The organism is Thermodesulfomicrobium thermophilum DSM 16697, from assembly GCF_059568695.1.
The window spans coordinates 1-54,653 of sequence record NZ_JCANTW010000011.1; the positions used below are offsets into that span (position 1 = coordinate 1).

General features: G+C 62.1%; 57 protein-coding genes (1 of these 57 running past the window's edge). 19 read left to right on the plus strand and 38 right to left on the minus strand.

The features are described from left to right. On the minus strand, positions 1-263 hold a 263-nt coding region (locus BR00_RS01295; protein WP_496475809.1), incomplete at its 3' end, for an AAA family ATPase. A 249-nt stretch (positions 264-512) separates the two neighbouring features. Beyond that, positions 513-902, minus strand: coding sequence for a pancreas/duodenum homeobox protein 1 (locus BR00_RS01300; protein WP_496475810.1), 390 nt, complete (start codon positions 900-902; stop codon positions 513-515). Between the two features lie 72 nt (positions 903-974). Here BR00_RS01300 and BR00_RS01305 point away from each other — a divergent pair, with 72 nt between their 5' ends. Beyond that, positions 975-1,175, plus strand: a complete 201-nt coding sequence (locus BR00_RS01305) for a SlyX family protein (RefSeq protein ID WP_496475811.1) — start codon at positions 975-977, stop codon at positions 1,173-1,175. An 8-nt stretch (positions 1,176-1,183) separates the two neighbouring features. Here the strand turns inward: BR00_RS01305 and BR00_RS01310 are convergent, their stop codons facing one another. From BR00_RS01310 to BR00_RS01335, 6 genes are all read right to left on the minus strand, one after another. Beyond that, the gene (locus BR00_RS01310) at positions 1,184-1,849 is read right to left on the minus strand and encodes a response regulator transcription factor (protein WP_496475812.1); all 666 of its coding nucleotides are present in this window, start codon (positions 1,847-1,849) and stop codon (positions 1,184-1,186) included. Beyond that, entirely contained in the window at positions 1,846-2,949 is a 1,104-nt protein-coding gene (locus BR00_RS01315) for a sensor histidine kinase (RefSeq protein ID WP_496475813.1), read from the minus strand. Before BR00_RS01315 ends, BR00_RS01310 begins: the two co-directional genes overlap by 4 nt. Before the next feature lie 66 nt (positions 2,950-3,015). Continuing rightward, a complete protein-coding gene (locus tag BR00_RS01320) occupies positions 3,016-4,656 on the minus strand; it encodes a glutamate synthase-related protein (RefSeq protein ID WP_496475814.1) in 1,641 nt (546 codons plus the stop codon). A 278-nt stretch (positions 4,657-4,934) separates the two neighbouring features. Further along, the gene (locus BR00_RS01325; RefSeq protein ID WP_496475815.1) at positions 4,935-5,315 is read right to left on the minus strand and encodes a hypothetical protein; all 381 of its coding nucleotides are present in this window, start codon (positions 5,313-5,315) and stop codon (positions 4,935-4,937) included. 90 nt (positions 5,316-5,405) lie between these two features. Continuing rightward, entirely contained in the window at positions 5,406-6,215 is an 810-nt protein-coding gene (locus tag BR00_RS01330) for a ZIP family metal transporter (RefSeq protein WP_496475816.1), read from the minus strand. Further along, complete coding sequence (locus BR00_RS01335; RefSeq protein WP_496475817.1) at positions 6,212-7,108, minus strand: DMT family transporter; 897 nt, start codon at positions 7,106-7,108, stop codon at positions 6,212-6,214. The genes BR00_RS01330 and BR00_RS01335 overlap by 4 nt, the downstream gene beginning before the upstream one ends. A 138-nt stretch (positions 7,109-7,246) precedes the next feature. Between BR00_RS01335 and BR00_RS01340 the strand changes: the two genes are divergently transcribed. The 10 genes from BR00_RS01340 to BR00_RS01385 all read left to right on the plus strand — a co-directional run bounded on the left by BR00_RS01340 (position 7,247) and on the right by BR00_RS01385 (position 16,243). Further along, positions 7,247-7,984: an ABC transporter substrate-binding protein gene (locus BR00_RS01340; protein WP_496475818.1), complete on the plus strand. Its 738-nt coding sequence runs from the start codon at positions 7,247-7,249 to the stop codon at positions 7,982-7,984. A gap of 67 nt (positions 7,985-8,051) precedes the next feature. Next, positions 8,052-8,726, plus strand: coding sequence for an amino acid ABC transporter permease (locus tag BR00_RS01345; RefSeq protein WP_496475819.1), 675 nt, complete (start codon positions 8,052-8,054; stop codon positions 8,724-8,726). Positions 8,727-8,740: 14 nt separating this feature from the next. Beyond that, entirely contained in the window at positions 8,741-9,472 is a 732-nt protein-coding gene (locus BR00_RS01350) for an amino acid ABC transporter ATP-binding protein (RefSeq protein WP_496476231.1), read from the plus strand. Between the two features lie 24 nt (positions 9,473-9,496). Next, a complete protein-coding gene (locus BR00_RS01355; protein ID WP_496476232.1) occupies positions 9,497-10,165 on the plus strand; it encodes an amino acid ABC transporter permease in 669 nt (222 codons plus the stop codon). 13 nt (positions 10,166-10,178) lie between these two features. After that, the gene (ettA, locus tag BR00_RS01360) at positions 10,179-11,855 is read left to right on the plus strand and encodes an energy-dependent translational throttle protein EttA (protein WP_496475820.1); all 1,677 of its coding nucleotides are present in this window, start codon (positions 10,179-10,181) and stop codon (positions 11,853-11,855) included. Positions 11,856-11,887: 32 nt separating this feature from the next. After that, positions 11,888-12,319 carry a methyltransferase family protein gene (locus BR00_RS01365; protein WP_496475821.1) on the plus strand — a complete coding sequence of 144 codons (432 nt, stop codon included), beginning with the start codon at positions 11,888-11,890 and terminating at the stop codon, positions 12,317-12,319. A gap of 166 nt (positions 12,320-12,485) precedes the next feature. Beyond that, on the plus strand, positions 12,486-13,610 hold the full coding sequence (potA, locus tag BR00_RS01370; RefSeq protein WP_496475822.1) for a spermidine/putrescine ABC transporter ATP-binding protein PotA: 1,125 nt from the start codon (positions 12,486-12,488) through the stop codon (positions 13,608-13,610). Next, positions 13,600-14,457, plus strand: coding sequence for an ABC transporter permease subunit (locus BR00_RS01375; protein WP_496475823.1), 858 nt, complete (start codon positions 13,600-13,602; stop codon positions 14,455-14,457). The genes potA and BR00_RS01375 overlap by 11 nt, the downstream gene beginning before the upstream one ends. Beyond that, entirely contained in the window at positions 14,454-15,218 is a 765-nt protein-coding gene (gene potC / locus BR00_RS01380) for a spermidine/putrescine ABC transporter permease PotC (protein WP_496475824.1), read from the plus strand. The genes BR00_RS01375 and potC overlap by 4 nt, the downstream gene beginning before the upstream one ends. After that, positions 15,215-16,243, plus strand: coding sequence for an extracellular solute-binding protein (locus BR00_RS01385; RefSeq protein ID WP_496475825.1), 1,029 nt, complete (start codon positions 15,215-15,217; stop codon positions 16,241-16,243). Before potC ends, BR00_RS01385 begins: the two co-directional genes overlap by 4 nt. Positions 16,244-16,351: 108 nt before the next feature. Here the strand turns inward: BR00_RS01385 and BR00_RS01390 are convergent, their stop codons facing one another. From BR00_RS01390 to gluQRS, 14 genes are all read right to left on the minus strand, one after another. Continuing rightward, positions 16,352-17,395 (minus strand): methyltransferase domain-containing protein, encoded by a 1,044-nt coding sequence (locus tag BR00_RS01390; protein WP_496475826.1) that lies wholly within the window; start codon positions 17,393-17,395, stop codon positions 16,352-16,354. Further along, positions 17,388-18,071, minus strand: coding sequence for a TIGR04282 family arsenosugar biosynthesis glycosyltransferase (locus BR00_RS01395; protein ID WP_496475827.1), 684 nt, complete (start codon positions 18,069-18,071; stop codon positions 17,388-17,390). Before BR00_RS01395 ends, BR00_RS01390 begins: the two co-directional genes overlap by 8 nt. Continuing rightward, entirely contained in the window at positions 18,068-18,742 is a 675-nt protein-coding gene (locus BR00_RS01400) for a TIGR04283 family arsenosugar biosynthesis glycosyltransferase (RefSeq protein ID WP_496475828.1), read from the minus strand. The genes BR00_RS01395 and BR00_RS01400 overlap by 4 nt, the downstream gene beginning before the upstream one ends. Before the next feature lie 3 nt (positions 18,743-18,745). Next, complete coding sequence (locus BR00_RS01405) at positions 18,746-20,905, minus strand: dihydrolipoyl dehydrogenase family protein (protein ID WP_496475829.1); 2,160 nt, start codon at positions 20,903-20,905, stop codon at positions 18,746-18,748. Beyond that, positions 20,902-21,870 (minus strand): arsenosugar biosynthesis radical SAM (seleno)protein ArsS, encoded by a 969-nt coding sequence (gene arsS / locus BR00_RS01410; protein WP_496475830.1) that lies wholly within the window; start codon positions 21,868-21,870, stop codon positions 20,902-20,904. Before arsS ends, BR00_RS01405 begins: the two co-directional genes overlap by 4 nt. 30 nt (positions 21,871-21,900) lie before the next feature. After that, a complete protein-coding gene (locus BR00_RS01415; RefSeq protein WP_496475831.1) occupies positions 21,901-23,019 on the minus strand; it encodes an FAD-dependent oxidoreductase in 1,119 nt (372 codons plus the stop codon). A gap of 20 nt (positions 23,020-23,039) precedes the next feature. Beyond that, positions 23,040-23,897, minus strand: a complete 858-nt coding sequence (locus BR00_RS01420; RefSeq protein ID WP_496475832.1) for an SPFH domain-containing protein — start codon at positions 23,895-23,897, stop codon at positions 23,040-23,042. Continuing rightward, positions 23,894-24,352 carry an NfeD family protein gene (locus BR00_RS01425; protein WP_496475833.1) on the minus strand — a complete coding sequence of 153 codons (459 nt, stop codon included), beginning with the start codon at positions 24,350-24,352 and terminating at the stop codon, positions 23,894-23,896. Before BR00_RS01425 ends, BR00_RS01420 begins: the two co-directional genes overlap by 4 nt. 47 nt (positions 24,353-24,399) lie before the next feature. Beyond that, the gene (gene tilS / locus BR00_RS01430; protein WP_496475834.1) at positions 24,400-25,419 is read right to left on the minus strand and encodes a tRNA lysidine(34) synthetase TilS; all 1,020 of its coding nucleotides are present in this window, start codon (positions 25,417-25,419) and stop codon (positions 24,400-24,402) included. A 2-nt stretch (positions 25,420-25,421) separates the two neighbouring features. Further along, on the minus strand, positions 25,422-25,757 hold the full coding sequence (locus BR00_RS01435) for a hypothetical protein (RefSeq protein WP_496475835.1): 336 nt from the start codon (positions 25,755-25,757) through the stop codon (positions 25,422-25,424). Positions 25,758-25,760: 3 nt separating this feature from the next. Then, a complete protein-coding gene (hemA, locus tag BR00_RS01440; RefSeq protein ID WP_496475836.1) occupies positions 25,761-27,080 on the minus strand; it encodes a glutamyl-tRNA reductase in 1,320 nt (439 codons plus the stop codon). Positions 27,081-27,087: 7 nt separating this feature from the next. Next, positions 27,088-27,915, minus strand: a complete 828-nt coding sequence (locus BR00_RS01445) for a cytochrome C assembly family protein (RefSeq protein WP_496475837.1) — start codon at positions 27,913-27,915, stop codon at positions 27,088-27,090. Then, on the minus strand, positions 27,893-28,582 hold the full coding sequence (locus tag BR00_RS01450) for a precorrin-2 dehydrogenase/sirohydrochlorin ferrochelatase family protein (protein WP_496475838.1): 690 nt from the start codon (positions 28,580-28,582) through the stop codon (positions 27,893-27,895). Before BR00_RS01450 ends, BR00_RS01445 begins: the two co-directional genes overlap by 23 nt. A 75-nt stretch (positions 28,583-28,657) precedes the next feature. Then, positions 28,658-29,602 (minus strand): tRNA glutamyl-Q(34) synthetase GluQRS, encoded by a 945-nt coding sequence (gene gluQRS / locus BR00_RS01455; protein WP_496475839.1) that lies wholly within the window; start codon positions 29,600-29,602, stop codon positions 28,658-28,660. 113 nt (positions 29,603-29,715) lie between these two features. Between gluQRS and BR00_RS01460 the strand changes: the two genes are divergently transcribed. Further along, positions 29,716-31,173 (plus strand): protein adenylyltransferase SelO, encoded by a 1,458-nt coding sequence (locus tag BR00_RS01460; protein WP_496475840.1) that lies wholly within the window; start codon positions 29,716-29,718, stop codon positions 31,171-31,173. A 42-nt stretch (positions 31,174-31,215) separates the two neighbouring features. Here BR00_RS01460 and nadB read toward each other — a convergent pair whose 3' ends face one another. The 11 genes from nadB to BR00_RS01515 all read right to left on the minus strand — a co-directional run bounded on the left by nadB (position 31,216) and on the right by BR00_RS01515 (position 40,497). Next, entirely contained in the window at positions 31,216-32,793 is a 1,578-nt protein-coding gene (gene nadB / locus BR00_RS01465; RefSeq protein ID WP_496475841.1) for an L-aspartate oxidase, read from the minus strand. A gap of 159 nt (positions 32,794-32,952) precedes the next feature. Further along, the gene (locus BR00_RS01470; protein ID WP_496475842.1) at positions 32,953-33,372 is read right to left on the minus strand and encodes a response regulator; all 420 of its coding nucleotides are present in this window, start codon (positions 33,370-33,372) and stop codon (positions 32,953-32,955) included. Continuing rightward, the gene (locus BR00_RS01475; protein ID WP_496475843.1) at positions 33,338-34,519 is read right to left on the minus strand and encodes a sensor histidine kinase; all 1,182 of its coding nucleotides are present in this window, start codon (positions 34,517-34,519) and stop codon (positions 33,338-33,340) included. Before BR00_RS01475 ends, BR00_RS01470 begins: the two co-directional genes overlap by 35 nt. Beyond that, complete coding sequence (locus BR00_RS01480; RefSeq protein WP_496475844.1) at positions 34,520-34,897, minus strand: response regulator; 378 nt, start codon at positions 34,895-34,897, stop codon at positions 34,520-34,522. It abuts the gene before it with no gap. After that, positions 34,894-35,505: a sensor histidine kinase gene (locus BR00_RS01485; RefSeq protein ID WP_496475845.1), complete on the minus strand. Its 612-nt coding sequence runs from the start codon at positions 35,503-35,505 to the stop codon at positions 34,894-34,896. The genes BR00_RS01480 and BR00_RS01485 overlap by 4 nt, the downstream gene beginning before the upstream one ends. Further along, positions 35,502-35,882, minus strand: a complete 381-nt coding sequence (locus tag BR00_RS01490; protein ID WP_496475846.1) for a response regulator — start codon at positions 35,880-35,882, stop codon at positions 35,502-35,504. The genes BR00_RS01485 and BR00_RS01490 overlap by 4 nt, the downstream gene beginning before the upstream one ends. After that, positions 35,879-37,585 carry a sensor histidine kinase gene (locus BR00_RS01495; protein ID WP_496475847.1) on the minus strand — a complete coding sequence of 569 codons (1,707 nt, stop codon included), beginning with the start codon at positions 37,583-37,585 and terminating at the stop codon, positions 35,879-35,881. Before BR00_RS01495 ends, BR00_RS01490 begins: the two co-directional genes overlap by 4 nt. Further along, positions 37,582-37,932, minus strand: a complete 351-nt coding sequence (locus BR00_RS01500) for a NifB/NifX family molybdenum-iron cluster-binding protein (RefSeq protein ID WP_496475848.1) — start codon at positions 37,930-37,932, stop codon at positions 37,582-37,584. Before BR00_RS01500 ends, BR00_RS01495 begins: the two co-directional genes overlap by 4 nt. A 3-nt stretch (positions 37,933-37,935) precedes the next feature. Then, the gene (locus BR00_RS01505) at positions 37,936-39,069 is read right to left on the minus strand and encodes a sigma 54-interacting transcriptional regulator (RefSeq protein ID WP_496475849.1); all 1,134 of its coding nucleotides are present in this window, start codon (positions 39,067-39,069) and stop codon (positions 37,936-37,938) included. 3 nt (positions 39,070-39,072) lie between these two features. Next, positions 39,073-39,489 (minus strand): DUF1634 domain-containing protein, encoded by a 417-nt coding sequence (locus tag BR00_RS01510; protein ID WP_496475850.1) that lies wholly within the window; start codon positions 39,487-39,489, stop codon positions 39,073-39,075. Between the two features lie 27 nt (positions 39,490-39,516). Continuing rightward, on the minus strand, positions 39,517-40,497 hold the full coding sequence (locus BR00_RS01515) for a sulfite exporter TauE/SafE family protein (RefSeq protein ID WP_496475851.1): 981 nt from the start codon (positions 40,495-40,497) through the stop codon (positions 39,517-39,519). 287 nt (positions 40,498-40,784) lie between these two features. On the opposite strand from BR00_RS01515, the gene BR00_RS01520 reads away from it, so the two are divergent. Then, positions 40,785-41,837, plus strand: coding sequence for a sigma-54 interaction domain-containing protein (locus BR00_RS01520; RefSeq protein WP_496475852.1), 1,053 nt, complete (start codon positions 40,785-40,787; stop codon positions 41,835-41,837). Positions 41,838-41,863: 26 nt separating this feature from the next. On the opposite strand, the gene nadA is transcribed toward BR00_RS01520, so the two are convergent. Together nadA and nadC are read right to left on the minus strand one after the other, a co-directional pair. After that, positions 41,864-42,886 carry a quinolinate synthase NadA gene (nadA, locus tag BR00_RS01525; RefSeq protein ID WP_496475853.1) on the minus strand — a complete coding sequence of 341 codons (1,023 nt, stop codon included), beginning with the start codon at positions 42,884-42,886 and terminating at the stop codon, positions 41,864-41,866. After that, positions 42,883-43,746: a carboxylating nicotinate-nucleotide diphosphorylase gene (gene nadC, locus BR00_RS01530; protein WP_496475854.1), complete on the minus strand. Its 864-nt coding sequence runs from the start codon at positions 43,744-43,746 to the stop codon at positions 42,883-42,885. Before nadC ends, nadA begins: the two co-directional genes overlap by 4 nt. 133 nt (positions 43,747-43,879) lie before the next feature. Between nadC and BR00_RS01535 the strand changes: the two genes are divergently transcribed. From BR00_RS01535 to BR00_RS01560, 6 genes are all read left to right on the plus strand, one after another. After that, the gene (locus tag BR00_RS01535) at positions 43,880-46,474 is read left to right on the plus strand and encodes a tetratricopeptide repeat protein (RefSeq protein WP_496475855.1); all 2,595 of its coding nucleotides are present in this window, start codon (positions 43,880-43,882) and stop codon (positions 46,472-46,474) included. Next, complete coding sequence (locus BR00_RS01540) at positions 46,471-48,009, plus strand: glycosyltransferase family 9 protein (RefSeq protein WP_496475856.1); 1,539 nt, start codon at positions 46,471-46,473, stop codon at positions 48,007-48,009. Before BR00_RS01535 ends, BR00_RS01540 begins: the two co-directional genes overlap by 4 nt. Positions 48,010-48,050: 41 nt before the next feature. Further along, positions 48,051-48,656 (plus strand): DUF8043 domain-containing protein, encoded by a 606-nt coding sequence (locus BR00_RS01545; RefSeq protein ID WP_496475857.1) that lies wholly within the window; start codon positions 48,051-48,053, stop codon positions 48,654-48,656. After that, positions 48,649-48,969 (plus strand): hypothetical protein, encoded by a 321-nt coding sequence (locus tag BR00_RS01550; RefSeq protein ID WP_496475858.1) that lies wholly within the window; start codon positions 48,649-48,651, stop codon positions 48,967-48,969. The genes BR00_RS01545 and BR00_RS01550 overlap by 8 nt, the downstream gene beginning before the upstream one ends. 78 nt (positions 48,970-49,047) lie before the next feature. Beyond that, complete coding sequence (gene uvrC, locus BR00_RS01555; protein WP_496475859.1) at positions 49,048-50,823, plus strand: excinuclease ABC subunit UvrC; 1,776 nt, start codon at positions 49,048-49,050, stop codon at positions 50,821-50,823. Next, a complete protein-coding gene (locus BR00_RS01560; protein WP_496475860.1) occupies positions 50,820-52,562 on the plus strand; it encodes a chorismate-binding protein in 1,743 nt (580 codons plus the stop codon). The genes uvrC and BR00_RS01560 overlap by 4 nt, the downstream gene beginning before the upstream one ends. Before the next feature lie 102 nt (positions 52,563-52,664). On the opposite strand, the gene BR00_RS01565 is transcribed toward BR00_RS01560, so the two are convergent. The 3 genes in view from BR00_RS01565 to BR00_RS01575 are tightly spaced (at most 27 nt apart) and all read right to left on the minus strand, a layout consistent with a single transcriptional unit that may run on beyond the window. Continuing rightward, positions 52,665-53,192 carry a MauE/DoxX family redox-associated membrane protein gene (locus BR00_RS01565; protein ID WP_496475861.1) on the minus strand — a complete coding sequence of 176 codons (528 nt, stop codon included), beginning with the start codon at positions 53,190-53,192 and terminating at the stop codon, positions 52,665-52,667. A 9-nt stretch (positions 53,193-53,201) separates the two neighbouring features. Then, entirely contained in the window at positions 53,202-53,987 is a 786-nt protein-coding gene (locus BR00_RS01570; RefSeq protein WP_496475862.1) for a rhodanese-like domain-containing protein, read from the minus strand. A gap of 27 nt (positions 53,988-54,014) precedes the next feature. Further along, positions 54,015-54,653, minus strand: the 3' portion of a protein-coding gene (locus BR00_RS01575; protein WP_496475863.1) for a UTP--glucose-1-phosphate uridylyltransferase. Its footprint extends 807 nt past the window's final position; the window shows 639 of its 1,446 coding nt (coding positions 808-1,446); the start codon falls outside the window, past its right edge; the stop codon is at positions 54,015-54,017.

The following is a 54,653-nucleotide window of genomic DNA, read 5'->3' on the forward strand; positions in this document are numbered from 1 at the left end:
ACGCGGATCACTGGGTGGCGCTTCTCCCAATCCCAATGGTCTTCCAGGTAGAGGCCGGTGAAGAGTGCGCGGTTGCCGGCAAAGGCCTCGGCCAAGGTGTCGAGAAAGAGGCTTTTACCGAAGCGCCGCGGCCGGGAGAGGAAATAATATTTGCCGCTTGCCGCGAGCGCAGCCACAAAGGGCGTCTTGTCCACGTAATAGTAGCCTTCGCGCCGGATCTCGGAGAAGGTCTGGATGCCGATGGGCAGTTTCTTGCGGAGCATAGCGACCTCAATGGGAAGGCGACCTGATCAAAGTTTTCTTTATTTGGGTCTATAGGCGGTAAGGGGGTGCAAGTCAAAAGCAGGCGAGGCGCATGCGTGCTGTGGACACGAAAGGATGTTTTAGGGAAATGCCTCAATATCGGCGTGCCCCCTGCGGAAGCAGGAGCGATGCCTCAGCAGGGGATGTTTTGGGGGGCTCCGCGTGGTACGGGACGTGGTGTCTGGGGCCTTGTATGGGGGGATTTTGCCTTATGAGGTCGTCTGCACGTGGATGGTGAGTGGAATACGATGCAGGGAGCGGGAAATTTCCTGGGTAGAGCCAAGGTTCCAGGAGGTCGGACGCACTCCGGCATGGGCGCAGAGGTCCTCTACCAGGCGAGGTAAGGCGATGACGGGATGCCGGATAAAAACTTGCGGCAATCCGTAGGTGAGGTTGCAGGCCAAACACTTGCCCGGCCGCTGGAGGAGGTGGAAGAAAAACTGCCAGGTATTGCCTTCAGCCTTGTGAAACCGAAGGCGGATGTCGTAGGCTCCGTCTTCCGCATCGCCGTAGAGGGCGTCGAAAAAGGCATGGGTCCGTTCAGGCGGAAAGATGGCGTCCAGGGCGGCATCGGTAAACAGGGGTGCGGGGTCGGTCATTATGGCCTCCGGGGGTAAAAAATATCGCGCTTCCCCCTAGAAGCGAGGATTCACCAGGTCAAGGAGGATGTCATGGAGGGGCGTTTGGAAAATCTTGAGATGCATGTGGGGTACTTGCAGAAAACTTTGGATGACCTCAACGTCGTGGTCCTGGAGCAAGCGCGGCAACTGCGGGATTTGACCGGCCAAGTGGCGCTGCTCCAGCGTTCCTTGGCGGCAGTCCTCGCCGCGGTGCAGGAGAGTGGAGAACAGGAAGACACCCCGCTGCGATAAATTGCGAACTAGTCTTCGTCCTCGAGATCAATAATTCCCAAGCGGGCGGCGTAACGCATGAACGCCAGGGGCGTAGGTGTTCCGAGCTTTTGCATGATGGAATAGCGGTGGTTGAGCACCGTTTTCTTGGAGATGTAGAGCTTGGAGGCGATTTCTTCTGGGCTGAGCCCTTGGGCGAGAAGGCGCATGATCTGCTGCTCCCGCAAGGAGAGGGAATTGTAGGCTTCGGCACTGGTGGCGTGCTGGCGTCGGTTTTTGGCTTGGATAGCTCCGAGGATGGCGGGCGAGAGGGTGCCGTCGAGGTATTGGCTGCCGGAGAGGACTTTTTCCACTGCCTGCAGGATGCCTGTTCCGCCGCTTTCCTTGGACATGTAGCCTGAGGCTCCGGCCTGAAAAGCGGCGGCCACGAGATCGATGTGGTTGTGCATGCTGATGATGAGTACTGCGGCATCGGGACGCAACCGTTTGATTTCTCGGGTAAGATCCAGGCCCGAACCGTCGGGGAGCGTGATGTCCACAAGAGCCAGATTGAGGTCGTGCCTTTTGATCAGTTGGAGGGCCTCGGCCACGGTGTGGGCCTCTCCCACCACTTGGCATTGGGGGAGCTGGGCCAGTTGGGCGCGAAGCCCCAAGCGGAACACGGGATGGTCATCCACGACGATGGCGCGGATCATGCTGCTGCTCCTGGCAGCGGGACTTCAACCACGATGCGCGTACCTGCACCGGGTTTGGAGCGCAGAGTCAGAGAACCCCCGAGGAGGCGTGCGCGCTCTTGCATACTCCACAGCCCCATGCGCCGTTCTCGGGCAGCTTGAGACATGCGGCTCTCCACGTCCATGCCTTGGCCGTTATCTTCGATGCGCACCAAAAGTGATGGGTAGGCACCCACGAGGCGTACCGAGGCTGCCGTGGCGCGGGCGTGCTTTCGAATATTGGTCAAGGCCTCTTGAGTGAGACGGTAGAGGTTGATTTGGGTGTCGAAGGGCAGGGTGATGTTGGCCATGCCGTCGGCAGCAAAGTGGATGGGGATGCCGCTGCGAATACTCATCTCTTCACACAAGGAAGCCAGGGCTTGGGCCAGCCCTAATTCCGAAAGGGCCGGAGGAAGCAGTCCGTAGGCCAGGTCGCGAATTGAGGCAATGGCGGTTTCCAGGGTGGCCTGGACGCATTGTACGGCATTTGGGTCGGGAAGAGAATGCGCTAGGCGGCGGAGGTCATTTACGGCCTGGGCGAGCTCTTGCGCTAAGTGGTCATGGAGTTCACGGGCGATGCGCTGCCGCTCGTTTTCCTGGGCCATGATGAGCTCGCGGGAAAGGGCCTGCATGAGTTCATCGGTCCATCGCTGCTCGATGATGCGGGCCACAAGTTCCGCCACGGCATCAATAAGACTGCGTTCTTCAGCGAGAAAAGGGCCTTCATCACACTCCGGCCGTGCTTCCAGGTATCCCACCTCCACTTCGCCCACGACCTCGTCACGGATGCGGATGGGGGTTTTTTGCTGCCACAGGGAGGGGGCGTAGTTGGCCGTCGCGCAGTCATGGGTGCCGAGGCGGATGCGGGCACACGTGATCTCTGGATACTGCCACGAGGCGCAGATGAGATCGGCAATGCGGGCCAAGAGTTCGGGCAAGGGCTTGTCGCGTTCTTGGGCGAGCCGGGTAATACCGTAGAGACAGCGCAGTTCCTTGATGCGCTCGCGCAGGGCGCGTTCGATATGCAGGCGTTCATCGAGCACGGCCTGCCATTGGTCATGGGGGAAGCTTGGGGAATTCATTAGAAGAAGTATAGCCTGTAGCGGAAAAAAAGGCGAGAGGGCCCCCGGAGGGGCCCCCAGTGATACTTAGGCGAGGAGAATTCTGCGGGCGCTCTCGTCGAGCACCTCGGTGATGAATGGCAACCCGGTCTCGCGGGCGGTCTCGCGGTTGGCTGCAGCCAGGTCTTCCCGTGCAATCTGGGTCACCGAGAACTTCCGTGCTCCTGCTAGGAGTTGTTGCAGCCCGGCCCCAAGTTTGTCGGCCAGAGTCCACGCAGCGATGGCGCCAAAAGGTACTTCGCGCATGGCTTGGGCTCCAATCTTCGTCTTGAGCGATTCGTAGCCCGCAAAGATTTCTTCCGGAGTTTCGCCAATTTCGCGTACCGTTTTTGGGAGGGTGTTCCAACTGCCGTTGACGGCCTCGCGGCGTTCCGGTTTGAGTACCCCCTCGATATTGGCGCCAAGGAAGCCCGGAATCATGAGCGCGCGGCCCATGCACACCAGTTTGACGTACGGCGCCCCCAAGGCCAGGGCTTTGAAGATATGATCTTCGCGGGCAAAGCCGCCGGCAAACGACATGTCTACCACCCGTTTGCCGCGGGAAGCGAGCAGACCGGCATACTCGTAGGCTTTGGAGTGGAGGAGGATGGAAGGTATGCCCCATGTCTGCATCATGTTCCAGGGGCTCATGCCCGTGCCGCCGCCGGAGCCGTCGATGGTGAGGAGATCCAGTTCGGCCTCCGTGGCGTATTTGATGGCCATGGCGAGGGCTTCCATGCCGTAGGAACCCGTCTTGAGGGAGATACGGGCAAAGCCGAGCTTGCGCAGGTAGTCCACGGTCTCCATGAAGTTTTGCCGCACCGCCTCCACCGACGGAAGATCCGTGTAGCCGAGGCGGCTATGGCGGGCAAAGCCCTTGATGCCGCCCGCCTGAAAGGCGGCCTGGACTTCGGGAAGCTCGGGATCCGGATCCACCAGGTAGCCGCGCTGCTTGAGGAACAGGGCGTAATCCAGGCTCTTGACCTCGATTTCGCCACCGATGTTTTTGGCCCCTTGGCCCCATTTGAGTTCAATGCAGACGTCGTCACCGTACTTTTGGATGATGTACTCGGCTACTCCGTTGCGGGCGTCTTCGACGTTGAGTTGCACGATGATGGCTCCGTAGCCGTCGTAGTAGCGCTTGTAGATCTCGATGCGCCGGTCCATTTCCGGAGATACCGTGATTTTGCCGCCATCCAGGATGGACTGCCGGTCTACGCCCACCACATTTTCGCCCACCACGATGGGGATGCCCACAAGCGCACAGCCTGTAGCAAAAGATTCCCAGTACTTGGCGGCAATGAAGGTGGAGCCCAAGGCCCCGGTCATCAGCGGTATGCGGCAGCGGACGGGCTTGCTGCGGCCAAAGGAGGTTTCCAGGCTGACGTTGGTGAAGAGGCAATTGTCGGGATTGGCGTTGGTGTTCGAGGCAAGCCCTGCGGCGCCGTAATTGTACCCTTGAATGCGCAGGGCGTTGTAATTGACGCCCACATGGGTGGTGTTGTCCGCTCCGGCGGTGACATATCCGAAATCCCTGGGGTAGAGCATGTGGCGGCCTTTGAGGCAGGACATCCAGGTCTCGCACTTGCCAGCGCAGTCACAGCGGCACAGGGTGCACAAGCCGGATTCCGCAGGATTTCCACGGTTCACGGTGCCGAGTACGTCGTTGTTTTTCGGCCATTCGGGCATGAGAAACGCTCCTTGGTGTAAAGTAGTACGGTTGCGGATCGATCCTGCAGTACGCTCTCGTCGTTGGGATACGTCGCAGGAAATTCATAGATTATCTATGGCCGAGGCGCGTCGTGGATGTCGATAGGAAAACAATCCAAAAGAATGGGAAAAATGGAGCTCGTTTGGGAAAATATCCTCAACGAGCCATTTGCGGATGGAGCACAGGATATCGCCCAAAAAAAAACGGTGCCCACCACAAGGGCGGGCACCACCTCGAAATTTACAGATATGGGAGGTTAGCCGCCGAAGCTCCCGGCGCCGAGAACACTCATGGCCTTCGTGTAGTGCACGCGCAATTGGTTGAGTTTGTCGCCGATTTCCTTTTCCGCCGGACTGACGTCGAGAGGACATTCTGCTTCCAGCTGTTTGGCCTTGTCTTCAATAGTCGCCACAATGGATTTGATTTCCATGATACTGTCTTTGATGGCCGCTTGATCTTTACCATCCATGGCGACGAATTTCGCCATGACATCGTAAAGGGAGGCTTTCCATGCGTCTAATTCACGTTCGATGCCTTTGCAGTACGTCTGCACTGTTGCTTTGCGGGTGGCTTCGTTCGCGCAACCGGAGATGGCATCACACGACATGCACGGGCCTGGATAATCCATGTTGGTCATAGTGAACTCCTTACATTGAAATTGAGGGAAAGACTGACTTCCATTTGCCAGGGACGCGGAGCGGCGTCAAGGGGGACAAAAAAATCCGTCTCATCCCAGGGCTACGTCGAGAACCATCATCACCGTGAAGCCGACAAGGCAGCCCAGGGTCGCCAGATCAGTGTTTTTCGCCAGCTGGGATTCAGGGATGAGTTCTTCCACCACCACGTAGATCATCGCACCCGCGGCAAAGGCCAGGGCATAGGGGAGGATGGGGCGCATGGCGAGCACCGCTGCCGCGCCTATCACGCCTGCTATGGGCTCCACGATGCCCGAGGCCTGGCCGTAGACGAAGCTTTTCCAACGGGAGAAGCCTTCGCGCCGCAGGGGGATGGACACGGCCGCGCCTTCGGGGAAGTTCTGTAGCCCAATACCCACGGCCAGGGCTACGGCCCCGGCGAGATCCGCCGAGGGGATGCCTGCGGCCACGGCGCCAAAGGCCACGCCCACGGCCAGCCCTTCGGGGATGTTGTGGAGCGTGATGGCCAAGACCAAGAGCACACTGCGATGCCAACTGGTGGCCACGCCTTCGGCCTCGCTGCGGGGAAAGCCGAGGTGCAGGTGCGGCATGAAGCGGTCCACGGCGAAAAGAAACAGTCCGCCGGTAAGGAAGCCTATGCTTGCCGGCACCCAGGCCACTTGTCCCATGGCTTCGGCGAGCTCGATGGATGGGGCAAGCAAAGACCAGAAGCTTGCCGCAATCATGACCCCTGCGGCGAACCCGAGCATGGCGTCGAGGACGCTTCGGCGAATTTCCTTGAAAAAGAAGACCATGGCAGCGCCAATGGCGGTTACGGACCAGGTAAACAGGGTCGCCAGCAGGGCCTGGAGTATGGGGGAGAGTTCTGGGAAGGGATTCATGCGTGCTGCTCCGTGCTTTTGAGATGGCGGTCCGAGAGGCGTTGGATGGCGGTTCCCACTAGGATGCAGGCCAGTCCTGCCAGAGTGGATGGGCGGATGGTCTCGCCCACGATGTGGCCGATCCAGAACAGCGAGAGAAGTGGCGAAAGGTAGATGAGGTTGTTGATCTGGGCCGCAGTGCGGGAAAGGCGCAGTGCGTGGCTCCACAAGGCGAAGGTGATCCCCATCTCGAAGCAGCCCACGTAGGCGGCTCCGAGCATGCCGGCGGCGGAGGGGATCGCCCATTGGCCGCGCAGGCCAAGCCAGGCAAAGGCGTACACCGCGCCGCAGATGAAGTTGCCGCACAGTCGTGCTACGGGTTCGGCCGTGTCGCGAAGCCCCAGGATCCACGACGTCCCCCAAATGAGGGTACTTGCCAACGCGAGCCCCACGCCCAGGGGGCTTTGGAAGTGGAGTCCCAAGAGGTCGCCGCGGGTGGCGATGATGACCACCCCAAAGTAGCAGACGAGGCTCGCGAGCATCTGCCGCCAACCCACGCGCTGGCCGAGCCAAAAGATGGCCATGAAGGTCATGGTGATGGCCCAGGTGTAGTTGATGGCCTGGGCTTCCTGGGCAGGGAGCAGGTCATAGGCGCGCAGCAGCACCAGGTAGTAGAGGAATGGGTTGATGGCCCCTTGGAAGAGGGATGGTTTCCACTGCTTCCAGCCGGAAAGCATGGGGACGCCGCGTATGCCGGCAAGAGCGGTCAAGGCAAGGGCGGAGACAAGACTCGCCCAGGCCACCAGCGCGTCCACAGAGAGGTGGCGCAGCGAGAGCTTGAAGGCCGAGGCCACGGTGGACCACAGCAGTACCGCGGCAAGACCAAAGAGATAGGCACGGGTTTGGCGCTCCATGGGGGGCTCCGGTGGTTGCGATTTCATGGCGCTCCGTATACGGGGAAACCTCCGCTTGTCCACGTGTTGTGCGCCCGCTTTCGTTGCGGGCGTTTGGTAGAGTCCCCCTAACCCCTAACTTCATCTAAGGAAGGCTGTATGCAGCGCATAGTATGGTTCCTTGTGGTCTTGTTCCTGGCGGCGGGGGCGGCCCACGCCGCGGACAAGGTGTACATCAATGGCATCGACGCCAACTATCCGCCCTTTGCCTATGTGGACAAAACGGGCAAGCCCAGCGGCTTCGACGTGGATGCCTTGGACTGGATCGCCAAAAAGATGGGGTTTCAGGTCAAGCACGTACCCGTGGATTGGGATGGCATCATCCCCAACCTGTTGGCCAAGAAGATCGACCTCATCTGTTCGGGTATGACCATCACCCCGGAGCGGGCCGAGAAGGTGGCCTTCAGCAAACCCTACTGGGAAGTGAAGAACGTCTTCGTGGTCAAGAAGGATTCGCCGCTTACCGTTGAGGAAATCTACGCCAAACCGCTCACCGTGGGGATGCAGGCGGGGACTTCCGAGGCCAAGTGGATGGCGGACGAAAAGGCCAAGCAGGGCTGGAAGTTCACCATCAAACTCTATGATTCGTCGCCCATGGCCATTGAAGATCTGCTCAACGGCCGGATCGACGTGGCGGCCATGAACTACCCTCCGGCCCGGGATGCCGAGCGCAAGAAGCCCGTGAAAATCCTCGGCACCTTCGGTGAGGTGGAGGAGTTCGGCGTGGCCGTGCGCAAGGAAGATCAGGAGTTCTTGGAAAAGATCAACAAAGGATTCGAGCTCCTCAAGGCGGATCCGTACTGGGAAGAGCTGATTTCCAAGCATTTGAATCAATAAATCGAAAAATACAGGACGCGCCAACGGGAAGGCTGCAGCCTTCCCGTTTTTTGCGGAAATCATCCGTATGCAGGAAATGTTGACGGTTCTTTGGGAGGCGGCCCCTTTTATCGTACAGGGTGCAGGCGTGACTGCCGTGGCTGTGGTGGGGGCCATGTTTTTGGGGCTTGCCATCGGGGTGCCCGTGGCGGTGGCCCAGACCTATGGTCCGGCCATACTTGGGCGTATCGCCTCTGTGTATGTGTGGTTTTTTCGGGGCATTCCCATTCTTGTGCTCCTCTTTCTTTTTTATTTCGGCCTGTTTTCTTGGATCGGCCTCAACTTGAGCGCCCTTGCCGCTACCGTTTTGGTCCTGGGAATGACCAGTGGCGCGTATCAGTCGCAGATTTTTCGCGGGGCCATTTTGGCCCTCCCCCAAGGCCAGTTCAAGGCGGCCCTGGCCCTGGGCATGTCTGAAAGCCAGGCCGTAAGAGCCATCATCTTGCCTCAGGCCTTGCGCCTTTCCATCCCGGGATGGTCCAATGAGTATTCCATCCTGCTGAAGGATTCGGCCTTGGCGTTTGTGCTCGGCACGAGCGAAATCATGGCCCGCACGCATTTTGTGGCCACACGGACGTACCAGCATTTGCCCCTCTATGCGATGGCGGCGGTCTTGTATTTTCTTTTGACCTGGGCTGGCGTGTCGGGGCTGCGGTGGCTGGAGCGGCGGGTACGTATCAAAGGATATGGAGAAGTAGCGTGAAAACGGCACCCCTTATGCGGGTGGTGGGGATTTCCAAGCGCCTGGGCGGCCGGGTGATCTTGGATTCCATCCACTTGGATCTTTTCAAGGGTCAGACCAAGGTCCTTATCGGTCCGTCTGGCGGCGGCAAGAGTACCTTGCTCCAATGTATGAACCTCCTGCTCACCCCGGACTCGGGGTTCATTGAGCTTGAAGGCCGAACCATCGACCCGCGCAATAAGCGGGAGCTGTACGCCTTTCGGCAACAGGTGGGGATGATTTTCCAGGATTTCAACCTGTTCGATCATTTGACCGCCCTGGACAACGTGGCCATCGCCCTGCGCAAGGTGCGCGGCTGGTCGCGGCGCGAGGCCGAAGCGCGGGCCATGGAAGAGCTTGCGCGGGTGGGGCTTGCGGACAAGGCCCGCCTGTACCCTGCGGAGCTTTCCGGCGGCCAGAAGCAGCGAGTGTCCATCGCCCGCGCGTTGGCCATGGACCCCAAGGTCATGCTCCTCGATGAGCCGACCTCGGCGCTGGACCCGGAGTTGGTGACCGAAGTGCTCGCCGTGATTCGCGCTTTGGCTCAAGCGGGCATGACCATGGTCATGGCCACGCATCAGATGGGTTTTGCCCGGGCCCTGGCCGACGAAGTGCTCTTCATGGAGGCGGGCCGTATCATCGAGCAGGATAGCCCCACAGCGCTGCTCGCTCCAGGATCCGGGACCCGCACCTTGGATTTTTGCTCCCAATTGGCGGAAGGGCTCTGAGGCAATGGGGCGGACGGACGTATGATGAACGAATGGGATTTTTTTCTTCACCGCCTGGTCCCGGCCCTCAATCAAGGCCTCGTGATCACGATTTCGCTCATTGTGCCTTCGGCGCTTTTGGGGCTTTTGGGCGGCGTGGTCGTGGGCAGCCTGCGGGTGTACGGCGGTCCGCTGTGGGGACGCCTGGCTTCCGCGTATGCAGCGGTCTTTCGCGGCACCCCGCTCGTGATCCAACTCTTCATGCTCTATTTTGGACTCCCCAACCTCGGCATTACTTTGAGTCCGTACGCTGCGGCTGTGATCGGCTTCACCCTGTGCAGCGCCGCCTACCATTCGGAATACGTGCGGGGAGGGCTGCGCGCGGTGCGTCGCGGCCAACTCTTGGCGGCCCAGGCCCTGGGCTTTTCCACATGGAAATCCTTGGTGTGGATCGTCATCCCGCAGGCGGTACGCAAGGCATTGCCCGGATGCGGCAATGAGATCATCTACCTGATTAAATATTCGTCTCTGGCATACGTGGTCACCTGTTTTGAGCTGACCGGCCAGGCAAAGATCGTTGCCAGCGAAAGTTTTCGTTTCAGCGAGGTGTTTTTGGTCGCTGGGATGTACTATCTCGCTATGGTGACTGTGGCGAGCAAGGCCTTGCAATGGATAGAGCGCCGTCTCGCCATCCCAGGATTTGGAACCCTGTAAGGAGCGCGTGAATATGGCTGATGAACCGAATAAGATCATTTATTCCATGATTCGGGTTTCCAAGTTTTATGACAAGAAACCCGTTCTCAAGGATATCTCCCTTTCTTTTTTCTACGGCGCGAAAATTGGCGTCTTGGGGCTCAACGGATCCGGCAAGAGTTCCCTTTTGCGCATCATGGCTGGCGTGGATACCAATTTCCAGGGAGAGATCGTCCGCGCTCCCGGCTATAGCATCGGCTATCTGGAGCAGGAACCCTCCCTCGACCCCCAGAAGACCGTGCGTCAGGTGGTGGAAGAGGCGGTGGCCGACACCGTGGCTTTGCTTGCGGAGTTCGAGGCCATCAATGCCGCCTTTGCCGATCCGGACGCGGACATGGACGCCCTCATCGCCCGCCAGGCCGAGGTGCAGGAAAAGCTCGACGCCGCGGATGCCTGGGATTTGGACTCCAAACTGGAGATGGCTATGGACGCCCTGCGCTGTCCGGAGCCGGACACCCCAGTGTCGGTCCTCTCCGGAGGGGAGAAGCGGCGGGTGGCCTTGTGCCGGCTGCTCCTGCAGCGCCCCGACATCCTGCTCTTGGACGAGCCCACCAACCATCTGGATGCCGAGACGGTCAGCTGGCTGGAGCACCACCTGCAGACCTACCCGGGGACGGTCATCGCCGTCACCCACGACCGCTACTTTTTGGACAACGTGGCCGGCTGGATCCTGGAGCTGGACCGCGGCATGGGCATCCCGTGGAAAGGCAATTATTCCTCGTGGTTGGAACAGAAAGAGCAGCGTCTGGCCCAGGAAGAAAAGGAGATGAGCGCCCGGCGGCGCACCCTGCAGCATGAACTCGAGTGGATCCGCATGAGTCCCAAAGGGCGGCAGGCCAAAGGCAAGGCGCGCATCACGGCGTACGAAAAGCTCCTTTCCCAGGAGACCAAGGAGCGGCTGCGGGAGTTGGAGCTCTTCATCCAGCCGGGGCCGCGCCTGGGAGACGTGGTCATCGAAGCCAAAGACGTGTGCAAGTCCTTTGGGGAGCGCGTCTTGGTGGAAAACCTCACCTTCACGGTGCCGCCGGGCGCCATCGTGGGCATCATCGGCCCCAACGGCGCGGGCAAGACCACGCTTTTTCGCATGATTACCGGTCAGGAGGAGCCCGATGCCGGAAAAATTCGCTTGGGGCCCACGGTGCGCTTGGCGTACGTGGATCAGGAGCGCCAGAATTTGGACGGGAAAAAGAGTGTCTGGGAGGCCGTCTCCGGCGGCTATGACATGATTTCCCTGGGGGGGCGGGACGTCAACTCCCGGGCGTACGTGGCCAAGTTCGGCTTTACGGGCGCGGAGCAGCAAAAGCAGGTGGCCGTGCTTTCAGGCGGCGAGCGCAACCGCCTGTACCTTGCCCTCATGCTCCAGCGCGAGGCCAATGTGCTCCTGTTGGACGAGCCCACCAACGACCTGGACGTCAACACCTTGCGTGCCTTGGAAGACGCCCTGGATCACTACGCCGGCTGCGCCCTTATCATCTCGCATGACCGCTGGTTCCTCGACCGCGTGGCCACCCACATCCTGGCCTTCGAGGGCGATAGCCAGGCCGTGTGGTTTGAGGGCAATTATTCGGACTATGAAAAAGACTACAAGCGCCGCACCGGTCAGGACTTGCTCGTCCCCCGGCGCATCCGCTATCGGCAGCTTACCCGGTAATCCTTCGCCACAACAACATCGTGGGAGGTCCCATGCAGCAACGTCATCCTTTTCTTGCTGGCTATGGAATCATCATTCTTGGTGCAGTGCTGGAGAACGGTATCCTCGGCACGCGGTACCTGATGCTGGCGGCCTTGTGGGGGCTGGTATGGTTGGGGCTTGGGTTGGCGGCCTTGATGTGGGCCAAACGAGCCCTCAAGCGCTCGGAAGGCGGCGTCTTTCTGGTGCAAGACGGACCGTATGCCTGGACGCGTCATCCTGCCGCTGTGGCGCATTTTTTGGGTATCATGCCTGGACTATGTCTGATCCTCAATACCAATATCGGTATTTTAGGGATTTTGTATGCGGTATATTTGTTTCTTCAAAATGTTGAAGAAGAAGAAATGGAATTGGAAGAAAAATTTGGAGAGCAATATTTTGCATACAAGGAACGTGTTTCTCGATTGATTCCATGCAAGATGTAAAATATAGATGGTTTGTAGTAAAAAAGGCGGTCTTCGGGCCGCCTTTTTTGATGGGGAAGGTCTTTCTTTTTTCTTGACTTTACGTTTTTTTGTTTTCAAAGCGCGCAAAAGCGCGGTCAGATTTTTTCTCTGAAAGCGATGAACACGTTGAGATATTGGAGGTAGAGTGGCGGATACCGTTTTGGAGTTGCGCGCAGTGAGCAAGCGCTATGGAGATATTCTTGCCGTGGACGGCATCTGTCTTGCTGTGAAGCGAGGGGAATTCCTCACACTTCTTGGGCCTTCCGGATGCGGCAAGACCACGGTGCTCCGTTTGCTCGCCGGGTTTGAGACACCGAGCGCAGGGGAGATCCTCCTTGAAGGCCGTTCCATGACCGGAGTGCCGCCGGAGCGTCGGGCCATCAACACGGTATTTCAGAGCTACGCCCTTTTTCCCCACATGAACGTGTTCGACAACGTGGCCTTCGGTCTGCGCATGCGGGGCGTTGGCGCCCGCGAGATCCGTCGCCGGGTTGAGGAGGCCTTGCAATTGGTGCATATGGAGGAGTTCGCCGCGCGCATGGTGGATCGACTTTCAGGCGGCCAGCAGCAGCGGGTGGCCATTGCCCGGGCCGTAGTGAACAAGCCGGTGGTCCTTCTCCTCGACGAGCCCCTTTCCGCCCTGGACTACCGTCTGCGCCGGCGCATGCAACTGGAGCTCAAGCACTTGCAGCGCTCCTTGGGTATCACCTTCATCCTGGTTACCCACGATCAGGAAGAGGCCTTTTCCATGTCCGACCGGGTGGCGGTCATGAACCAGGGGCGGGTGGAGCAATTGGACACGCCCACAGCGGTGTATGAAAACCCAGCCAATCTCTTTGTGGCCCGGTTCGTGGGGGAGATCAACGTGCTGCCTGCGGAAGTGGTGGCTTGCTCGGGCGAAGTCACCCAGGTGCGGGTGGAGGGCCGGATCATTTCCCTGCGGACGCCGCAGCCGACGTGGACGGTCGGGGATGAGGTGCATGTGCTCTTGCGGCCGGAAGATCTGCGCGTGGAAACCGTGCGCGATTTGAACGAAGATCCAGAGCTGCGGGAAAGCTTTGGTCGGGTGCCCGCCTTTTTGGGAGTCGTGGAAGAAACGGTGTATAAAGGCGCCACCTACGATGTGGTGCTGCGCCTTGACAGCGGCACGGTACTTACCGCCACCGAGTTTTTCAACGAAGACGACGAGACGGTATATTTTCGTGCCGGCGACCGGGTGGCGGTCACCTGGGTACAGGGCTGGGAAACGGTGCTCCCTCATGCGTCGTGAAGGTCTCTTCCGTCGTCTGGTCATCACGGGCACGGTGCTGTGGATGGCGGTCTTTGGGTTTTTGCCCAATATGCTGGTATTGGGCACCAGCGTGTGCCGCTCCACCCCTGACGCTTTCGTGGTCCTGGACTGGACGTTCTCCAATTATGGGGCCTTGCTCGATGGCGTTCATGCCCAGATCTTTTTTTCGTCCTTGCGGCTGTCCGCGGCAGTGACGGTATGCTGTCTGATCCTTGCCTATCCCTTTGCCTCGGCGATGGCCCGGGCGACGCCCCCGGTGCGTCGGATTATGCTCCTTCTGGTGGTCATCCCTTTTTGGACCAATTCGCTGGTGCGCACCTATGCCATGACCGTACTCCTCAATGCCAACGGCTTGGTGAATCGGGTGCTTTTGGCCTTGGGCCTCGTGGATGCGCCGCTGACACTGCTCTATACCAGCGGGGCGGTGGTGGCAGGGCTGGTGTATACCTTGTTGCCGTTTATGATTCTTCCTCTGTACGCCGCTTTGGATCGCCTGGACCCCCGCTTTGAGGAGGCGGCCCGGGATTTAGGTGCCGGACGGTGGCGGGTGCTGTGGCACGTGAAGATCCCCTTGGTGCTGCCGGGTATCATCACGGGCTGTATGCTCGTGTTCTTGCCAGGGCTGGGCATGTTCTACGTGGCGGACGTGCTCGGCGGGGCCAAGGCCATGCTGGTGGGCAACTTCATCCGCGATCAGTTCTTGCTTACGCGCCAATGGCCGCTGGGGGCGGCCGCCAGTACGCTTCTGACTGGCATCATGGTGGTATTCCTTTTGGTCTATTGGTGGAGCCAGCACCGCATCCATGAAGGAGAAGTGAGCTCATGAAGACGCTGCGTCGCATCTATGTGTCCATGGTGCTCGCCTTTTTGTACATTCCGCTGGCGGTCATGGTGGTGTATTCCTTCAATGCCTCTCGCTATTCCATGGCCTGGAAGGGGTTTTCCTTGCAGTGGTATGCAAAACTTTGGGAAAACAGCGCCCTCATGACCGCGGCGTTGAATTCCCTTGTGGTTGCCATAGGAAGCGCAACGATTTCTACACTGCTTGGAACCATGATGGCTTTTGCGCTCACTCGCTGGCGCTTTCCTTCCCGCAAGGTAATTGGAGCGACTTTGTTTGTCATGATGATGTCGCCGGATATCGTCATCGGTATTTCCTTGCTGGTGCTTTTTATACTGGCAGGGTTGCCTTTGGGGTTCGGCACATTGATTTTGGCGCATGTGACGCTGTGCGTGCCTTTTGTCGCCATCGTGGTGCAGGGGAAACTCCACGGCTTCGACCCCCATCTCATCGAGGCGGCCAGAGATTTGGGGGCCGGGGATTTTGCCGTATTCCGCCATGTGGTGGTGCCTTTGGTGGCTCCAGCGGTGCTCGCCGGATGGTTTTTGAGCTTTACCTTGTCGCTGGATGACGTGGTCATCAGCTTTTTTACCACAGGGCCCACCTTCGAAGTGCTGCCGCTACGTATCTATTCCATGGTGCGTCTGGGCTTCAAACCTGAGATCAATGCCCTGTGCACGGTCATGATTGGGGTTACGACGCTTGCCGTCGGCATCGCTCACCGTTTTTTCAAGGAGAACTCATGATGTACCGCTGGATTGCCGTAATGTGCCTTGTGTTGGCGCATTCTTCTGCCATGGCGGCGGAAGACCTGTATGTGTACAATTGGTCCGAGTACATGCCGGAAAGTATTTTGCAGGATTTTGAAAAAGAGACTGGTATTCAGGTGCACATGTCCACCTATGACAGCAACGAAGCCATGTATGCCAAGGTGAAGGTGCTCGACGCCAAGGGCTATGACATTGTCGTACCGTCTACGGATTATGTGGCGCGGATGATTCGGGAAGGTTTATTGCAAAAGATCGACAAGCAGAAACTGCCCAACCTCAAAAATATCGATCCCCGCCTTTTGGGCCGGCCCTTCGATCCAGAAAACGATTACAGTATTCCCTATATGTGGGGATCAACGGCTATTGCGATCAATACCAGCGATCCTGTAGCCGCGCAGGTGCGCCGTGTCGCGGACCTGTGGAAACCCGAACTTCGGGGCAAGCTCCTGTTGCCCAACGATATGCGTGGGGTCATCGGCCTTGCCCTCAAGCGTATGGGGCGCTCCCTCAATGAGCGCGACACTGCAGTGGTGGAGCAGGCATGCGCCATGCTCCCGGACTTGGTGCGCAATGTGCGGGTCTTCGACTCTGATTCCCCCAAACAGGCCTTGCTCAATGGCGAGGTGAGTGTGGCGGTGCTCTGGAACGGCGAGGCCTATATTGCGTCGCAGGAAAATCCCGCCATTGAGTATGTCTACCCGCAAGAAGGCTACAGCTTGTGGATCGATAACATGTGCATTCCCAAGAACGCACGCAATGTGGACGCCGCCCACCGTTTTATGGACTACATCCTGCGGCCTGACGTGGCGGCGCGGATCGCCGAAGAGTTTACCTATTCTTCGCCCAATGTCCCGGGACGCGCGCTTTTGGATGCCGATATCCAAAAAAGCCCCATCGTGTATCCTTCGGACGAGGTCCTTTCCCGCGGCGAATTTGAAACCGATTTGGGTCCTGCGGTCACTGCCTACGAGCAGTGCTGGATGCGGGTGAAGACCCAATAGAGGATGCTTGGTCCGTGGCAGAGGCGCCGTGGCCGCCTTTGATAGCAATGTGGCCGTGGGAGAGATCCCGCGGCCACATTGTTGGGGCATGCACTTTGAGGACAACACCTAGCAGCAGCCGCACTGTTCTTCGCCGGTGCGCTGGTCCGTAAAGGGCATGGATTTGCCGCAGCCCGCAAAGATCCCGTAGTGGCGCGTAAAATCGCCGATGAAGGTGAAGTGCGGCGCGAGTCGGCTTGCCTGCAGGATACGCCAGGTATTGCCGCATACGGGAAAGACCTTGCCCGTAGGGATATGGTGGTGCTTGTCGAGGACCAACACATCGGGATGGTTGGGGATGGTCCCGTGGTAGACGACGGCCTGGCCGTAGTCTTCGCAGTCGTTTTCCAGACCCGGGACATTGAAGAGGCGGTAGGTTGCGGAAAAGAAGCGGACCGCCGCCCCCACGCATGCCGCCACCTCCGGTTCCGTGATGGTGATCGGCCGATCTTCCACCAGGCGTGGGTCCGGGAAGCCCGCGGCTTGGGCCATGCGGAGAAAGTCGTTCCAATAGAGGGCTCCGCCCAGGCATTCGCCGTAGAGGACGGGGTCGGTGCGGATGGACTCCGGCACGCGCCGGTCGGCGTACACGTCGGAAAAATAGAACTCGCCGCCTTCCTTGAGCAAGCGTTTGACCCCGGCAAGGACTGCGGGCTTGTCGCAAGAGAGGTTGACCACGCAATTGGAGACGATCACATCGAAGCTGCCGGGCTCAAGGCCGAGATCGTCCAGATTTTCAATGTAGCCTTTGAGGAAGCGCACGTTGGCAAAACCGAAGCGCTCGGCATGCCAATGGCGGTGGGCTTCGGCCACGGCCAGCTGTTCATCCGTCATGTCCACGCCAATGACCTCGCCTTGGGGCCCCACCAATTGGGCGAGGAGGTAGACGTCGCGGCCCGCACCGCAGCCGAGATCGAGCACACGGCAGCCCTCCACAAGCGGTGGGCAGGTGAGACCGCAGCCGTAGTAGCGCTCCAGAACTTTGGGATGGATATGGGTGAGAAGCGGCTTGAGCCACTCGGGCAGTTGGCTCGGAGCGCAGCAGGCTTGGGTTTTGAGGTCTTGAGTCCGTTGGACGTGCTTGCCGTAGTAGTTTTGGACGAATTCATGCATACTGGAGTGACTCCTGAGGCTGATGGGAATGCGGGAAGCGACATGCGTGGTCGCTGACGGATAGGCGCCAATGAGGTGGAATCCAACACAAATCTTTGGGTTCGTCGATATCGGGGAGCGCGGGGAATTCGGCCCAGCGCCAGCCCAAGGCGGCCATGCGCCGTCGAGTCCGCATGGCCACCGCATCGGTGCTCCAAGGGATGCGGCGAAAGACCAGGGGGTGGAAACGCCGCAGGCCGAGGAGCACGTATCCGCCGTCCGTGCTGGGGATCATCAGGGCGTCGTGACCGGCGAGTTCCTGGGCTGCGCGGCGCAGGGTGGCGGCATCCAGCGCCGGGCAATCGGTGCCGAGCAGGATCGGCGCTTCCCCCTGCGCATGGATGCGGGCTGCTGCCCGCAAGAGCCGCGCTCCCAGGTCACCGCTCCCTTGGTCGCTCCATGCAAGCTGCTGGCGAAGTTCCGCAGGCAGGGCCTGCCGCCAAGCCGGGTGCTCGGGCGCGGGAGTGGCGCACAGCTCCACAGGGGCGACGGAGCTCGCAAGGGCGGCCTGCACGGCGCGCCGCAGCATACGGGCCGCCAGGTGTGCGGCGCCTTCCGGACCCAGGGCGGGGATGAGTCGTGTCTTGGCCTGTCCAGGCAGGGGGGCTTTGGCAAAGATGATCAGGCGCGGTGTCATCGGTAGGCCTTGGCAAGGGCTTCGGGGTTTGCACCGAGGAAGTAGCGCAGGCGCAGCGTCCACATGAGGAGGATGGTGCGCCAGACCCCCCGCGTTTCCCATCGCCGTCCCGATGTCGTGACCGCCGCCCGGAGGCATGCCGGGGGCGAGAGGCGCTTCAGGTGCATGGAGAGTTCGATGTCTTCCATGAGCGGCTGATTGGGGTAGCATCCCACCTGGAAGAATGCCTCACGGGTGACGAAGATGCCTTGATCGCCGGTGGCGATGCCGGTGATGCGTGAACGGAGATTCATGAGGCGGGCGATGAGCGGAAACCACGGGCTTTGGCCTTGGATGGTGACGTCGAACCGCCCCCAGACGTGGCGGCCGCGGGCGAGGGCGTGGCGGATATCCTGGAGCGCCGTGGCCGGAAGCCGGGTGTCGGCGTGGAGGAAAAGCAGCACGTCGCCGGTGGCGTGCATGGCCCCGGCGTTCATCTGGGACGCCCGTCCCCGGGGGGCGCCAAGGGCGGCGAATCCGGCGGCGCGTGCAAGCTGGAGGCTGGTGTCGTCGCTTCCCCCATCCACCAGGAGCACTTCCGCTCCCTGCCGGACAAACTGCGAGAGGTGGGAGAGCAGCCCGGGAAGGATGGGTGCTTCATTGAGCATGGGCACGATGATGGAGATCTGCATGGGCTAGCCTCGCATCCATTGGTGATAGCGCTCCACCCAGGCCAGAAGGCGTTCTGGGGCATGGGCGAGCTTCCACTGGCCGGCCAGATTTTTGTTGGCCTCCACCCAACTGGGGTACGCGTGGATGGTGCCGAGAATTTTGGAGAGCCCCAGGCCGTGCTTCATGGCGAGCACGAACTCCGCCAGCATCTCGCCGGCATGGGGGCTTACGATGGTGGCCCCAAGAATGCGGTCCTTGCCGGGCACGGTGAGTACCTTGAGGAAGCCTTCCGTGGTGCCTTCGGTGATGGCGCGGTCGAGCTCTGTCAGACTGTACCGAGTCACTTCGTAGGCAATGCCCTGCTTTCGGGCCTCACGTTCATTGATCCCCACCCGCGCCACCTCCGGGTCCACGAAGGTGACCCAGGGGATGACGGAGAAGTCCACTGCAAAGCGCTTGATGGTGCCAAAGAGTGCGTTGACCGCCGCGTACCACGCCTGATGTCCGGCGCTGTGGGTGAATTGGTAGGGGCCGGCGGCGTCGCCTGCGGCAAAGATATTGGGATAGATGGTCTCCAAATAGACGTTGGTGTCAATGGTGCGATGGGTGGGAATACCCAAGGTTTCGAGACCGTAGCCTTCAAGGCGCGCCGTGCGGCCGACGGCCACGAGGAGCGCGTCGAAAGGAATGGAGCGCGGCGTGCTGTCCGGAGGCCCTTGGACCACCAGCGTCTTTCGGTCACCACGTTTTTCGCAGCGAAGCGACGTGTGTCCCAGAAGGACTGTGACCCCGTTGGCTTCCAAGCGTTTTTGGACGAAGTCCGCTACGTCGTCGTCTTCGCGGGGCATCAGCCGGCTGCGGACCACCTGCGTGACATCGCTTCCCAGCCGGGCGAAGGCTTGGGAGAGCTCGCAGCCGATGGGGCCGCCGCCCAGCACCACGAGGCGTCGGGGAGGCTCGGCACATTGGGCGAGAAAATCCCAGAGGGTTTCCGAGGTGAGGTATCCCGTCTCCTCGAGACCTGGCAGCGGGGGCACGAGCGGTTCTGCCCCGGTGGCCAGCACGATGCTGCGGGCGGTGAGGCGTTCCTGCGCGCCGTCGGCGGCGGTGATCTCCACGGTCCACGGATCAAGAAGCCGTGCATGGCCCAGACGCACGTCCACGCCCAGGGCGGTGTAGCGTTCCACGCTGTCATGGGGGGCCACGCGCTCAATGGCGGTGCGGATGTGCTCCACCACGGTAGGGAAATGGATGCGGGGCTCACGGCATGCAATGCCCAACCGGTCTGCGTGGCGGATGCGGTGCGCCAGGTTGGCCGCCGCGATGAGGGCCTTGCTGGGCACGCACCCGTGGTTCAGGCAATCGCCGCCCATGGACCGGCGCTCCACGAGAGTGACCGTGGCCTTGGTGGCGGCGGCGATATAGGCGGTCACCAGTCCGGCGGCCCCGCCGCCGATGACGATGAGGTTGCGGTCGAAGCGTTTGGGCCGTGACCATGGCGCGTAGCGGTGCTTGCGTTGCACCCAGGTGACGGCGGTCTTGGCCAGCCATGGAAAGATCCCCAAAAGGGCAAAGGACGCCCAAAGCGGAGGAGAGAGGATGCCGGAGAGGCTCTGCAAGGAGGCGAGCTGGCGGCCTGCGTTGACGTAGACCATGGTCCCGGCGAGCATCCCCAGCTGGCTCACCCAATAGAAGGTCCAGGCGCGTATGGCCGTGAGTCCCATGGCGAGGTTGATGAGAAAGAACGGGAAGATGGGCACCATGCGCAGGGAGAAGAGGTAGAGCGCCCCGTCACGCTCGATGCCTGCGTCGATGACTTCCAGGCGTTCGGCAAAACGGCGTTGGACCGCCTCCCGGAGCAGGTAGCGCGCTGTGAGGAACGCGGCCAGCGCCCCGATGCTGGATGCAAACGAGACGATGAGCGTGCCCTTCCACAATCCAAACAAGGCCCCCGCCGCCAGGGTGAGCACTGTGGCCCCAGGCACGGAGAGTGCCGTGACCGTCACATAGAGGAGGAAGAACGCCGCTGTTGCCTGTACGGGATGCGCTGCCTGCCACGCTTGCCACTGGGCAAGTTCGGTCTGCAGGCGCTGCAGGCTCAAGAAATCGGGCCCGCCCAAGACAAAGAAGGCGGTGATCGCCGCGGCCAGCAGGACGAGGATCGCCCATCTGCCTCGGGTCATGGGGCTGCCTCCAGCAAGGCGCCGCCGCAACTGCTGCCTTGTCCTGCCGTGCATCCGAAGCAATGTTCCGCGACACCGACGGCGCGTCCTCTCCAGTCGTCGTCCAGCAGGGCGCGGAGATGGACGCGCGATGGGCTGCCGCCCAGGGGAATGCCGAGCTGCTGATTGAAGTCGCAATCATAGAGGAAGCCTTGCCAGTCCACGCTTACGAGCGTCCGGCACATGAGGGCTTCCAGGTTTTCTGGACGAAAATTTGCTTTGAGGAGGCAGAGATAGTCGACCAGGGCGCCTTGGGCGGCAAGCCGGGAGGCAAAGCGGCCGATGGGCATGTTGGCCAGGGCAAAGAGGTGGTTGAACACGATGCCGTAGCGTTCTTTGAGCTCGCGCTGGTAATCGGCCTCTAAATCCACCTGGTTCGGAGGAAGACTTGGCCCGCCGGGGTTGTACACCAGATTGAGCACGAGCCCTGATGCAGGCGCTCCGTACCCCAAGGCGTTGAGCCGCTGGAGCGCGGCAATGCTTTTGGCAAAGGCGCCTTCTCCGCGCTGCTGATCGACGTTCTCTGCACAGTAGCAGGGCAGGGATGCGACGATTTCCACCGTATGCGCCGCCAAAAATTCCGGCAGATCTTCGTTTCCCGGCTCTAGGAGCACCGAGAGATTACAGCGGTCGATGATGCGCACCCCCAGCCGGCGTGCGGCCTCCACCAGGGCACGGAACCCTGGGTGCAGTTCTGGCGCGCCGCCGGTGATATCCAAAATGGAGATGCCGCGGGCGGCAAGGACCCTGGGGATCAGTTCCAGGGTGGCTGCGTCCATCATTTCCGTGCGGTGCGGTCCGGCATCCACATGGCAGTGGGCGCACGCCTGGTTGCAGCGGTAGCCGATATTGACTTGCAGCGTGGAGATCTCGTGGCGATGGATTTGAGGGAAGGTGATGTCGTGGGAAGGCGTAAGCATATGCATCGTCATGTCTCTTTGGCGTCTTTGGGGGTTTTACGCTGATTTTCCGTTCCCAGTGAATCGTTCGATGAAGCGTCGGTCAATCCAATCTTTCCATCGCCACGCCCACCTTCCTTCGAGGCTGACCCTTCCCCAGGAGACGATGGCGTAGCGATCGCCGCAGGCGAGAAGATAGAGGGAGCGGCGGCGCGGCGTATAGGTCGTCAGCGGGCGGCCGGAAAGGACGGCCATCAGGTTGCGGGCGAGCACGGGGCCGGCGCGCACGGCGTGCACTCCGGAGCGCGCAAGCGGCGCGTCCTCGCGGCTGCACACGTCCCCCGCAGCGAACACGTCCGGGTGGGAGACGCTGCGGTGGTAGGCGTCCACCAGGATGAACCCCTCGGTGTCCAGGAGCAGCCCGGAGGCCAGAAGCCACGACGGCGCCCCGGTTCCTGGAGCCGCCAATACCACATGGGCCTGGACGATCTCGCCGCTGGCGAGCTGGACCCCTTGGGGATGTCCTGCGGCGCGTTGGAGCTGCACCGTGACCCCGGCGCGCTGCAGTTGGCGTGCGGCCCGCTGCCGTACCCCAGGGGCGTGCCCAGGCAGTATGCCGGAAGATCCGGCCACGAGCCATACTTCGGCTCTTGCGCCCTGGATGCGGAAGGCGTGGGCCGCGGCCAGGGCGAGCTCCACGCCCGCCGCGCCAGCCCCGACGACCGCCAGCCGAAAGCCTGGGGTGCTCCGTGCGCGTTCCAAAACATGGGGCCACGCGGCCACAAAGCGCTCCAGGGGTTTGATGGGCAGCAGGCGGTCACCTGCAGCTGCCAAGGGGGTTGTTTTGGGAACGCCTCCGACATCGATGGAAGTCAGATCGTATTCCAGGCGGCGTCCGCCTTCCGTGGTGGCGCAGCGCTGGTGGGCGTCCAGGGCGCAGACAGCGTCTTCCACCAGGTGCACCTGGGCTTTCTCGCACCAGGGGCGAAGGTCGATGCGGCACTGTTCGGCGGCGTAATGTCCAGCCATCCAGCCCGGAAGCATGCCTGAATAGATCTGCCATACGCTCGGGGTGACGAGGATGGTTTCCAGCCCCGGAGGGCGGGCGCGGGCGAGGGCGCGGAGCACCGAAAGCTGCGCATGTCCGCCGCCGATCAGAAGAAGGCGCTGGTGCATTCGCCTTACCGCCGTGGTGGTTAGCGTTTGCCTCCGCCCAAAAGCCCTTGGATGGCGGAGGTCAAATCCGCAGGCAGCACCACGGTGCGTGAGCCTTGCTGTTCGGCCAGGGCGCGCAGGGCGTCCACGTAGCGCTGTCCCAAGAGGTAGTGGAGGGTGGTTTCCGCGGTGGCCGCGGCCTCGGCGATTTTGGCGATGGCGTTCTTGTCGCCTTCGGCGAGCACGATCTTGGCCTGGGCCTCGCGCTTGGAGGCTTCGAGCTTGCCTTCGGCCTGGAGGATGGCCGAAGCCTTTTCGCCTTCGGCGCGGGTGACCATGGCCCGCCGGGCCCGCTCGGCTGCGGCCTGCTCTTCCATGGCCTGCTGCATGGTGTCCGATGGCTTGATATCCTGGATTTCCACGGTCTTGAGTACGATCCCCCAGTCCGCGATGTCGTCGGAAATGGCGTTTTTGAGTTTGGTCTTGATCTGTTCCCGAGAGGAAAGGGCGTCGTCGAGGTCCATCTCGCCGACGATGGAACGCAGCGAGGTCTGCACCAAGGTCTGGATGGCGATACGGTAGTCTTCCACCCCGTAGACGGCCTTTTCCGGGGCGACGATATTGATGTAGGCCACGGCATTGGTGATGATGACTGCATTGTCCCGGGTGATGACGTCTTGGGAGGGAATGTCCAGGACGATGTCTTTGGTGGTCACTTTATAGGCCACCGTATCCATGTACGGGATGATGAGATTGAGCCCTGGGCCGAGGGTGGAGTGGTATTTGCCGAGGCGCTGCACCACGAATTTATATCCCTGCGGCACGATGCGCACACCCAAAAACAGGGTGACTCCCACAAGGGCAAGAATAAAGACGACGAGGACGAGTCCTGGATTCATAAGACCTCCGAGCTCGGTTTGCGGGACACCACCAAAGTGTTCCCGGTGATATCGACGACGGTCACCCGGTCTCCCAATTGCACGGGATCGGAGCAGCGCATGGGCCATTCGTCATCGCCCAAAAGCGGGGTGCTGAAGCGCACGCGGCCAAGGCCATCCGGACCAGGCACGGCCACCACTTGTCCGGTTTGGCCCAGGGCCCCTTCCCGAGAGATGCCGGCGGTAGTTTTGTCGCGCATGCGGGGTTTGAGCACCAAAAACCACAAGGCGCAGAAGACGCAAGATAACACGGCCCAGGCGAGGATTTGTGCGGTGAGCTCCATGGGAACGCCGATCCAGAGCAGCGCTCCCACCACCACTGCAGCCAGGCCGAACCAGAAGATGGTAAAGCTGGGGATGAAGGCCTCGACTATGACGAGCACAATGCCGAGGGCGATCCAATGCCAGTATTCCATAGGGGTCTCCTCCTTGGAGCTGGTGTAGCAGGAGCGGGCCGCGGAGGCTAGAGAGAAAATGAAGTACGAGCGAAGTCGGCTTGCGGGCGGCGGAACATGGGCATGACCGCTAGGCCGTCGATGCGCACGAGGATGCACTTATCCCCAGGAAATTGCACGCAGCGCGGGGAGCGCTGCCGTTGCCAGAGTTCGTCCACGCGCAGCAGGGTTTGGGCGCGCACCTGGCCTGGTCCGAGACTGTGGAGCGCTGCGGCAAGGGCGCGCAGCCTTTGGGCCGCGGGCATGGCGCGCAGAAGCTGGTTGGGGAAAAAGCGCATCAGGCGCAAGGGGCGGGTCTGGTCCTGCCAAAAAGCGGCGTCCCGGGAGGCCAGGCGCCACAGGTCCAGACAGCGCTCCAGCCAGCGTGGATTTTCCGCAAAGAGCAGGGGCAATACCTGGGCGCGGATGCGGTTGCGTCGGGTAAGGGGCAGGCAGTTGGAGGGATCTTCGCACCAGGAGAGGTCGTGCTCCTGGGCGTAGCGCACCAAGGTCTCCTTGGAGCAGCACAAAAGGGGGCGCAGCAGGCGGCGGTTGTCATCGCGGCCGGGCATGCCCGCCAGCGCAGGCCAGCCCACCCCGCGCACCAGGCGTAGCAGGATGTCTTCGGCGAGGTCGGTGGCGTGGTGCGCAGTGAGGATCCACTGGCTTTGGGTGGCGCGGCGCACGTTTTCGAGCCAGGTGTAGCGCGCCTGGCGGGCCTGATCTTCCATGCCCGGGCTTGCCATGGTGCCCGAGAGCTTCAGGCGTTCCACATGGCAGGCGACGTCCAACGCTGCGCATACGGCGCGGGCCTTTTGGGCCTCGAGATCCGCCTCGGGCCGCAGGCCGTGGTGCGCGTGGGCCGCGTAGACTTCCAGCTGGAGCGGCGCGCGCCACGAAGCCAGAAGGTGGAGCAGCACCGTGGAGTCCACCCCGGTGGAGTACGCCACCAGCACGCGGCTCCCGCGCAAGTCCACGCCCAATTCTTCGGTGGTGAAGCGCAGGACCTGGCGGGCCCAGCCCTGCCAGCGGGGGCGCAGCGAGGTCATGGTCAGGTGGGGATATCCAGTTCCGCAAGGAGGTTGAGCACCCGCTCCACCATGGCCCGCTCCTGTTCGCAGGTGGCGTAGGTCATGCACGAGCAGCGCATCACGCCGGTGGCCCGCACCAAGAGTTCCAGACGGACCCAGGTGGGGCCGGTCTCGAGGGCGAGGACGTGGGGGCCGCAGCGTTCGGCGTGTTCGCGTTGCTCGGGGGTGAGCAGTTCCGTGGGCACCGGCAGGTGATAGAGGTCCTCGATGGCGCTTTTGAGGCCGCGCTCGTCCAGCCACGCCTTGATGGCGTCTACGTTGGCGGCGGTCAGCTCGTCGATGAAATAGGATCGCATGGGTCACCTTGAGCGTTTGCGGTCGTCGTGGGCGTCTTCGGGCGGGGTCTCTCCGTCCAGGTTGAACATGCGGCGTGCCTGGTGGACGAAGCGCTCGGCCGAGCCTTCTTCCTGGGTGCGCCGCTTCAAATAGGTGATGGGGGCGTGGTAGATCTTGTGGCAGATGGAGTGCGCCAGCCGTTCCATGATGGCCACCACCTGGGGATCAGGGTCCGGGCCCAGCTGGCGGATGGATTTGCGCAGTTCTTTGCGGGCGATGCGCTCGCCTTGGTCCAGCAAGGCCACGATGGTGGGCTGCAGCCGCAATTCGTCCATCCACTGAAGGAACGCCTGGACCTCCTCGTCGATGATGGCCTGGGCCTTGATGGCTTCCTGCTGGCGGGAAGCGCGGTTTTCCTCCACTACGCCGTTGAGATCGTCGATGTCGTAGACGTAGACGTTGTCGATGGCATTGGCGTCCGGGTCGATGTCTCGGGGCACGGCGATATCGATGAAGAAGATGGGCCGCTGCCGGCGGTTGCGCATGATCTCCTTCATCTGGCTGGCGGTGAGGATCACCGACGGCGAGCCGGTGGAGGTGATGACGATGTCCGCTTCCAGCAAGGCCTGGTTCAAGGCGTCGAATCCGTAGGCTTGACCGCCGAAGCGCTTGGCCAGTTCTTCGGCGCGGGAAACGGTGCGGTTGACCACGGCCATACGCCGCACTCCGGCGGCGAGCAGATGGGTGGCCGCCAGTTCGGCCATCTCGCCGGCGCCGATGAGCAGCGCCGAGTGCCGGGAAAGGTCGGCAAAGATTTTCCGTGCCAGCTCCACCGCGGCGTAGCTGATGGACACGGCACTGCTGGCGATGGCGGTCTCGGTGCGCACCCGTTTGGCCGTGGAAAAGGCCTTGTGCAGCAAGCGGTTGAGGATCACGCGCGTGGCATGCGCCTCCACGGCCGACCGGTAGGCGGCCTTGAGCTGGCCGAGGATCTGCGGCTCGCCCACCACCATGGAGTCGAGGCTCGCGGCCACGGAAAAGACGTGGGCCACGGCTGCGGCGCCAGTGTGGCAGTAGGTGTGCTGGGTGAGGAGTTCCACGGGCTGGTTGCAGGTCTGGGCCCAGACTTGGTGCACCTCGTGGGCGACGTCGGCGCCAGGTTCTCCCACCACGATGCATTCTACCCGGTTGCAGGTGGAGAGGACCACGGCTTCGGTGATGGGACCGTGCTCCTGCACCAGGCCGGCGGCCACAGGGTTGAAGCCGGCGAGGGCAAAGCGTTCGCGGATGTCCACGCCCGCGGTTTTATGGCTCAGTCCAATGACATGGATTCGTTGGCTCATGATATTTTTAGAAAGCGCGAAGGCTGTGGTGGGTGGGGAGGAGGAAGTTGATGAGCACCAAGGACCCCAGGGACAGCAAAAAGATGGCGATGGCCATTTTGGCGGGTTTGCGTCCTTTCCACCCGAGGGCCAGGCGTTGGTGGAAAAGGATGGCGTAGAGGACCCAGATGCCTAGGGAGACGACTTCTTTGGGGTCACCGGTTAGCACGCGTTTCCAGGTGAAGGCCGCCCAAATGAAGCCCGAGAGCATGCTGATGCTGTACAGAGGAAATCCTACGGAGACCGCCAGGGCGTTGACCCGGTCCAGAGTGTCCAGGGCAGGCATCTCCTGGAGGGCGGAAGGGATCTTGCTTTTGGTTTTGATCTTGCGCTCCAGGTAGACATAGCCCACGCCAGCGCCAAAGGCCAAGGCCAGCAGGGCAAGGGCCACGAAAATGGCCCCGACATGGAGTCCGAACCACAGGAGGCTGAGATGCTCCGGCACGATGGTCGTCGCCGGATGAATGACCATGGAGCCGGTGAAGAGCACCACGGCGAGCGGCGCGGTGATGAGAGAGAGAAAGTCGTGCTTGAAGCGCCACCACGCCACAAAGAACACGAGCACACACAGCCAGGCGAACAGGCTGATGTAGAATTGGCCGTGCTGGAGCACGTCGGCTTGTAGGAGGCCTGCGGCTGCCAGGTCTGCGGTATGCAGGAGAAATCCGAGGGCAGAGGCCAGGGACGCGGCCTTCTTGCAGAGAGGCTGGCGCAGTCCCAATCCCAAGGGGTAGAGGGCCGCGCCCGCGAGATACGCCAGGGCGATGGCGAGTTCAAACCAAGTCCAGGCAGGCATGACACCAGTCCTCCAGGTAGGCGTGTAGTGGCGCGGGGAGATGTTCTTGCAGGATTGCCATACAGCGGGAAAGGTCCTGATCCCGCAAGGCGTCCACCAGGGAAGAAGCCGCCAGGGCGCGGAAGATTTCGGCGTTGGCCTTGGCGGGCGCCCCAAGGGCGAGCACGTACGGGCGGATCTGCGCCAAAAGCTGGGTCAGCGCCCCATATTCCGGGCCAAATTCCGTTTCCAGGCGTTGGCGCACCTGGCGAGCCAAGGCCGGACTTGCTCCCGCCGTTGCCACGCACACGAGAAAATCGCCGCGCCGTACGCAGGCGGGCAGGGCAAAGGAGCCGTCCTCCGGCTGGGTTGCCGAATTGCACAGGATCTTGGCCTGCCGACAGCGCGTGGCGATGTGGCGATTGAGCTCCGCATCCGGAGTGCAGGCAAAGACCAGCTGCGCCTCCGCGATATCCGTATCCGCAAACGGACGGGCGTGGATGACCATGCCGGGATGCGCCGAGGCGAGGGCGTAAAGCGCCTGCGGCGGCGTCGGGTCCACCACCGTGAGCCGCGCCGGCGGACCGGCCTCCAGCAGGCCGTGGATTTTGCGCAGTCCTACGGAGCCGGCGCCGACCACCAGGGCGTGAAGATTGCGCGTATCGATGAGGATGGGGTAGCTGTGCATGGCGTAGGGCGCGTACCAAACCGCTGAAGTTCCGACAAGCCGCCATTGGTCGGCCCGTGGGCGGCCAAGAGGTGGTCAGGAAAGCTTGGCCAAAAGCGCCGGGGTGTGCGCAGGCAAGTGCACCGGGGTGCGTGGGAGGCGCTGCCAGGAAAACGCCGGGGCGAGGGCTTCGGCGTAAATGGGCTGCGGGGTGGGGATGAGGCCGCCAAGCCAGGCCAAAAACCCTGTGATGGCCTGCGGAGAGATGCCTGCCGCGCGCAGCGCCCGGGCGGACAGCGCCTGGTGGCGCTTGGCCAGACGTTCGCCGCTGGGGTCCAGGAGCAGGGGGACGTGGGCCCAGCGGGGCGGAGAAGCGGCCAAGTAATGGAATATGGCCTGTTGCCTGGGGGTGGAATCCAAAAGATCCGCCCCGCGCACCACCAAAGTGATGTCCTGATCCAGGTCGTCCACGGCCACCGCCAGCTGATAGGCAAAGAGTCCATCTCCCCGGCGCACGGCAAAATCCCCGCCGCACGCCGCCGCTGAGGCGCGAAAAGTTCCCTGCACGAGGTCGTCAAAGGTGCAGGCGTCCTCCGGCAGCACCAAGCGGATGGCCGGGGATTTCTCCTGCGCTTTACGGGCGCGGGTGGCCTCGTCCAGGTGGCGGCAGGTGCCGGGGTAGGCGGGCAGGCCGCCGTGGGGGGCGCTGGCCAGTCCCTGGAGGTCTTTGCGGGAGCAGAAACACGGATAGGCGTGGCCACGGGCCATGAGATCGTTCAGGATTTCGGTGTAGCGGGGGACGCGTGGACTTTGGAAGTAGGGGCCTTCGTCCCAGGTAAGTCCCAACCAGGTCAGGTCCTCCTGGATGGCATCGGCAAAATGCGGCCGACTGCGGGCCGTATCCACGTCCTCGATGCGCAGCACCACGGCGCCGCCCTGAGTGCGGGCCGCAAGCACACACCACAAAAAGGCCCAGGCATTGCCCAGATGCAGGTACCCCGTGGGGCTGGGGGCCAGACGCACACGAACCGGAGAACGCATGCGCCGTGCATGGTCACTTTGGAGCGCAAATGCAACCCACCTCTTGCCTCTTCCTCTTGGCATGTGCAGATATGGCGTGTGCGCGTACGCTTTTTTCCTTTCTGGAGGCTTTGATGTCCCCTACCGCTGGATGGCGCTTGGAGAACTCCTACGCCCGCTTGCCTGAGTCCTTCTTTCGTCGGGTGCGGCCCACGCCGGTGCGTTCTCCGCGTCTGGTGCTTTTCAACCGCGATCTCTGCCGTGCGCTGGGGCTGGACGCCGACCTGCTGGATGGCGAGGCGGGGGCGCGCATCTTTTCCGGAAACGAGCTTCCTCCGGGCGCTGCGCCCATTGCCCAGGCGTACGCGGGCCACCAGTTCGGTGCGTTCACATTTTTGGGCGATGGCCGGGCCGTGATTTTGGGCGAGCAGATCACCCCGGATGGCCAGCGCGTGGACATCGCCCTCAAGGGCTCCGGGCCGACGCCCTTTTCCCGCCACGGGGATGGCCGCGCCGCCTTGGGGCCCATGCTGCGGGAGTACCTCATCAGCGAGGCCATGCATCACCTGGGCATTCCCACCACCCGTTCCCTGGCCGTGGTGGCCACGGGGGAAGACGTGGTGCGGGAGCGTTTCTTGCCTGGGGCGGTGCTCACCCGGGTGGCGCGAAGCCATATCCGCGTGGGCACCTTCCAGTATTTTTGGGCCCGGGGGGAGGTGGAGTCCGTACGCCTTTTGGCCGACTATACCCTGCAGCGCCACTTTCCGGATCTGCGCGCCGCGGACAACCCGTACCTGGAGATGCTGCGCGCCGTGGTGCAGGCGCAAGCCCAACTCATTGCCGCCTGGATGCTGGTGGGCTTTGTCCATGGGGTCATGAATACCGACAACATGAGCCTGGCGGGCGAGACCATCGACTACGGGCCGTGCGCCTTTCTCGACACTTATCGGTCCGGGGCGGTGTTCAGTTCCATCGATCTGGACGGCCGCTATGCCTATGCCCAGCAGCCGGGCATCGCTGTTTGGAACCTCACCCGCTTGGCCGAGGCCCTGCTGCCGCTTTTGGGCAAAGCCCCCCAGCAGGCCGTGGATGCGGCCAGGGCGGCAGTGGAGGCGTTCGTGCCGGCGTTTCAGGCCGCGTGGCACGGGGGCATGGCCCGCAAGCTGGGATTGGTGGGCAGGCATGGGGAGGACGCCGCCTTGATGCGTGATTGGCTTGAGCTTCTGGAAGCTTCGGGCGCAGACTTCACCAACGCCTTTCGCGGCCTGATGCGGCAGGAGCCCCCGCAGGAGCCGCCGTTTTCGCATCCGGATTTTCCCGCCTGGTATGCGCGCTGGCAGGCGCGGGTGGCGGATCAGGAAGGAGGACGGACAGCGGCCCGCGCCCTGATGCGCGCGGCCAATCCCGCGGTCATCCCCCGCAATCAGCGGGTGGAAGAGGCGCTTGCCGCTGCTGTCCGTGGTGATGCGCGGCCTTTGGACCGTCTGCTCACGGCCCTGCGCACCCCTTTTGTGGAACCCGCGGACCCTGCCTTGATGGCGCCTGCGCCTGAGGAGTTTCAGCGCACGTACCGGACGTTTTGCGGCACCTAACGGATCGCTCTGTCTTTTGTGCGGTGCAATTGCCGTTCATCGCTACCGAGGCCGGAAATGGCAGCCGCGGCTTTCTTTGTTGCGCAGCGCCGCCGTGGTGATGATGTACGCAGTTTGGCAGCCGTGGAAGAGGTCGATGGACGCCTTGGAGACACGGATGGATTTGTAGAAGGTGTGCAGCCTCTTGTTGAGATTGCGTAAGTCTTCGAAGGCCCGCTCCAGGCGGGGCGTGGTGCGGACGATGCCCATGTAGTTCCACATGGTGCTGCGAATGGTCACCCAGTCCTGATGAATGAGGGCCGGGTCTTCGTTTTCGCTCTTGCCGGAGGTGACCCAGTCCGGAATGGCGTCTTGGAGCCGCTTGGAGAGCGGGCAGTGGTCGGCATCGGCCGTGTGCGTGATGTGCTGGGCTGCGGCGAGGCCCCACAAAAGTCCTTCCAAAAGCGAGGTCGATGCCAGACGGTTGGCCCCATGGACCCCGGTGCAGGCGCATTCGCCTGCGGCATAGAGGCGGTCTAGGGTGGTGCGTCCGTGTTCGTCCACGAGAATACCGCCGCAGCTGTAGTGCGCCGCCGGCACCACGGGGATGCGTTCGCGGGTGATGTCGATGCCCATTTCCTGACAGCGGGCGTAGATGGTGGGGAAGCGTTTCTTGAGATTGGCGTCCACGAAGTTGGCGGCGTCCAGAAACACGCAGTCTTCGCCGGAGTGGAGGATCTCGTCGGCGATGGCGCGGGCGACGATGTCCCGTGGGGCGAGCTCCATACGTTCGTCGTACTTGGCCATGAAGCGCTCGCCCTTGGCGTTGAAGAGCCGGGCCCCTTCGCCGCGCACGGCCTCGGAGATGAGAAACTTGCGTTCCGAGCGGGAAAAGAGGGCGGTGGGGTGAAACTGGATATATTCCAGGTTCATGAGCCGCACGCCGGCGCGGCTGGCCATGGCCAGGCCCGAGCCGATGGAGGAGGCGCAATTGGTGGTGTGCAGGAAGATCTGCCCCACTCCGCCGGTGGCGAGGATGGTGGCGTCCGCCAGGATGGTGACCGGCTCGCCGGTGGCGGCGTCGAAGACGTAGGCCCCCACGCATTGATTGGTGAGCTGGTAGCGGAACTCCAGGGAAGTGGCGTGGTGCCGGGTGGTGAGGAGATCAATGGCCGTGCATTCGGTGAGGATGCGGATATTGGGGTGGCTGGTGACCACCCGCGTGAGGGCGTCGTGGATGGCCCTGCCTGTGGCGTCGGCATGGGTGAGGATGCGGGCGATGCTGTGCCCCCCTTCCTTGGTGCGGTAGAGGGAGCCATTCGGACAGGTATCGAAGGGCACCTGCACGCGGTCGAGGAGGAATTCCTCCACGGCCTTGGGCCCGTGGGTGGCGAGGAAGCGCGCCGCGTGTTCGTACACGTAGTGCGCCCCGGCCACGGTGATGTCGCGCACAAGGAGGTCCGGGCTGTCTTCCGGGGCAGTATAGACGATGCCGCCTTGGGCGAGGGGGGTGTTGCCCGCGTCCAAAGGTCCTGAGGAGAGCAGGGTGACTTCCCAACCGGCGTCGGCCAGGGCGATGGCGGCCGTGCATCCGGCAATGCCCGCGCCAATGACAAGGATTTCGGTCTTCAAGCGTTCCATGAAGTTTCCTCCGCAATGGGCTTGCGGGAGGGGTTGCGCAAAGACGGACGTTTGGCAAGGGGGGTGTGCGCCGGAAAAGAAAAACGGAAGGGCACAGCCCAAAGGATTTGGCTGTACCCTTCCGTGGTGTACCGCGCCGAATGATTCGGCGCAGGCGGGTTAGTTGTATTCGTTGAGGGCGGCCTCGGCGTAGGTGTCTTCCAGCAGCTTGCGCAGGCGGAAGGCCCCCTCGATCATGGGCGCCAGCTTGGGCAGGCCGTCGATCTTGTCCACGTAGCTGAAGGCCCCGAGGACTTCGGCCATGCGCTGGCGCTCTTCGTTGCCATGGCCGGTGAACAGCACCACCTGGATCTTTTTGTCGATCTCTTTGAGGCGCTTCAAGGTCTCGATACCGTCGATGCCGGGCATCTCGATGTCCAGGACGACGACGTCGTAGCGTTTGGCGCGCGCCATCTCCAAGGCCTGGTCGCCCGTATGGGCGATGTCCGGCGTGATCCCGTAGAGGATATGGAGCCGGTCGGCGAGGATGCGGCACAGGTCTTTTTCATCGTCCACGATGAGCAGTCGCATGGTATTCATGAGAGTCCTCCTTGGCTGTGGCCAACCCCGCGGTTGGCGCGGTGATTGCGGTGTATGGAATGGTGACGGACACCGTTGTCCCGTGGTTGGGTATGCTGGCGATTTCGATGCGTCCTCCCAAGGCCTCGACGAGGGCATGGCAGAGGCTCAGCCCCAGTCCCATGCCTTTGCCCACCTCTTTGGTGGAAAAGAATGGCTCGAAAATACGGGCCAGGACCGCGGGTTCCATGCCGATACCCGTGTCCTGCACCTGGACGACGACCTCTTGGGGCGCCTGGGAGGCGTGGATGCAAAGACGAAGCTGGGCCTGCGTCGCTTCCGGGGCGGCGGCGCCTTGAGCTTCCAGGGCGTCCAAGGCGTTGTCCACCAGCGGGGCAAGGATGTGCCGCCAGGTTTCTGCGGACACCATAAGGGACGGCGGGCAGGTGTGTTCGACGAAAAACCGTCCTTGCCAGCGGCTGCGGCGGTCTTCGAGAAGCTGGGCGATGAGACGGGCGAGCGGCTGCGGCGTGTCATCTGCCGGTACCGCCGCCCGCAGCGAGAGGAGTTTGGTGGTGACGGCCTTACAGCGGGCGGTTTGCTCGCGGATGGTGGCAAGCGAGTCCTCGAGCTCCCTGCGGGCGCCTTGCTCCATTGGGGTTTCTGCAAGGGTCTCGGCCATCCACCCTGCCTCGTTGAGCACGATTTGCAGCGGGTTGTTGATTTCGTGGGCTACGCCGACGGCGAGTTCTCCCAGGGCCGCCAGCCGGGCCGTTTCCGCCATGCGCTGGCGCTGCGCGGCATCAAGGCGGTGGGCTTCTGCCTCCTGGATGGCTTTGAGGATGCGCTCCAAAGGCGCAGGTTTGACGATGTAATCGGCCGCCCCACGCTTCATGCCGCCCACTGCCGCGGCAAGTCCGCTTTCCGCAGTGAGCAGGACCACTTCGGTACGCGGCACGAGCTCTTTGATGGCCTTTAGGGCGGCAAGGCCGTCCATGCCCGGCATGGAGAGATCCAGCAGCACGACGTCGGGGTGGCTTTGGCGCACCACCTCCACGGCGCTTGCGCCGTCGTAGGCGGTGTGCACTTCCATCCCTCGGGTGCGCAGGCGCTCTGCCAGCGTCTCCGCAAACTGCCGTTCGTCATCCACCACCAGGACACGCGCCATCTATTGGCCTCCCGATGGTTCGAGGACTTCGTGGATGGTGGCCAGGAGTTGGCTGATGTCGGTGGGTTTTTTGAGATACGCCTGGGCGCCCGAGCGCAGGCAGGCGGCGATGTCTGTCTCTGCGCCGTGGCCGCTGAGCATCACCACCGGGAGTTTCGGCCAGGCGGCGCGAATGCGGCGCAAGGTCTCCATGCCGCCAATACCCGGCATGCGCAGATCGAGGACCACCACGTGGGGGGAGTGCTCGGCAATGCACTGCAGTCCCTCTTCGCCGTTGAGCGCCATAATCGGCGTGTGCCCGCGCAGCTCCAGACGCTCGGCCAAGGTGGTGACGAAGCCTTCTTCGTCGTCGATGAGGCAGATGCGCAGGGCGGTCATGGTGTGGCTGCCGGAAACGGAAGGCGGATGGTTTGGTCGTGGATCTCGATGTGCCCGGCCTCGGCGAGGGCGGCGAGCACGGGAGAATCCTTGGGCGCAACCGGGAGGGTCATGACCAGCGCATGCTGGGGTGGACCTGGAACGATACTGGCATCGAGGACGCTGCCCGCGGGGCAGAGATCGATGGCGGCGCGCAGCACGGTGAAGCCGCGGCTGAACACGTCCATGGCCGGGGTACGTACCGGCAAGGGTTGGCCTGCGGGGGTAAAGCGCAATTGGATTTCTTTGAGGCGCGCTGGGCGCTGGCACAGGTCCATCAAGGCGGCCACCTGGGGGGAGAGGTCGCAGGACTCCTGCTGCTCCACGTCCGTGGCGTGGCCGAGGCGGTTCATGGCCGTGAGGAGGCGTTTGCCTCGGTCGACTTGGGTGGCGATGTGCTCCAGGGCCTCGTGGATCTTGGGGCGGTGCTGGAGCGCCACCTTGGCGTTGATGTCGAGGATGTCGCCCAAGAGTCCTGCAGACTCCCGGATGATGGCCAGGATATTCTGGAGTTCGTGGGTGGTCATGGCGGTCATGGCGCCCATGGCCCGCGTGGAGTCGAAGGTCATGATTGGCCTCCCCGTTCCATGGCTTCGGAGAGGGTACGCAGAAGCTCCTCCAAATCCACGGGTTTGGTGAGATAGGCAAAGGCGCCGCGATGCATGCCCTCGATACCGTCTCGGGTCGTGCCTTGGCCGGTGAGGAGGATGACCGGGATTTGGGGGTGGGTTTCCCGCAGCCGGGTGAGGACGTCGAGCCCTTTCATCCCCGGCATGAGGACATCCAGGAGCACGGCCTGGGGTGCGGCCTCGGCCATCATGTGCACGGCGGTCTCCCCGTCATGGGCGACGCGCGTGGCAATGCCGCGGATCTCCAGGCGTTCGGCCAGGGTGGTGGCGAATTCCTCTTCGTCGTCGACCACAAGCAGGGTGGAGGGAAGGATCATAGGCTGCCTCCTTGTTCTTCCGGCGGATGTTTGGGCAGGAAGATGGTGACGGTGGTGCCCTTGCCCAGGGCGCTTTGGATGTGGATGTCGCCGCCTAAGCGTTTGACGATGCCATAGGTGATGGACATGCCAAGGCCGGTGCCTTTCTCTTTTTTGGTGGTGAAAAAGGGCTCGAAGATGTGTTTGACCGTTTCTTCCGACATGCCGCAACCGTTGTCGGCAACGGCAATGCCGACACGTTCCCCTTCATCCCAGGTGGAGACGGCAATGGTGCCACCGTCGGCCACGGCTGCCAGGGCGTTATTGAGGATGTTGAGAACGACCTGCTGGATCTGGCCGTAATCCGACGGGATTTGCGGTAGATCGGGCGCCAGGCGCCGCTCGATGGTGACATTGCGGTATTGGGCCTCGCGTTCCAAAAATCCAATGGTTTCCGTAATGGCGGCATTGATGTCCAAGACCTCGATCTTGACGTCCATGCGTTTGGCAAACCCAAGCATGCGGTGGGTAATGCCGCGGCACCGATCCACAGAACGGAGAATGGCGTCGATTTGTTTGGCAAAGCGCTCTTTGTCGGGAAAATCGGGACGCAGCTCCAAGAGATCGCGCAGCAGTCCGGCTTTTTCGTTGATGATGGCCAAGGGGTTGTTGATCTCGTGGGCCACGCCGGCGGCCAGACGGCCGATGGACGACAAACGCTGGGTGTGCTCCATTTGGTGGATGGCGGCCAGGCGTTGGGCGTCGCTCTCTTGGAGCCGCTGGATGATCATGCGGGTGGCGGCGAAGACCCCTGCGAAGATGACGCATACTCCGGCGACAAAGACCGCAACCATGTCCAGGCGCACCGTATACCAGGCCTTGAGCAGCGATGGCCTGGGTTTCATGGCCACGAGCACGAAATCCGTGTTGGCGATTTGGCTCAGAGCGAGAAAGTACTGTCCCCCGGCAGGGTCTGCAAAGTCGTAGACATTGGCTTCGTAGTTGGCGGGGGGCAGGGAGAAAGACAGGGGTTCGAGGACATGGCCATACTGCCGGGATTCGGTTTGGAGCACGCCTTTGCGGTCGGTGAGAAAGGCGTCACTGCCAGGTTCCAGTCCCATGGAGGCGATGATGTTTTCAAATTGGGCGGTGTCCAGCGTTGCCCGCACAATCCAGCTGCGGCCATCAGGGTTATTGTGGCGCACCGCAACGACGACGTGGGGAAATTGCCGAAAACCAAGAAAGACATCGCTAATGTAGGAACCACGCAAAAGTACCTGTTGAAACCATTTCTGTTCTGTATAGTTGATATCTTTGAGGTTGTATGGTCCTACATAAGAAATGAGTTTTCCGGAATCATCGATGAGCGATATGTCGACGAATCCAGTAAATGCTTGCGACATGATTTGGAATATTCTGTTGAGTGCTGTTTTGTCGGCAAGCTGTTCGAAAGAATATGCCGATGCGATGAAATTGATTGCAGAGATACGTTCCGTGAGATACAGTTCAAATGAGTGTTTGGTTTTTCCTACCAAGGCACGCAGCGGCTCTTGCACTTGGGCGGTCAGGGCATGCTGGTGCTCATAATAATTGATGAAGGCAAGCGAGATGAGCGGGAGCAAGGCCGACACGGCGATGAGTGCCACGATTTTGCGTTGCAACGTGCGGTAGCGGGAGGGCGCGGTGGCTGCCTCTGCCCAAGAACTGGGGGCTTCTTCTTTCATGCTTGAGCTCCAGAAAATCCCACGATGTCGCCTGGGTTGAGGGTGCCTGTGCGCAATCGGTCAATGACCGCAGCCACGGAGCCAATGACGCCATCAAAGACTTCGACCCGTTTCCAGCGCAGGTAGTGGTAGTATTCTTCTTCGATGCCCCCGCATACCACGGCATCCATGTCCCGTTCAAGGATGAGGTTGCAGAGCTCGTCCGCGGAAGGGTGGGCAAGGAGGAGCGATTTGCGGGCCACGATCTCCCCGCCCTCAGCCAGGCGCAGGATGAGGACCTCCATGGCGAGATCGAAACGGGGGGCGATTTCGTCGTGGTCGATGGTGATGAGGATGCGGCGCTCCATGGCTCACTCCTTACGGCCGCGGCGCTGGGGTTGGCGGAGCAGATACCCCGGAAGGTGTTCTGGCCGGACATCTCCTTCAGGACATACGAGGACGGCAAATTCCATGATGTTTTTGAGTTCCCGTACGTTTCCGGGAAAGGGATGGGCATGGAGCATGCTCAAGGCCTTGGGGGTGAAGCCGGAGATGTTCTTTTTCAAGCGCTGGGCGAAATGTTCGCGAAAATAGTGCAGGAGAAAGGCAACGTCTTCTGGACGCTCGCGCAGGGGGGGCAGATCCAGCCGCAACGCCGCCAAACGGTGGAAGAGATTTTCGCAGAGCCTGCCTGCGGCCGCGAGCGTGGCGGGGTCGGTCATGGTAGAGGCCATGAGCCGGACATCAACCCGCATGGGATGCCCCCCCTGCGGCTGAATCGTGCCTTCGTCGAGAAAGCGGAGAAGGCGCGCCTGGATGGAGGGCGGCAGCGATTCGATCTCGGCCAGATACAGGGTCCCCCCTTGGGCCTGCTGGAAGCGGCCAGGTTGGGGGGCAGGGGCGGTTTTGCCGAAGAGCTCGGCTTCCAGGATTTCTTCGGCCATGGGGCCGCAGCTGAAGCGGATAAAAGGCTGGCGCGCCCGTGCGGAAGCCTTGTGGATGGCATGGGCCAGGCGGCCTTTGCCGGTCCCGGTTTCGCCAGCGATGAGGATGGGGGCACTGTGGCCGGCCACCATGGGCACCAAGCGCAGGATGCGCTCCATGGCCGGGGAGCGACCCACCAAGGAGTCTTCGGTGGCGGTCTGGTTGAGCCGGGCCTCTAGACTGTGGATCGGCGAGAGATCCTCCACGATGTCGAGATACACCGCGCCCTGGTCCGTCGTCAGGCGCACCGGGGTGAGGTTGATGGGAATGATGCGCCGGTGACGCGAGAGGCAGTCGGTGCGTCCCCCTGGGCTTGGCGCCCCGTCTGAGGTGTGCGGGCAATTCTGGATACACCGGCGGCTGCGCAGCACGTGCCGACAGGGGAGTCCGGCGACTTCGTCGCGTGCGTAGCCGAGGAGGGACTCCATGGCGGCATTGAGGGTGCGCACCCGACGGTGGGGATCCAGAACGACACACCCCACAGGCAGGGCGTCCAAGATGTCCAGCAGGGAGACGTTCATGAGTTAGTGGGCTCCGCCGCCGATGATACCCGAGGCGGCCAGGCAGAGGGTGAGGACTTCCAGCAAAGAGATGATGGCAAACTTGAAGTCCTTTTGCTTGAAGTAGACGATGGAGAGGTACACAAACCCGACGATGGTGAGACCAGCGAGCAGGGCAATGCCCAGGAAGTTGAGGAAGTCGCCTTTGCCGAGCAAAGAGATCCATCCCCAGCCCGTCGGCACATTGTTGGCGGTAAGGTATTCATTGACGGGCATGGACCAGTACTGGGTGATGAGTTTCATCGAGACGTAGGGCTCCATGATGCCGGAGACGTAGAGGAGATAGGTGATGCCCATGAGGGCGAGACCGGTCCAGCATCCATAAAAGAGGATGTCGGCGTACACGAGCTGTTCTTTGGGAGCATTGGTATTGGTATGCATGCGATGCCTCCTGAGTGACGTTGTCGTTTAGATTCCCAGCCCCTTCAGCAGGGCCTTCACACCGGCAAAGAGTAAGACGCCGATGACCATATACCGGATAAACGCGGGCTTGGCGATCGCCAAGAGGCGGACGCCCACGAAGGATCCTGCCATGAGTCCCACGATGGAGGGAATGGCCATGAGCGGGATGACACAGCCCTGATTGAGGTATACCCATGCGGCCGAGGTGTCGGTGATGGACAAGAGGAACTTACTCGTGCCGACAGCCACCTTCAGAGGGACACCCATCATGAGGTTGAGCACCGGCACATTGGCCCAACCGGCGCCCAAGCCGAACATGCCGGCCATGATCCCGATGAGAATGAAGAGCAGTAGGCCCCAAAGGGTGCGGTGGGTCTTCCACTCCACCACTTCTCCGGTGGAGCCATCCAGGTAAGCGCCCTGGATGCCCAGGGCGAGACCGATGGCGTCTTGTTTGGTAACCACGGGGCGGGCGGTGTTTTTCGAGAAAAGAATCAAGGCCGCAATAAAAATGATGGTGGTGCCGAGACAGATCTGCACCACGTTGGTGGGCAGCGCGAGGCCCAAGAAGGCGCCGACGATGGCGCAGCTGGAAGCGATGAGGGCCACGGGCAGGGCCAGACGAAGGCTGGCCAGGTTGCGCTTGAGAAGTCCCGGGCCAGCGGCAAGGGCGCCGGCCAGGGCCACCAGAAGTCCAGCCCCGCGCACGAAGTCCAGATGAAAGGGGAAGAAGCCGCTGACCAAGGGCACGAAGAGCACGCCGCCGCCCACGCCCGCAAGCACGGCGATGACGCCCAGCACAAAGCAGAAGACCACCAAGATGATGGGCCACGCCCACCAGGGAAGGGTGGTCTTGGCCCCAGCTGCGGCCAACTGTTGGGTCATTTCCGCGCCAACGCCGGTGTCGTTGGCGGCCCATGCCACAGCAGCCACAGCCACAAGGGCCAGGGCACAGCCGCAGGCCATTTTCCAGGTGTTGGGTTTCATTCCTGTTTCTCTCCTCTTGGGTTGATGATGGATCGTACCAGGCGCGGATTCCCCGCGCGGCAGTTCTGTGAAAGAAATAACAAGATGGATGTCAAATAAAAAAATTAAAAAATTCAAAGTATTGACGTGTAGGGCTTGGTTGTGTATCTGGCAATATATTGCCGATATCGGCGGTTTTTTGCCGATGTGGCATGGTGCATTGTCGGCATAAGGCCAGTAATGTGCATTGCAGAACAAGCTCTGGGCGCCGCAGGGGCTGTGGTGTTCCTGCGGCGATGAGGTCATGTATGGGGCGAAAAAAACAGACAACTTCCCGGCCTTCGAGGCGGAAGGCTTCGGAGGAGGCCGCGGCCATTGAGATCTTCGATGCCGGCTTTGCGGATGAATTGGGACAATTTGTCTTTCATTCCAAAGCAATGCGGGATTTGTACGAGCTCGCGACGCAAGTGGCGGGCTCTGACGCCACGGTGATGATTTCCGGGGAGTCCGGCACAGGCAAAGAATTGTTCGCCCGTCTGGTGCATCAGCTGTCCGGCCGCCGTTCCCAGCCCTTTGTGCCGGTCAATTGCGGCGTGGTGAAGGGAGAGCTTTTTGCCGACAAATTTTTCGGCCATGAGCCCGGCGCCTTCACCGGAGCTTCCCGGCAGCGCAAAGGCCTTTTCGAGATCGTTGGGCACGGGACGCTTTTTTTGGACGAGGTGGGCGACATCCCGGTGCCGAATCAGGTGGATTTTTTGCGGGTGCTGGAAGAGCGAAGCTTTCGGCGGCTCGGCGGAGAAAAGACCATTGGTTTTCATGCCCGCATCGTGGCTGCCACCAATCGCTGCCTGCAAACCATGATCCGCACCGGCGAATTTCGGGCGGACCTCTACTATCGGCTGCATGTGGTGTCGGTAACCCTGCCGCCTCTTCGCGACCGCGTCGAAGATATTCCGCCCTTGGTGGAGTATTTTTTGGAGATTTACCGCCGTCGCTACCACAAACCGTCGGTGGCGATGAGCGACGCCGCCATGGACGCCCTCATGCGCTATTCCTGGCCGGGGAATGTGCGGGAACTGCGCAATCTCATGGAGCGGCTCGTGCTTTTGAGCCGCGACCCGCGTATCGATGCCTCTCACCTGCCGTTGGAGCTCCGTTTGGGGAGCGTGCGTCCCGCGGTTTCCGTTGCATCTGCAGGGGACTTGCGGCTGGAAGCTGCGGTGCGCGAAGCCGAGATCGCTGCCATTTTGCGCGCCTGGGAAGCAGCGGGGGGCAGTAAGGCCCGCTTGGCCGAGCTCTTGGATGTGAGCCCCCGCACGCTGCGTTACAAGCTCGCCCGTTATGGATTGCGCCTGACGTAATGCGGCAAAAAATTGCCGCCTATGCGTCACCGACTCGGCGCGGCGCACGCCGCGAGCATGCGCTCCAAGGCGTGGCGGGCCTCGGCCGCAGTGGCCGCGTCCACGCGGACCGGCTGGGCGGTGTCGAGCTCGCGCAGCTTGGCGCCCAGGGCATGGGTGTCGGTTTTGGCCATGTTGGAGCACAGCACCCGGCGCACGGGCAGGATGTGCACCTCCGGATGGCGGCGGGCAAGGCGCGCGACGAGGTTGTCTTCGGTGCCGAGGGCAAGGGTGCTGCCTGCTGGGGCTTTTGCGGCTTCGCGGATGAGGTATGAGGTGGAGCCGGCGCCGTCGGCCGCCGCCACCACTTCGGGCCGGCATTCGGGATGCACGAGGATGCGCGCTTGGGGAAACTTTGTGCGCACCGCCTGGATGTCTTCCATACGGATCTTGTGGTGCACGGCGCAGCATCCGGGCCACAGGTACACGCGCACACCCGCTTGGGCTGCGGGCACGTGGAGTCCGCCTGCGGAGATGTCGAGCCGTTCTACGCTTGCTTGCGGCAGACCCACGGCCCGGGCGGTGTTGGCCCCCAGGTTGGCGTCCGGCAGAAAGAGTACGCAGTCCCCCTGCTCCAAGGCCCATTGGAGCATGCGCTGGGCGTTGGCCGAGGTGCATACCGCGCCGCCGGCGCGTCCCACCACGGCTTTGATGGCAGCCGAGGAATTGACATAGGTGAGTGGGGTGACGCGCGCGCCGGTGCGGGCGAGGCGGGCGAGTACGGCCTCCAAGAGCTGGGCCGGCGCCATGTTGGCCATGACGCAGCCAGCTTCAAGCACCGGCGCGTGGACTTTTTGCTCCGTCCGGGCGAGGATGGCCGCGCTTTCGGCCATGAAGTGCACTCCGCAGAACACGATATGCTCGGCGGAAAGTTCGGTGACCCTGCGGGCGAGTTCCAGGGAATCGCCCACGAAATGGGCGTGCTCTACGATGGCGTCCGCCTGGTAGTGGTGGGCGAGGATGGCCAGCTGGTGCTGGCGGCGGGCGATCTGTTGGGCAAGACTCGTCATGCGTCCTCCTTGGGGAGCGAGATACGAAGCGACAGGTCTGCGGCTGGCGCGGAATGGGTGAGGGCGCCCACGGAAATGTAGGTGGGGCCCAGTTCGGCGATGGCGCGCACCGTGGCGAGGGTGACGTTGCCGCTCACTTCCGTCTCCACCTGGCCGGCGATGCGAGCAATGGCTTGCTTCAGCGTGGCGCGGTCCATGTTGTCGAGCATGATGCGTTCCGGAGCCATGGCCAGGGCTTCTTCCACATGGGCCAGGGTGCGGCATTCGATTTCCAATGGCAGGCTGTGGCCGTAGGCGGCGCGGAGCGCCCTGGCCGCTGCAGTGATGGATCCGGCACGGTCGATATGGTTGTCTTTGAGCATGAGCATGTCGCCAAGACCCATGCGATGGTTGCAGCCGCCGCCCATGCGTACGGCGTATTTTTCGAGAAAACGCATGCCCGGCGTGGTCTTGCGGGTGTCGAGGATACGCACCCCGGTCCCGGCCACGGCGTCGACAAAGGCGCGGGTAAGCGTGGCGACTCCGCAGAGGTGGCACAGAAAATTGAGCATCACCCGCTCGGCCTTGAGGATGCCTCGGGCTTGGCCGTGGATGCGGGCGAGCTCGGTGCCGGAAGAGACGCGCTCGCCGTCGCGGGCAAAAAGCGTCAGGTGGTAGGGAGCGCCGGTGGCGCCCAACACCAGATCCACGAGCGGCAGTCCCGCAATCACCGCGTCTGCCTTGGCCACCAGGCTGGCGGTGAGCGTGTCTTGGGGATGGAACACCGCCTGGCTCGTGGCATCGGGACCGTCTTCTTCGAGGGCGATGGCGATGAGTTGCTGCAGGTGTTTTTGGGCAACATCCGGGAATGTAGGGAACATCAGCGTACCTCGATGGTAGTCATGGAGGGCGGGTAGGCGGGATGGGCCGGGGCGTCAAGCTTGCCCAGGCCATGGGTCCCGTGTCATGGAACGCGGCAGGTGCGCCTTGCATGAATGCCTATCCGGAGGAGCCATGCCTCGTCTTGCCGCCTTGCTCGAGAAGATCCCCCAACCTGGTCGACCCCGCCTGGTATGTAATGGCTTTGCCTGCTGGGTGGTGCACGGGCAAGAACTTGCCTCGACGTTTTTTCAATCCCTCTCCGAGGCCGGCGGTTGGTCGCTGGTGGAGGAGCCCCAGCAGAGCCTGTGGTTTTTCCCCAATATCAGCGTGCTCTTTGGGCTCATTCGGCTGCACAATTGGTCCCGGCTTCATGCGGCGTCCACGGCCCTCATCGTCTTTGACGCCAGCTTGGTGGTAGATGAGAACCTCAGTCAATCCATTAATATTAAACCGGAATTCACGGGCATTTCCTTCGATTTTCCCAAGCGCATGCTCATCCGGGTCAATGCCCGGCTGCGGGACCAAGGCCGCAGTCTGCCCGGAGTGGCCTTCAAGCAGACCGCCTCTACCGATGGCTTGCCGGGCGAGTGGTTCGATCTTGGGGCCAGTGATCAACTCACGCCTACGGTGAATCTCCAGTGGTTGGGCCTGATCCGGCCCTTGGGTCCTCGCGAGGACAAGCAGACGGGCAAAGGCTGGCGTGCGCATTTCGAGCGTTTGGAGCCTATCCTTTCTAAGAACAAGGTGGCCTATCTCCAGGGTGAAGACCTCGCTTTGGTGTTGCGCATCTCTTCTTTGGAGAAGATGCGTTCTGTGCTCTTCGACATCTTGGCGTTGTTGGAGGACAATCAGCAAGCCCTGTGGCCGTGCGTATATCTTTTCGTGGAATCCACGGATTTAAGCTTTGCGCCGGACTTGCCGCGACGTATTCGGCACATTTGGGAGCAGCTCGAGCCCAACGCGGTGCACGCGCCTTTGGTGACGGTCTTCCAATTGGCCGACTCCCGCATCCAGGCGGTGGACTGTCGCTACTCCCTGAAAAACACCAAGATCACGGATTTGTTCCAAGTGGTGCTGTTGTCGCGGGGATCCAGCCGGGTGCATGGCACCCTGAACATCTTCCTGCCGGCAAGCCTGGTGGTGGGCGGCCGGAGACCATGCTTTTACTGCGGCATGCGCAGCCATGGTCCGAGCCAGTGCCCGAGCAAGCGGCTTTTTCCCGCTAATCTTCAAGTATCTGCGTTGGCGCGGGTGGCGCGCATGGATTTGATGGAGATGCCGGCCATCATGGAGCGGTTGGAAAAGGCATTGGGTGAGGACCCGCTGCAGACATTGCCGGACCTTTTAGAGGATCGAACCCCGGAGGCCATTGTAGCGCAAGCCGTGTTCGACGTGTCCGTGCATCTGCAGCTGCGCATGGCCCAGATGGTGTGGCGGGCTCGGGGCAAGGACTGGCCGCGCGGCATCGAGGACTCCGGAGGCGCGGTGGATGAATCCGTGGTGCAAGCCCTGGAGAGTCTGCGTACTGGCAATCCCGATCGTGCGTTGGAGCGGCTGGATCAGGCGTTGATGCGCGCCCGGCGGAACTACCAGCCGCGGGTGCTGCTGGGCTTTCTGTCCATGGAGCGCGATGAACCCAAACGGGCGGCGGAATTTTGGGACGAAGCCCTCTCCTTGGCCTACACCTCCCTGCAACGTTCCTATATTTTACTGCTTTTGGGGCGGTTACGCGAGGTCGCCGGAGACCATACCGATGCCGTTCGGTTCTATTCCCGCGCCCACCGGGAATCGCCGCGATTTTTCGCGGCGAAATATCGCCAGTCGGTATGTATGCTCAAAAGTGGTTTTATCAACGAGGCTCTCGGATTTTTTCGGGAAATCGTTTCCCAAGATCCAGACATATTTTCCATGCTGCTTTTGGATCCAGAGCTCGAATCAGGGAGAACACATCTGCACGCGATGTTGTTGGATTTATGGAGTGATGCGCAATCAAAGAAAGAAGATATCGTTGGGAGTGTTCAAAACATAAATGAACTTCTAAGGCAGTGGCTTCCTGAAAATCATCCTGCATATAAAACTTTTTATGATCGCATCCAAACGCTTTCTTCTTATGTTGGAATCAATAACTACGTTGCTTTTTCTAAAATTATCAATGGAGCGATTGCAGTAAAAAATGATATTCAGGAGAGAGTCAAAAAAGATATCGAAGAGATGTATCAAAAGCGCGAATCCATACTGGAACGACTGCATCAAATCCACCGCGAGGCGTCGTGGTTTCCATTTCCGTCCATGCTTTCCAAGTTTACGAAAGTATTCAACAAGTGCGCAAGTGACCTCGAGCTGGTCAATCAATTGGACCTCCACGTCCCGGAAAAATTTCATCAGGGGCACGAAGCATTGGAGCGGGCGGCAGAAGGATTGGATTTTTTGGAGCGCCAGTTGCTTTGGCTGCAGGGCGTGCGCAATGGGGCGCTCTTTCTGCTCTTGGCAGGCCGGTATCTCTTGGTGTTCGAGCTCGTCGCCCTGCTGGTGGCGGCAGCGGTGGCCTTTGGTCTGGCGCTGCTGGTGCCGCCGGGAACGGCCTTGGGGCAATTGATCCATGCAGATCGCTGGCAAGTGCTCAACGTGTGTATTCTGATTTTCAGTTTCGTGGCCGTGGTGCTCACGGCCTTGCGTGCATCCAGCCGCTTCGAGACGTACCGGGACGCGGTATTGAGGGGAAAATGACATCGACTGCTCGCGTCCTGCTGCTCAATCTCACCCGTTTTGGCGACCTCATTCAGACGCAGGGAGTCATTCATGGTTTGCGGAACCAGGGGGATGCGGTGGGGTTGGTGTGTGTGGACGCCTTCGCCGATGCCGCGCGGCTTCTTGCGGGATTGGATGCGGTGTTCGTCCTGCCCGGAGCAGGGCTTTTGGCACAGATGGATCAATGTTGGCCAGACGCCTTGCGGCGACTCGGGTGCTTGCGGGAGGCGGTGCGGGACTTTGCCCCGCAGCGGGTCATCAATCTGACGCCTACGGTAGCTTCCCGTCTGCTTTCCCGCTTTTTGGCCGGATCCACAGGGGCGGCCCAAGACGGCTTTGTGGTGGACAGCCAGGGCTTTGGCTCCGCCACCACCCGGTGGGCGGACTTTCTTCAGGCGGTCTCCGCTCATCGCGGCTGCAGTCCATTCAACCTCGTGGACATCATGGCGCGCATGAGCGGGGTTGCGCCTCCGGTGCATTCGCACCTTGCCGCGCCTCTGCGCGACGCGCCGGAGCTTCCTGCGTGGAGCGCAGGGCGGGTGGCCATTCAGTTGGGAGCCAGCCATCCTTCCCGGCGCTACCCGGTGGCGGGTTTCGTGGCTGCGGCGCGCAGCCTGCATGCTGAGACCGGCCGCATGGTGGTCCTCGTGGGCTCTGGGAGTGAGAGCCCATTGGCGGAGAAGTTTTTGGCCTTGGCGGATTTTCCGTGCGTGAGCCTGGTCGGCCAGACAGACCTTGGCCAACTGGCGGCAGTCCTTGCCCAGTGCCAGGCGCTTTTGACCAACGACACCGGGACCATGCATCTGGCTGCCGGCTTAGGTGTGCCGGTGGTGGCGATTTTTTTGGCTACAGCCCAGCCGTGGGATACCGGCCCCGCCCAGGACGGGGCCATTTGCCTGGAGCCGGACATGGACTGCCACCCATGTGCCTTCGGAACCACATGCCCTCGCGAGCGCGCCTGCCGCGGCCATATTCCGGGGGGAGCGCTGGGTATGGCCATGGCCCAGTGGTTGGAACATGGCCACTGGCCGGCGTCGGATCTGTCTGGAGTCCGGGTATGGCGGGTTGCGCGGGACGACGCCGGCTTTTGGGATCTAGAATCTCTCTCCGGGCACGGCGCTTTGTGGCGCTCGCAGTGGATCGCGCAGATACGACCCCTGTATCGCCAATTTCTTGACGATCTCCCCCTTTGCACCACGGGCCAGTTCATGGAGCAGGCGCCAACGCGGCTGCGTGAGGGCTTGCCGGTGGTCGCGGGTTTTCTCGCCGTCGTGGCCGCCCAAGCCGAGGCCTTGGCCCTGGGGGGCGGCCCCCTTCTGGGCCGCAAGCTCATGCCCCATTGTCAGCGGGTGGAGGACGCCTTGCTGGCGGTTCCGGAGCTGGCTCCCTTGGGGGTGCTTTGGCAGCTGACCTGGCGCGGCCAACAGGATTTGCGTGCCTTGGCAGCCCTGGCCCAACGTTTTCGCGACATGACGGCGGCCATGGCGGATGTGATTGGCATCAAGTTTGAATAGCACCAGCCGATCCCAGAACCTTTTTCCGCCTGGAGGAAGCCATGATTATTGTGGATGGCCAGCAGTCGTCCTTGGAACTGAAGCAGTTTGCGAATCTGGAGCAGGTCCTGGAGCGGGTCATGGAAGATGGCCGCATGCAGGATCGCATCGTCACCGACGTCTTGGTCAATGGTGAAGCATTTTCAGAAATTTATCCGCATCAGGCCGAAGACGTGGACATCTCGTTTGTGAACAAAGTGGAAGTCGTCTCGGTTTCTGTGGCGGAAATGGGGATGAGCATCGCCCGGGAACTCTACAAGGTCATTTCCTTGATGCAAAAGGCGGCGAAACGTACGGCCGAGCTTTTCCGCTTGGCCGATGATGGCGCTGCCCTGGAGATGTATTCGGATCTCACGGAAGTGTGCCGTGATTTTCTCAATATGGTCGGCGTACTGCGAGCCGAGTTTTCCCTGCAAAATTTGTCCGCGTTTGAGCAATCTGTGGCGGATCTCTCGGCCTTGTTTTCCGAGATGATCGAGATCCAGGAAAACGAGGACTGGATTCTGCTCGCAGACCTTTTGGAGTACGAATTCCTCCCCTTGGTGGAAAAGACCAAGACTGTGGTGGCACAGCTGCGGGAGAGCATGAAGGCTGTGGTCCATGGCTGACACTCGAGCGCGCTGGGAGGAGTTGGTCCGGGCCGAAGAAAAGGCCTTGGCCCAAGGAGAAGAGGCCGTGGCCGCGTCCTTGGCCCGGCAGCGCCTCCACCTCTTGGAGGCCGCCTTGGCCCGCGGCGAAGTCCTGCCTTTTGTGGCCATGGCCCGCACCCAGGAGCGTCTCCGGGCTCAAGCCCAGGCCCTGCGCTGCACGTTGGAACAGCGCCTTGCCGAGGCGCGGCAGCAGAGCCGGCGGGTGCGTGGCTACCGTGTGGGCGCCGGTCTGGTGACCGGCGCAGCCGTGGCCGTGGATCGTCGCGGTTAGACTCCTCTTGGGCCTTGACCCCCTTTGCCTCCCCCAGGCACAAGTCCCCCGGTCTTGCCATCCAGACAGGGGGACTCGATGTATTTGGTGGATCCCAGTCAATATCCTTCGCAGCCTGGCGTATATCTCTTCCGTGGCCCAGGGCAGGAAGTGCTCTATGTCGGCAAGGCCAAGGACCTGCGCCGTCGGTTGGCTTCGTACACTGCTTCTGCGCGCCTTCCTATCAAGACACAGGCCATGCTGCGGCGTGCGGAAAGTTTGGAGACCATCTGCACTGCTACGGAAAAAGAGGCCCTGCTGCTCGAAGCAAGCCTCATCAAAACACATCGTCCCAAATACAACATCGTCTTACGGGACGATAAAAATTATCTTCTTTTTGCCATCGACCACCAGCATCCCTATCCTGCCCTCCGTATCGTACGCAGGATGCGCAAATCTTCCACTACTTCCTATTTTGGTCCATATACGTCGGCGCTTTCTGCCAGAAATACACGCCGCATCATCGACCGTATTTTTCTACTGCGCAAATGCCGGGACACGGTATTTGCCAATCGAGTACGCCCGTGCCTTCAATACCATATCGGGCGGTGCTTGGCGCCATGCTGTTTGCAAGTCTCTCGGGAAGAATATGCCGCCTTGGTGCGCCAGGTGGAACTCTTTCTCAGCGGCAAAAGCGCTGAGCTGCTGTCCCGGTTGCGCCAGGAGATGCACGACGCCTCGCAAGCCTTGGCTTTTGAACGGGCGGCGGAGTTGCGCGACCAGATTCGGGCGATTGAGGCCACGGTGGAAGGGCAGGCCGTGGTGGCTCCGGGTGAGGCCGAGGACTTGGACGTGTGGAGCGCGGTGAAGACTGACGAGGGTGTCGGCGTGGCCGTGGTGTACGTGCGCCAAGGTCGGGTGCTGGGGGCAAACCGTTTTCGGGTGGCGGCTCCGGCGGCCGACGAGGCACTCCAGGCGGCGGTGGTGCAATTTTACGCTGCAGGCCGTCTTATTCCTCCGGCCGTGATGGCGCAGCCTGCGCTGCCGGTCACGGTGCTGGAGGCCGTGGCAGAGCTCGCCGGGCACCCGGTGCGGCTGCGTTCTGTGCGGGGGACGCGGCTTCGGGGGCTTGTCCGCATGGCCCAGGCCAATGCCCGGGAAGCCACTGCGGCACCGCGGCAGCTTGCGTGGGAGGCGGTGGTCGGTCCTGGTCGCCAGGTACGCCGGGTGGAGGCGGTGGATGTCTCGCACCTTCAGGGGCAGGGGGTGCGGGCAGGCATGGTGGTGTTCGAGGACGGCGCCCCGGTGCCTCAGCACTACCGGCACTACGCTCTGCCGGAAGCCGAAGGAACGGGCGACGATCTGCAGGCGCTCACGCTGTGGGCGCAGCGCCGTTTGGCCGCAGGGCCGCCCTGGCCGGATCTTGTGGTGGTGGATGGCGGCCAGGGGCAGGTGGGGGCGGTGGCCCGCGTTTTGGGCGAGGTGGGATGCGCCATCGTGGGGGTGGCTAAAGGGCCGAGCCGCCGGGCCGGCGAACTGGAGGACCGCGCCGTCGTGCCCGGCCGTAAGAACCCCTTGCCCTTGCGTCCGGGCTCGCCGGAACTCCTTTTTCTGCAGCGGGTGCGGGACGCCGCCCACCGTTTCGTCCTTGCCGGCCAGCGGGCAAGCCGCCGCAGGCGTTTGGCTTCCGAGTTGGAGTCTCTTCCTGGGGTGGGGACCAAGACCGCGGCGCTGCTGCGTCAACGTTTCGCCCGGGTGTCCGAGCTCGCGCACGCCACCGAGGAGGATGTGGTGGCCCTCGGCATTGGACGGCGGCGCGCCCAGGCCATTCTGGAGGCGGCCCGTCTCCAGGCATCCGAGGAGCAGTCCTCGTGATCCGCGCAGCGATCGCCCATGGCAGCGGGCGTAAGCTTTTGCTGTACGAGAACCCTTGCGCCGTAGAGGCGGCATTTGGGCCAGACGAAGTGTTGCCCGTGCTCTCTCGGGTGGAGGCCGCGGTAGAAAACCACGGACTGCATGCCGTGGGCATGGTGAGCTATGAGGCGGCCGCGGCCATGGATTCGGCTTTGCCATGGCGCGACCCTGGGCCGTGGCCACTGGTGTGGTTTGGTCTTTTTGCGCCACGCTGTCGCGAAGTGTTGTGTCCCGAACCCGAGGGCCTCACGCTGCCTGTCTGGACGCCTGAACTGGGGCCCGGGGCCTATGGCCGGGCCATTGACCGCATCCGTGAATTTCTTGCTGCCGGGGAAACCTACCAGGTCAACATGACATACCGGCTGCGCGCTCCGTTTGCGGGGGATCCGTGGTCGCTTTTTTGCCATCTTTTCTTGTACCAACCCTCCCCGCACGCGGTGTATCTCGAGACAGAGCATTGGGCCGTGTGCAGTGCTTCGCCAGAGCTTTTTTTCCGCCGCGTGGGCGGGAGCCTGATCTCCCGTCCCATGAAGGGTACTGCCCCGCGGGGGCGCTTTCGGGAGGAAGATGCACTCCAGGCGGCAGCGCTGCGGGAATCCACCAAAGAGCGGGCGGAAAACGTCATGGTCGTGGACATGGTGCGCCACGACCTGGGGAGGGTGTGCCTGCCTGCGAGTGTGCGGGTGCCTCGCCTTTGGTGTGTGGAGCGTTATCCCACGGTGTGGCAGATGACTTCGCTCGTGTGGGGGCGTACCGATGCAGGCCTGCCCCAGGTCTTTCAAGCGCTCTTCCCGGCGGCCTCCATCACCGGAGCTCCGAAGGTGCGAACCGCTCAGATCATTCAGGAAATCGAGCCTTCCGCTCGCCGCGTGTACACAGGCGCCTTGGGATGGGTGCGGCCGGGCCGTCGCGCCCACTTCAACGTCGCCATCCGGACGGTGTTGGTGGACCGCTTGCGCAGCGAAGCAGAGTATGGAGTGGGCGGGGGTATTGTTTGGGATTCCGCGGCCCCCTCCGAGTGGAGGGAAACCCTTCTCAAGGCGCGGGTGTTGGGGCCTCGGCCCCCGGCCTTCGGGCTGGTGGAAACCATGCGTGCCACGCCTTGGGGCGTCCCCTTGTGGCCATGGCACCGGAAACGTTTGGCGGAGTCGGCGCAGTATTTTGGCTTCCGCGTCCCGTGGTCCACGCTGGAGGAAGAATGCACGCAGCATTGCCGAGGCCTGGCACACCCCGCAGTGCTCCGCTTGGAACTTTGGCCTGATGGGCGCCGACATTGGAGCATCCGACCGCTGCCGCGCCCCGTTCGGCCGTACCGGCTGGTTTTCGCCGAACATGCTGTGGATGAGCGCGATCCCCGTGTCTGTCACAAGACCACCGTGCGTCGGCATTTGGATGCCGAGCGCTCCCGAGCCAGTGCATTGGGGGCGCATGACGCCATTTTGGTGAACCGCCAGGGCCAAGTCACGGAAACCACCATCGCCTCTATTTTGGTGCTCTTTCAGGGGCAGTGGATCACGCCGCCGCGAAGCTCTGGGCTCGTGCCCGGCGTGTTGCGGCAGCGGCTTTTGGCCCGCGCCGTGGTGCGGGAGGCGACGCTCACCCCCGAAACACTTTGCTGCGCCCAGCGCGTGCTCCTGGTGAATGCTGTGCGTGGGGCGTGGCCGGCCGTGGTCGTCCACGAAGGCGGGCCAGGTGGGTGATGCCGCCTGGCCCGGAGCAGTTGGCGTGTTGTAAGAGGCCCGCGCCGAATACTTTCCTCCCCCGAAGTCCTGGCATCTTCCGGGAGGGAGGCGCCATGACCGCTAGGATGCCGAAGGGGTTTCGGAATCTTGGGCGGTTGCCGGAGTCTCCTCGGGCTCGGACTCTCCTGGATCGGATTCTTCTGACGTCTCGGCTGGGGTGACCGCACGGCTGGGAGCGATGACTCGGGCGTAGATGAGGGCTAGAATGATTCCAGCCACCAGGAAAATCACGTCGCGCACGAGGGCGAAGAGCATGGATCCGGTGGTGCCGGTGGTGAAGCATCCGCAATCGATGTCGATGCCTCGAGCCATGGCGATGGCGATGCTCGTGGCAAAACCGGCGAAGAGGAGATTGGCGAGCCAGAGGGCCGGACCTATGAGGACGTCACACACCAAGAGTATCGCAAGCAGGGCCTCGAGCCATGGGAGCACCAGGGCGATGGCGTTGACGGCGGCAGTGGGCACCAGGTCGTAGCGGGCGATGGCCAGGGCGAAGCCTGCGGGGTCGAGCAATTTGTGCGGTACCGCGGCAATGAGCACCACGGCCAGGAAATAGCGAAGATAGCGGTAGGCGGACAACGCGGACATGGGAGCTCCTTAGGGGTTGAGGCCAGTGGTCGTGGGCAGGTGCTCGTCCTGCCACAGGCTCCAGCCATTGACGAAGACCAGGACGGTGGACACCCCGCGGGCCCGAAGGGCCTCGGCCAGTTCCTCCGAGAGCGGACAGAGCTCGCCGTCGCAGTACGTCACCACCGTCTTGCCTTCGATATGCGGGGCGATTTGCGGCCAGAGGCGGTCGAGCTCCGTAGGCGGTACGCACAGCGCTCCGGGGATGTGCCCTTGGGCATAGGTGTCGGGATCTCGGGCATCGAGAAACACCGCCTGGCCTGAAAGATGGAGCTGCAGGGCGTCGGCCACGGAGAGCGCCGCAGCGGGCTCTTCTGCCTGGGCAGACGCCGTTTCCTGGGCGACGGGCGTCTCTGGTGGCGCTGCCTGGGCCGCCTCTTGCGGCTGCTGGGACGCATCCGAGACCGGGGCTTCGGGTGTCGTCTGTGCTTCGGCTGGTTCCGTCTGGGGGGCGTTTTCCGTCATTGGGGCAGGAGACTGCATGGCCGGGGCGGGCTCTGCATGCGGAGGTGTTTGGTCTTCTGCAGGCGCTGGTGTCGGGGCCTCCGCCGCGGGGGAAGTTGGTGTCTCGGGCGCCGCGGTGCTTGGCGCCTGGGGACTTGGCTGCGCGGGTGCTGGTGCCGGAGCGGGCACGAAGGCCTCGGTGCGCACCCATGCCAAGGGAGTGGGGCGCCACTGGTTGAAGCACAAGGCGAGCAGGGTCGCCGTGGCGACGATGGCCAGGGTACAGAGTGCGGTTCGGGAGGAAGATCGCATACGGGCTCCGCAGTGGGGGTTGTGGGTTTAGAGGTGGACCTCGCCGGTCAAATGCGTCCCTGGGGGGATGCTTCGCGGCAGGGGGGTGGCGTTGACGATGTGCACATGCCCGGAGAGCCGGACGCCGGCCTCGAAGGTGACGTCGCCCTCCACCCGAAGAGAGTCGCACTCCATGAGGCTTGGGGCGCCGTTTGGAAAGCGTTGCAGAAACATGTCGATCTTTTTGTAAAATTTTTCATCCAAACGGATGGTGGGCAGGGGATGGGTCCGCTTGGGATTGGGCACGATGGTGTCGTGTTCGGTGCGCAAAAAAAGGTCCGACATGACCAAAAGCAGATCTGCGGTGGTCTTGACCGGAGCAAAGCGTTTGCGCGGCACGACCACGGCCTGGGCGTTGTAGAAGCTGCTAATGGCCGACCCCATGGCGGTTTCCAATTGGAATACTGCCGGCGAATCAGGGTCACGGGGGTCCAGGGTCTTGGGATTGATAATGAGGTCCAGCGGCATGAGCCGGTGCGAGACGAACACGGACTGGAGCACCCGCAGATCCACCCAGATGGAGTTGGTGTTGAAGAAGCGGAACTTTTCGATGTCCGAGAACGAATCCATTTCGCAGTCCGGGCACTGGGCCACTTCCCGCAACGCCAACCGATTGGTCTTGAGCAG

Excerpts from the sequence above, each read along its gene's own strand:
- BR00_RS01300 (WP_496475810.1), bottom strand. The coding sequence starts at position 902 with ATGACCGACCCCGCACCCCTGTTTACCGATGCCGCCCTGGACGCCATC.
- BR00_RS01305 (WP_496475811.1), top strand. The coding sequence starts at position 975 with ATGGAGGGGCGTTTGGAAAATCTTGAGATGCATGTGGGGTACTTGCAG.
- BR00_RS01310 (WP_496475812.1), bottom strand. The coding sequence starts at position 1,849 with ATGATCCGCGCCATCGTCGTGGATGACCATCCCGTGTTCCGCTTGGGG.
- BR00_RS01315 (WP_496475813.1), bottom strand. The coding sequence starts at position 2,949 with ATGAATTCCCCAAGCTTCCCCCATGACCAATGGCAGGCCGTGCTCGAT.
- BR00_RS01320 (WP_496475814.1), bottom strand. The coding sequence starts at position 4,656 with ATGCCCGAATGGCCGAAAAACAACGACGTACTCGGCACCGTGAACCGT.
- BR00_RS01325 (WP_496475815.1), bottom strand. The coding sequence starts at position 5,315 with ATGACCAACATGGATTATCCAGGCCCGTGCATGTCGTGTGATGCCATC.
- BR00_RS01330 (WP_496475816.1), bottom strand. The coding sequence starts at position 6,215 with ATGAATCCCTTCCCAGAACTCTCCCCCATACTCCAGGCCCTGCTGGCG.
- BR00_RS01335 (WP_496475817.1), bottom strand. The coding sequence starts at position 7,108 with ATGGAGCGCCAAACCCGTGCCTATCTCTTTGGTCTTGCCGCGGTACTG.
- BR00_RS01340 (WP_496475818.1), top strand. The coding sequence starts at position 7,247 with ATGCAGCGCATAGTATGGTTCCTTGTGGTCTTGTTCCTGGCGGCGGGG.
- BR00_RS01345 (WP_496475819.1), top strand. The coding sequence starts at position 8,052 with ATGCAGGAAATGTTGACGGTTCTTTGGGAGGCGGCCCCTTTTATCGTA.
- BR00_RS01350 (WP_496476231.1), top strand. The coding sequence starts at position 8,741 with ATGCGGGTGGTGGGGATTTCCAAGCGCCTGGGCGGCCGGGTGATCTTG.
- BR00_RS01355 (WP_496476232.1), top strand. The coding sequence starts at position 9,497 with ATGAACGAATGGGATTTTTTTCTTCACCGCCTGGTCCCGGCCCTCAAT.
- ettA (WP_496475820.1), top strand. The coding sequence starts at position 10,179 with ATGGCTGATGAACCGAATAAGATCATTTATTCCATGATTCGGGTTTCC.
- BR00_RS01365 (WP_496475821.1), top strand. The coding sequence starts at position 11,888 with ATGCAGCAACGTCATCCTTTTCTTGCTGGCTATGGAATCATCATTCTT.
- BR00_RS01375 (WP_496475823.1), top strand. The coding sequence starts at position 13,600 with ATGCGTCGTGAAGGTCTCTTCCGTCGTCTGGTCATCACGGGCACGGTG.
- potC (WP_496475824.1), top strand. The coding sequence starts at position 14,454 with ATGAAGACGCTGCGTCGCATCTATGTGTCCATGGTGCTCGCCTTTTTG.
- BR00_RS01385 (WP_496475825.1), top strand. The coding sequence starts at position 15,215 with ATGATGTACCGCTGGATTGCCGTAATGTGCCTTGTGTTGGCGCATTCT.
- BR00_RS01390 (WP_496475826.1), bottom strand. The coding sequence starts at position 17,395 with ATGCATGAATTCGTCCAAAACTACTACGGCAAGCACGTCCAACGGACT.
- BR00_RS01395 (WP_496475827.1), bottom strand. The coding sequence starts at position 18,071 with ATGACACCGCGCCTGATCATCTTTGCCAAAGCCCCCCTGCCTGGACAG.
- BR00_RS01400 (WP_496475828.1), bottom strand. The coding sequence starts at position 18,742 with ATGCAGATCTCCATCATCGTGCCCATGCTCAATGAAGCACCCATCCTT.
- BR00_RS01405 (WP_496475829.1), bottom strand. The coding sequence starts at position 20,905 with ATGACCCGAGGCAGATGGGCGATCCTCGTCCTGCTGGCCGCGGCGATC.
- arsS (WP_496475830.1), bottom strand. The coding sequence starts at position 21,870 with ATGCATATGCTTACGCCTTCCCACGACATCACCTTCCCTCAAATCCAT.
- BR00_RS01415 (WP_496475831.1), bottom strand. The coding sequence starts at position 23,019 with ATGCACCAGCGCCTTCTTCTGATCGGCGGCGGACATGCGCAGCTTTCG.
- BR00_RS01420 (WP_496475832.1), bottom strand. The coding sequence starts at position 23,897 with ATGAATCCAGGACTCGTCCTCGTCGTCTTTATTCTTGCCCTTGTGGGA.
- BR00_RS01425 (WP_496475833.1), bottom strand. The coding sequence starts at position 24,352 with ATGGAATACTGGCATTGGATCGCCCTCGGCATTGTGCTCGTCATAGTC.
- tilS (WP_496475834.1), bottom strand. The coding sequence starts at position 25,419 with ATGACCTCGCTGCGCCCCCGCTGGCAGGGCTGGGCCCGCCAGGTCCTG.
- BR00_RS01435 (WP_496475835.1), bottom strand. The coding sequence starts at position 25,757 with ATGCGATCCTATTTCATCGACGAGCTGACCGCCGCCAACGTAGACGCC.
- hemA (WP_496475836.1), bottom strand. The coding sequence starts at position 27,080 with ATGAGCCAACGAATCCATGTCATTGGACTGAGCCATAAAACCGCGGGC.
- BR00_RS01445 (WP_496475837.1), bottom strand. The coding sequence starts at position 27,915 with ATGCCTGCCTGGACTTGGTTTGAACTCGCCATCGCCCTGGCGTATCTC.
- BR00_RS01450 (WP_496475838.1), bottom strand. The coding sequence starts at position 28,582 with ATGCACAGCTACCCCATCCTCATCGATACGCGCAATCTTCACGCCCTG.
- gluQRS (WP_496475839.1), bottom strand. The coding sequence starts at position 29,602 with ATGCGTTCTCCGGTTCGTGTGCGTCTGGCCCCCAGCCCCACGGGGTAC.
- BR00_RS01460 (WP_496475840.1), top strand. The coding sequence starts at position 29,716 with ATGTCCCCTACCGCTGGATGGCGCTTGGAGAACTCCTACGCCCGCTTG.
- nadB (WP_496475841.1), bottom strand. The coding sequence starts at position 32,793 with ATGGAACGCTTGAAGACCGAAATCCTTGTCATTGGCGCGGGCATTGCC.
- BR00_RS01470 (WP_496475842.1), bottom strand. The coding sequence starts at position 33,372 with ATGAATACCATGCGACTGCTCATCGTGGACGATGAAAAAGACCTGTGC.
- BR00_RS01475 (WP_496475843.1), bottom strand. The coding sequence starts at position 34,519 with ATGGCGCGTGTCCTGGTGGTGGATGACGAACGGCAGTTTGCGGAGACG.
- BR00_RS01480 (WP_496475844.1), bottom strand. The coding sequence starts at position 34,897 with ATGACCGCCCTGCGCATCTGCCTCATCGACGACGAAGAAGGCTTCGTC.
- BR00_RS01485 (WP_496475845.1), bottom strand. The coding sequence starts at position 35,505 with ATGACCTTCGACTCCACGCGGGCCATGGGCGCCATGACCGCCATGACC.
- BR00_RS01490 (WP_496475846.1), bottom strand. The coding sequence starts at position 35,882 with ATGATCCTTCCCTCCACCCTGCTTGTGGTCGACGACGAAGAGGAATTC.
- BR00_RS01495 (WP_496475847.1), bottom strand. The coding sequence starts at position 37,585 with ATGAAAGAAGAAGCCCCCAGTTCTTGGGCAGAGGCAGCCACCGCGCCC.
- BR00_RS01500 (WP_496475848.1), bottom strand. The coding sequence starts at position 37,932 with ATGGAGCGCCGCATCCTCATCACCATCGACCACGACGAAATCGCCCCC.
- BR00_RS01505 (WP_496475849.1), bottom strand. The coding sequence starts at position 39,069 with ATGAACGTCTCCCTGCTGGACATCTTGGACGCCCTGCCTGTGGGGTGT.
- BR00_RS01510 (WP_496475850.1), bottom strand. The coding sequence starts at position 39,489 with ATGCATACCAATACCAATGCTCCCAAAGAACAGCTCGTGTACGCCGAC.
- BR00_RS01515 (WP_496475851.1), bottom strand. The coding sequence starts at position 40,497 with ATGAAACCCAACACCTGGAAAATGGCCTGCGGCTGTGCCCTGGCCCTT.
- BR00_RS01520 (WP_496475852.1), top strand. The coding sequence starts at position 40,785 with ATGGGGCGAAAAAAACAGACAACTTCCCGGCCTTCGAGGCGGAAGGCT.
- nadA (WP_496475853.1), bottom strand. The coding sequence starts at position 42,886 with ATGACGAGTCTTGCCCAACAGATCGCCCGCCGCCAGCACCAGCTGGCC.
- nadC (WP_496475854.1), bottom strand. The coding sequence starts at position 43,746 with ATGTTCCCTACATTCCCGGATGTTGCCCAAAAACACCTGCAGCAACTC.
- BR00_RS01535 (WP_496475855.1), top strand. The coding sequence starts at position 43,880 with ATGCCTCGTCTTGCCGCCTTGCTCGAGAAGATCCCCCAACCTGGTCGA.
- BR00_RS01540 (WP_496475856.1), top strand. The coding sequence starts at position 46,471 with ATGACATCGACTGCTCGCGTCCTGCTGCTCAATCTCACCCGTTTTGGC.
- BR00_RS01545 (WP_496475857.1), top strand. The coding sequence starts at position 48,051 with ATGATTATTGTGGATGGCCAGCAGTCGTCCTTGGAACTGAAGCAGTTT.
- BR00_RS01550 (WP_496475858.1), top strand. The coding sequence starts at position 48,649 with ATGGCTGACACTCGAGCGCGCTGGGAGGAGTTGGTCCGGGCCGAAGAA.
- uvrC (WP_496475859.1), top strand. The coding sequence starts at position 49,048 with ATGTATTTGGTGGATCCCAGTCAATATCCTTCGCAGCCTGGCGTATAT.
- BR00_RS01565 (WP_496475861.1), bottom strand. The coding sequence starts at position 53,192 with ATGTCCGCGTTGTCCGCCTACCGCTATCTTCGCTATTTCCTGGCCGTG.
- BR00_RS01570 (WP_496475862.1), bottom strand. The coding sequence starts at position 53,987 with ATGCGATCTTCCTCCCGAACCGCACTCTGTACCCTGGCCATCGTCGCC.